Source organism: Natrinema sp. CRL1, assembly GCF_059162405.1.
In genome coordinates this window covers 218,826-276,496 of sequence record NZ_JBLVOY010000002.1, presented here as the reverse complement: position 1 = coordinate 276,496, position 57,671 = coordinate 218,826, and the positions used below count along the sequence as shown (strand labels likewise).

General features: G+C 64.8%; 43 protein-coding genes and 1 pseudogene (1 of these 44 only partly in view). 17 read left to right on the top strand and 27 right to left on the bottom strand.

Annotated elements, in window-relative coordinates:
- Positions 1-211 precede the first annotated feature (211 nt).
- The gene (locus ACJYUO_RS07090; protein ID WP_494344689.1) at positions 212-1,015 is read left to right on the top strand and encodes a hypothetical protein; all 804 of its coding nucleotides are present in this window, start codon (positions 212-214) and stop codon (positions 1,013-1,015) included.
- 94 nt (positions 1,016-1,109) lie between these two features.
- Here the strand turns inward: ACJYUO_RS07090 and ACJYUO_RS07085 are convergent, their stop codons facing one another.
- A complete protein-coding gene (locus ACJYUO_RS07085) occupies positions 1,110-2,045 on the bottom strand; it encodes a phosphatase PAP2 family protein (protein ID WP_494344688.1) in 936 nt (311 codons plus the stop codon).
- Between the two features lie 183 nt (positions 2,046-2,228).
- On the opposite strand from ACJYUO_RS07085, the gene ACJYUO_RS07080 reads away from it, so the two are divergent.
- Both ACJYUO_RS07080 and trpB read left to right on the top strand, forming a co-directional pair.
- Entirely contained in the window at positions 2,229-3,920 is a 1,692-nt protein-coding gene (locus tag ACJYUO_RS07080; RefSeq protein ID WP_494344687.1) for an NADH-quinone oxidoreductase subunit D, read from the top strand.
- A gap of 330 nt (positions 3,921-4,250) precedes the next feature.
- Positions 4,251-5,401, top strand: a pseudogene (gene trpB / locus ACJYUO_RS07075) (tryptophan synthase subunit beta).
- Positions 5,402-5,436: 35 nt separating this feature from the next.
- Here the strand turns inward: trpB and ACJYUO_RS07070 are convergent.
- The 3 genes from ACJYUO_RS07070 to ACJYUO_RS07060 form a co-directional block, all read right to left on the bottom strand.
- Positions 5,437-6,498: a glycosyltransferase family 4 protein gene (locus ACJYUO_RS07070; protein WP_494344686.1), complete on the bottom strand. Its 1,062-nt coding sequence runs from the start codon at positions 6,496-6,498 to the stop codon at positions 5,437-5,439.
- A 113-nt stretch (positions 6,499-6,611) separates the two neighbouring features.
- The gene (locus tag ACJYUO_RS07065) at positions 6,612-7,187 is read right to left on the bottom strand and encodes a hypothetical protein (RefSeq protein WP_494344685.1); all 576 of its coding nucleotides are present in this window, start codon (positions 7,185-7,187) and stop codon (positions 6,612-6,614) included.
- Between the two features lie 492 nt (positions 7,188-7,679).
- Positions 7,680-10,229 (bottom strand): integrin alpha, encoded by a 2,550-nt coding sequence (locus ACJYUO_RS07060; RefSeq protein WP_494344684.1) that lies wholly within the window; start codon positions 10,227-10,229, stop codon positions 7,680-7,682.
- Positions 10,230-10,797: 568 nt separating this feature from the next.
- On the opposite strand from ACJYUO_RS07060, the gene ACJYUO_RS07055 reads away from it, so the two are divergent.
- The 3 genes from ACJYUO_RS07055 to ACJYUO_RS07045 all read left to right on the top strand — a co-directional run bounded on the left by ACJYUO_RS07055 (position 10,798) and on the right by ACJYUO_RS07045 (position 14,525).
- Positions 10,798-12,690, top strand: coding sequence for a S9 family peptidase (locus ACJYUO_RS07055; protein WP_494344683.1), 1,893 nt, complete (start codon positions 10,798-10,800; stop codon positions 12,688-12,690).
- A 72-nt stretch (positions 12,691-12,762) separates the two neighbouring features.
- Positions 12,763-13,707, top strand: a complete 945-nt coding sequence (locus ACJYUO_RS07050; protein ID WP_494344682.1) for an ABC transporter ATP-binding protein — start codon at positions 12,763-12,765, stop codon at positions 13,705-13,707.
- On the top strand, positions 13,704-14,525 hold the full coding sequence (locus ACJYUO_RS07045; protein ID WP_494344681.1) for an ABC transporter permease subunit: 822 nt from the start codon (positions 13,704-13,706) through the stop codon (positions 14,523-14,525). The genes ACJYUO_RS07050 and ACJYUO_RS07045 overlap by 4 nt, the downstream gene beginning before the upstream one ends.
- Positions 14,526-14,636: 111 nt before the next feature.
- On the opposite strand, the gene ACJYUO_RS07040 is transcribed toward ACJYUO_RS07045, so the two are convergent.
- Positions 14,637-15,698, bottom strand: a complete 1,062-nt coding sequence (locus ACJYUO_RS07040; protein WP_494344680.1) for an NAD(P)-dependent glycerol-1-phosphate dehydrogenase — start codon at positions 15,696-15,698, stop codon at positions 14,637-14,639.
- A gap of 150 nt (positions 15,699-15,848) precedes the next feature.
- Here ACJYUO_RS07040 and ACJYUO_RS07035 point away from each other — a divergent pair, with 150 nt between their 5' ends.
- A complete protein-coding gene (locus tag ACJYUO_RS07035) occupies positions 15,849-16,931 on the top strand; it encodes a M48 family metalloprotease (protein ID WP_494344679.1) in 1,083 nt (360 codons plus the stop codon).
- Here the strand turns inward: ACJYUO_RS07035 and ACJYUO_RS07030 are convergent.
- Positions 16,928-17,917, bottom strand: a complete 990-nt coding sequence (locus ACJYUO_RS07030) for an NAD-dependent epimerase/dehydratase family protein (protein ID WP_494344678.1) — start codon at positions 17,915-17,917, stop codon at positions 16,928-16,930. The two genes, ACJYUO_RS07035 and ACJYUO_RS07030, sit on opposite strands and share 4 nt — an antisense overlap.
- Before the next feature lie 172 nt (positions 17,918-18,089).
- Between ACJYUO_RS07030 and ACJYUO_RS07025 the strand changes: the two genes are divergently transcribed.
- Positions 18,090-19,094 carry an RAD55 family ATPase gene (locus ACJYUO_RS07025; RefSeq protein ID WP_494344677.1) on the top strand — a complete coding sequence of 335 codons (1,005 nt, stop codon included), beginning with the start codon at positions 18,090-18,092 and terminating at the stop codon, positions 19,092-19,094.
- 92 nt (positions 19,095-19,186) lie between these two features.
- Here ACJYUO_RS07025 and ACJYUO_RS07020 read toward each other — a convergent pair whose 3' ends face one another.
- Positions 19,187-20,536 (bottom strand): outer membrane protein assembly factor BamB family protein, encoded by a 1,350-nt coding sequence (locus tag ACJYUO_RS07020; RefSeq protein ID WP_494344676.1) that lies wholly within the window; start codon positions 20,534-20,536, stop codon positions 19,187-19,189.
- Between the two features lie 274 nt (positions 20,537-20,810).
- On the opposite strand from ACJYUO_RS07020, the gene ACJYUO_RS07015 reads away from it, so the two are divergent.
- From ACJYUO_RS07015 to ACJYUO_RS07005, 3 genes are all read left to right on the top strand, one after another.
- Positions 20,811-22,106 carry a hypothetical protein gene (locus ACJYUO_RS07015; RefSeq protein WP_494344675.1) on the top strand — a complete coding sequence of 432 codons (1,296 nt, stop codon included), beginning with the start codon at positions 20,811-20,813 and terminating at the stop codon, positions 22,104-22,106.
- 74 nt (positions 22,107-22,180) lie between these two features.
- Entirely contained in the window at positions 22,181-22,591 is a 411-nt protein-coding gene (locus tag ACJYUO_RS07010; RefSeq protein WP_494344674.1) for a GIY-YIG nuclease family protein, read from the top strand.
- Between the two features lie 49 nt (positions 22,592-22,640).
- Positions 22,641-23,255, top strand: coding sequence for a peroxidase-related enzyme (locus ACJYUO_RS07005; protein ID WP_494344673.1), 615 nt, complete (start codon positions 22,641-22,643; stop codon positions 23,253-23,255).
- Positions 23,256-23,291: 36 nt separating this feature from the next.
- Here ACJYUO_RS07005 and gltB read toward each other — a convergent pair whose 3' ends face one another.
- Both gltB and proS read right to left on the bottom strand, forming a co-directional pair.
- Positions 23,292-27,851, bottom strand: coding sequence for a glutamate synthase large subunit (gene gltB, locus ACJYUO_RS07000; protein WP_494344672.1), 4,560 nt, complete (start codon positions 27,849-27,851; stop codon positions 23,292-23,294).
- Positions 27,852-28,264: 413 nt separating this feature from the next.
- Positions 28,265-29,746 (bottom strand): proline--tRNA ligase, encoded by a 1,482-nt coding sequence (gene proS / locus ACJYUO_RS06995; RefSeq protein ID WP_494344671.1) that lies wholly within the window; start codon positions 29,744-29,746, stop codon positions 28,265-28,267.
- 182 nt (positions 29,747-29,928) lie between these two features.
- Between proS and ACJYUO_RS06990 the strand changes: the two genes are divergently transcribed.
- Positions 29,929-30,903, top strand: a complete 975-nt coding sequence (locus ACJYUO_RS06990) for a quinone oxidoreductase family protein (RefSeq protein ID WP_494344670.1) — start codon at positions 29,929-29,931, stop codon at positions 30,901-30,903.
- A 163-nt stretch (positions 30,904-31,066) separates the two neighbouring features.
- On the opposite strand, the gene ACJYUO_RS06985 is transcribed toward ACJYUO_RS06990, so the two are convergent.
- The 13 genes from ACJYUO_RS06985 to ACJYUO_RS06925 form a co-directional block, all read right to left on the bottom strand.
- The gene (locus tag ACJYUO_RS06985) at positions 31,067-31,906 is read right to left on the bottom strand and encodes a hypothetical protein (RefSeq protein WP_494344669.1); all 840 of its coding nucleotides are present in this window, start codon (positions 31,904-31,906) and stop codon (positions 31,067-31,069) included.
- 759 nt (positions 31,907-32,665) lie between these two features.
- Positions 32,666-32,962, bottom strand: coding sequence for a colicin immunity domain-containing protein (locus tag ACJYUO_RS06980; protein ID WP_494344668.1), 297 nt, complete (start codon positions 32,960-32,962; stop codon positions 32,666-32,668).
- A gap of 170 nt (positions 32,963-33,132) precedes the next feature.
- The gene (locus tag ACJYUO_RS06975) at positions 33,133-33,318 is read right to left on the bottom strand and encodes a hypothetical protein (protein ID WP_494344667.1); all 186 of its coding nucleotides are present in this window, start codon (positions 33,316-33,318) and stop codon (positions 33,133-33,135) included.
- A gap of 49 nt (positions 33,319-33,367) precedes the next feature.
- A complete protein-coding gene (locus tag ACJYUO_RS06970; protein WP_494344666.1) occupies positions 33,368-34,594 on the bottom strand; it encodes a hypothetical protein in 1,227 nt (408 codons plus the stop codon).
- A 1-nt stretch (position 34,595) separates the two neighbouring features.
- Positions 34,596-39,155: a vWA domain-containing protein gene (locus tag ACJYUO_RS06965; RefSeq protein WP_494344665.1), complete on the bottom strand. Its 4,560-nt coding sequence runs from the start codon at positions 39,153-39,155 to the stop codon at positions 34,596-34,598.
- On the bottom strand, positions 39,152-39,715 hold the full coding sequence (locus ACJYUO_RS06960; protein ID WP_494344664.1) for a hypothetical protein: 564 nt from the start codon (positions 39,713-39,715) through the stop codon (positions 39,152-39,154). Before ACJYUO_RS06960 ends, ACJYUO_RS06965 begins: the two co-directional genes overlap by 4 nt.
- Positions 39,716-40,159: 444 nt before the next feature.
- On the bottom strand, positions 40,160-40,657 hold the full coding sequence (locus tag ACJYUO_RS06955) for an 8-oxo-dGTP diphosphatase (protein ID WP_494344663.1): 498 nt from the start codon (positions 40,655-40,657) through the stop codon (positions 40,160-40,162).
- A gap of 251 nt (positions 40,658-40,908) precedes the next feature.
- On the bottom strand, positions 40,909-41,757 hold the full coding sequence (speB, locus tag ACJYUO_RS06950) for an agmatinase (RefSeq protein ID WP_494344662.1): 849 nt from the start codon (positions 41,755-41,757) through the stop codon (positions 40,909-40,911).
- Entirely contained in the window at positions 41,757-42,131 is a 375-nt protein-coding gene (locus ACJYUO_RS06945) for a translation initiation factor IF-5A (protein WP_006430558.1), read from the bottom strand. Before ACJYUO_RS06945 ends, speB begins: the two co-directional genes overlap by 1 nt.
- Positions 42,132-42,515: 384 nt before the next feature.
- Positions 42,516-43,589, bottom strand: coding sequence for an enolase-like domain-containing protein (locus tag ACJYUO_RS06940; protein WP_494344661.1), 1,074 nt, complete (start codon positions 43,587-43,589; stop codon positions 42,516-42,518).
- 111 nt (positions 43,590-43,700) lie between these two features.
- A complete protein-coding gene (locus ACJYUO_RS06935) occupies positions 43,701-45,374 on the bottom strand; it encodes an asparagine synthase-related protein (protein WP_494344660.1) in 1,674 nt (557 codons plus the stop codon).
- 107 nt (positions 45,375-45,481) lie between these two features.
- Positions 45,482-47,152, bottom strand: coding sequence for an ABC1 kinase family protein (locus ACJYUO_RS06930; RefSeq protein WP_494344659.1), 1,671 nt, complete (start codon positions 47,150-47,152; stop codon positions 45,482-45,484).
- Between the two features lie 75 nt (positions 47,153-47,227).
- Entirely contained in the window at positions 47,228-47,590 is a 363-nt protein-coding gene (locus tag ACJYUO_RS06925; RefSeq protein WP_494344658.1) for an Hsp20/alpha crystallin family protein, read from the bottom strand.
- Between the two features lie 390 nt (positions 47,591-47,980).
- On the opposite strand from ACJYUO_RS06925, the gene ACJYUO_RS06920 reads away from it, so the two are divergent.
- Positions 47,981-49,300 carry a molybdopterin molybdotransferase MoeA gene (locus tag ACJYUO_RS06920; RefSeq protein ID WP_494344657.1) on the top strand — a complete coding sequence of 440 codons (1,320 nt, stop codon included), beginning with the start codon at positions 47,981-47,983 and terminating at the stop codon, positions 49,298-49,300.
- Between the two features lie 71 nt (positions 49,301-49,371).
- On the opposite strand, the gene ACJYUO_RS06915 is transcribed toward ACJYUO_RS06920, so the two are convergent.
- Together ACJYUO_RS06915 and ACJYUO_RS06910 are read right to left on the bottom strand one after the other, a co-directional pair.
- Positions 49,372-50,010 (bottom strand): DedA family protein, encoded by a 639-nt coding sequence (locus tag ACJYUO_RS06915; RefSeq protein WP_494344656.1) that lies wholly within the window; start codon positions 50,008-50,010, stop codon positions 49,372-49,374.
- A 72-nt stretch (positions 50,011-50,082) separates the two neighbouring features.
- Positions 50,083-51,210 carry a serine hydrolase domain-containing protein gene (locus tag ACJYUO_RS06910; RefSeq protein ID WP_494344655.1) on the bottom strand — a complete coding sequence of 376 codons (1,128 nt, stop codon included), beginning with the start codon at positions 51,208-51,210 and terminating at the stop codon, positions 50,083-50,085.
- Between the two features lie 144 nt (positions 51,211-51,354).
- On the opposite strand from ACJYUO_RS06910, the gene ACJYUO_RS06905 reads away from it, so the two are divergent.
- The 3 genes from ACJYUO_RS06905 (at position 51,355) to ACJYUO_RS06895 (ending at position 55,147) form a co-directional block, all read left to right on the top strand.
- The gene (locus tag ACJYUO_RS06905) at positions 51,355-53,268 is read left to right on the top strand and encodes a molybdopterin biosynthesis protein (protein ID WP_494344654.1); all 1,914 of its coding nucleotides are present in this window, start codon (positions 51,355-51,357) and stop codon (positions 53,266-53,268) included.
- A 458-nt stretch (positions 53,269-53,726) separates the two neighbouring features.
- Entirely contained in the window at positions 53,727-54,716 is a 990-nt protein-coding gene (locus ACJYUO_RS06900) for an ABC transporter substrate-binding protein (RefSeq protein WP_494344653.1), read from the top strand.
- Positions 54,713-55,147 carry a desampylase gene (locus ACJYUO_RS06895; RefSeq protein WP_494344652.1) on the top strand — a complete coding sequence of 145 codons (435 nt, stop codon included), beginning with the start codon at positions 54,713-54,715 and terminating at the stop codon, positions 55,145-55,147. The genes ACJYUO_RS06900 and ACJYUO_RS06895 overlap by 4 nt, the downstream gene beginning before the upstream one ends.
- Before the next feature lie 9 nt (positions 55,148-55,156).
- Here the strand turns inward: ACJYUO_RS06895 and ACJYUO_RS06890 are convergent, their stop codons facing one another.
- Both ACJYUO_RS06890 and ACJYUO_RS06885 read right to left on the bottom strand, forming a co-directional pair.
- Positions 55,157-55,594: a hypothetical protein gene (locus tag ACJYUO_RS06890; RefSeq protein ID WP_494344651.1), complete on the bottom strand. Its 438-nt coding sequence runs from the start codon at positions 55,592-55,594 to the stop codon at positions 55,157-55,159.
- 181 nt (positions 55,595-55,775) lie between these two features.
- Complete coding sequence (locus ACJYUO_RS06885; protein ID WP_494344650.1) at positions 55,776-57,260, bottom strand: sulfatase family protein; 1,485 nt, start codon at positions 57,258-57,260, stop codon at positions 55,776-55,778.
- A 128-nt stretch (positions 57,261-57,388) separates the two neighbouring features.
- Here ACJYUO_RS06885 and ACJYUO_RS06880 point away from each other — a divergent pair, with 128 nt between their 5' ends.
- A complete protein-coding gene (locus ACJYUO_RS06880; RefSeq protein ID WP_494344649.1) occupies positions 57,389-57,607 on the top strand; it encodes a hypothetical protein in 219 nt (72 codons plus the stop codon).
- Between the two features lie 19 nt (positions 57,608-57,626).
- Here the strand turns inward: ACJYUO_RS06880 and ACJYUO_RS06875 are convergent, their stop codons facing one another.
- Positions 57,627-57,671, bottom strand: the final stretch of a protein-coding gene (locus ACJYUO_RS06875) for a DoxX family protein (RefSeq protein ID WP_494344648.1). The gene runs 489 nt beyond the window's last position; the window shows 45 of its 534 coding nt (coding positions 490-534); its start codon lies beyond the right edge, outside the window; its stop codon occupies positions 57,627-57,629.

The following is a 57,671-nucleotide window of genomic DNA, read 5'->3' as shown; positions in this document are numbered from 1 at the left end:
CACGCTCGAGTGCGCTAATATGTGATCTCGGGACCGTGTCGCCGACGGACCAGCGTCGGCGCGGGCCGGGTAGTCATCTGCCGGTCGAATCTTCATCCGACCGGACGGCGTACATCCCGTGAGCGGACCGGTGGCCCGACGGTCGCGAGGACGACGGCGACGACGCCACTCGTCACCGGCCGGCCACCGGCACCGTCGCTCGGAGATTCAGATGACTGACCACCACGATCACGACGCGACGACGGACGGTTCGATGGGTGACTTCGACGAGACCGACGACCTCGAGGAGCTCGATGAACTGGACGCCCCCGCCGAACGAGCCGCCTCGGCGGCGTCCGACGCGCTCTCGAGCGGGACGCTGCCCCTTGTCGGCGGCGGCCTCATGCTGGTCGCCGCGATCCGCTCGATGGCTCGAAACCGGGCGCGGGCGATTCCGCTCGGGATCGCCGGCAGCGGGCTGGTCGGCTTCGGCCTTCAGCAACGCCGCTCGAGGGATGCGGAGTCGTCGGAGGTCCCGGAGGTCGAGAGCGGAACCGAGGGGAAAGAGACCTCGGATCAGGCCAGCGCCGCCGCCGAGCGCGTCGATTCCGGGCGTGAGTCCGAGATCCAGCCCGACGGCGAGATTTCGGACGAACCCGAGATCGACGAGACGGGAGACGCGGACTCACAGATCGCGTTCACCGAAACGCCGGGCGAGGACGACTCTCGCTCGAGGCCGGATCTCGGCGCGGACGAGGAGGAACCCCGGCGCGAGACCGACACCGAGGGCGTGGCCGTTGACATCTCCGATCCGGCGATGGCCGACGAGGTCAGCGAGGCGACGGGGCCGTCGCCCGAACAGGCCCAGCCGACCCAGACCGACGACACCGAACCGGAAGAGAGCCCCGCGGAGGACGCTGCCGACATGAAAGTCGAGCCGTCGGACAGCGACGAAGACGACTCGGAGACGGAGGAAGCGGATACCGCCGACGAGACAGACGAAGACGCCGATTCTGACGACGAGGGCGAGCAGTAGCTGCGCACTCTCGTTTGTGGGCCGTCTCTTTGACTGCGGATGGACCTCTCGACTCGAGCCGTCGAGACGAAACGGTCGACACGCGACGGGGGAGCTACTGCGAACGGGTGGGAGACCGAGTCCAGCGACCCATCCCGCGCTCGGAGCGGTAGAGGACCGGCAGTAGTACCAACACGGCAACGGCCAGTCCGAGCGCGCCGCTGCCGGCGAACAGCGAAACGGGCCAGTAGTAGCCCGTCGTGACGACGAGGGCCGCGATCACGAGCGCCGCGCCGACGGCTCTCGCGGCGAGTCCGTTACTCTCTCGAATCGGCCCGCGGCCCGAATCCAGCGCTCGAGCGAGGACGGCGAGTTGCCAGCCGGCGAACGCGCCGAGGGACGCGCCGAGCAAGAGGACGGCGTCGAGGTCCGCGTCGCTCGCGACGACGGCAAACGTGGCGAGGCCGACGGCGAGCCCGAATCCGAGCGTTCCCCGATGGGTCGGATACCGGTTCAACAGCCCCCACGCGAGGAACAGGAAAACCAGGCCCACCGTGATGCCGGCGACGACGTCGACGAGGTAGTGGACACCGAGGCCGACCCGCGAGAAGCAGACGGCCGTCACGATCCCGGCGGCACCGAGGTATCGCCGCCGTCGCGTGCCGACGGACAGGTGTTCGGCCAGACTCAGGTAGACGATCGTCGTCAGCAGGGCGTGGCCGCTCGGAAAGCCGTAGCCGGTCGCGGTCGCAGTGGCTTCGTACAGCGGGTGGATCGTCTCCGGCAGCGCCCCAACCTCGACGAGGACGCGCTCGGGTCGCGGCAGCGCGAAGACGTGTTTCAGGCCCGTAATGAGCGCAAGCCCCGCCAAGAGCAAGCCGGCGACGGCGGCGATCTCGTCCCGATCGTCGGTCGCTCTCCAGTAGAGGGTACCAACGAGTACGCCGAGAAACCACACGTCGCCGAGCTGGGTGACGAGCCCGAGCACGACGACCGCCCACTCCGGGGCGAGTTCGCGAAACGAGTCGAACCAGCCGAGCCCTCGAGACATACCTCACGTTACGACCGACGGCACATATAAGCCGTTCCGCTCGGCCGGAGCCCCCGCCCGACCGTGGCCGCCGAACTCGTTTCACGGCGACAGAGAGTCACGCTCTCACGGGAAAACCCTCATTTCCGTGTCACCTGTAGCCTCCCGAGACGCGCCACCGGTCGGCGTCTCGAGGGGAGTCCAATGAGCGAGACATCAGACCCAGAACCCGAAGCCGAGCGCATCGACCCGGAGTACGACCACCAGCGGGGAGACGGCGTCGACGAGGCCGCACTCGAAGCCTTGCTCTCCGAGCACGCGATCGGCCGGGACGACCACGAGAACGCGCCGGCGTTCGTAATCCGCCCGGACGACGTACAAGCGGTGCTTCGGCTGTTGCGCGACGAGGCGGGATTCGACCACCTCTCGTGTCTCACGCCCCAGCAGTACGAGGACCGCTACGAGTCGATCATTCACATGACGAAGTACGGTCGGCGGACCCACGAGGTGACGCTGATCGTCCCGCTGCCGACGGGCGCGCCCGTCTGTGAGTCCGCCGAACCGGTGTTCCGAACGGCCGATTGGCACGAGCGCGAGGCCTTCGACCTCGTCGGAATCGAGTACGCGGGCCATCCCAATCTCACGCGAATTCTGCTGCCCGAGTCCTGGCAGGGCCACCCGCTCGCGCTCGAGTACGATCAGGACAAACCGCAGGTCGTCCGGTACGCAGAACACGCGAACCCGCTCGAGCCGGACAACCGGGGCCGCGAGTCCGACACGATGTTCCTGAATATCGGCCCTCACCACCCGGCGACCCACGGCGTGCTCCACCTCGAGACGGTGCTGGACGGCGAGTCCGTCGCGGCGGTCGAACCCGATATCGGCTACCTGCACCGCTGTGAGGAACAAATGTGCCAGCAGGGGACCTACCGCCACCAGATCATTCCCTACTCGAACCGCTGGGACTACACGGCGAACCTGCCAAACGAGTGGGCGGTCGCCCGCGCCATCGAGGACATCGCCGACATCGAGGTCCCCGCGTACGCGCAGGTCCTGCGGACGATGGCGACCGAGTTCGGGCGTATGCTTGGTCACTTCCTCGCGGTCTCGACGTTCGCGCTGGATGTCTACGGCGACTTCACCGCCATCTTCCAATATGGCATGCGCGACCGTGAGGTCGTCCAGGACATCTTGGAGGATCTGACCGGCCAGCGGATGATGTTCTACTACTTCCGGCTGGGCGGCGTCTGCTGGGACCTGCCCGAGCCCCGCGCCGAGTTCGTCGAGAAGTGTCGGGACTTCCTCGACGAACTCCCCGCGAAGGTCGACGAGTACCACAGCCTGCTGACCGGCAACGAGATCTTCCAGCGGCGGACGATGGGGACGGGGGTGCTCGAGCCCGAGGTGGCCAAAGACTACGGCTGTACCGGCCCCGTCGCCCGCGGCTCCGGTATCGACTACGATCTCCGCAGAGACGACCCCTACGGCTACTACGACACCCTCGAGTGGGACGTGGTCACCGAGGACAGTTGTGACAACCACGCGCGCGTCCTCGTCCGACTGCGCGAAGTCGAGGAGTCCGCAAAGATCATCGCGCAGTGTCTCGACTTACTCGCAGACTGGCCCGAGGATGAGCGCACGGTCCAGAGCAACGTCCCGCGAACGCTCAAACCGGACGCCGGAACGGAGACCTACCGCGCCGTCGAGAGCGCGAAGGGCGAACTCGGGATTTACATTCGCGCGGACGGCTCGAACTCGCCGGCCCGGTTCAAGATCCGCAGTCCGTGTTTCCACAACCTCTCCGCGCTCCCTGAGATGGCCGAGGGCGAGTACGTTGCAGACCTGATCGCGTCGCTCGGCAGTCTCGATATCGTGTTAGGAAGCGTCGACCGCTGAACGAAAACTGCCGATCTACTCGCCGCTGCCCGCCTCGAGAGTTGATCGAGTGCCCCGTCGGTGACGACGACGGTAATAGCTTGCTCCCATGACAACACGGAATCGCCACACCCTCCCCAACCGACTCGCTCACTCACTGTCGTTCGTTCGCTCATCCCTCGCGCAGTGTTATCTGCCACCCTCGCAAGGCTCGGGTGGCCGACAGCGCGCGCCACCGCACGTCGAGTGAACCATATACTGTTACCTGTCGACCGACCGCGACGGTCGGGAACGTTCAATGCCGCCAGCGGCACGAATCTATTTGACCATGTGCGCGCAATTCACCGGCGTATGGAAAACGGAGAATTCGAGGGATACGGCGGTCGACACGTCCCGGAGCCGCTCCGGGACCCGCTCGAGCAACTGGCGACGGCCTACGACGACGTCGCCAACACCGACGAATTCCAGTCGGAACTGCGCGGCCTGCTCGAGGAGTTCGCCGGCCGGCCGACCCCGCTGTACTACGCGCGGAACCTGAGCGAGCGCTACGGCGCGGACATCTATCTCAAGCGCGAGGACCTGCTCCACGGCGGCGCACACAAGATCAACAACTGTCTCGGGCAGGCCCTGCTCGCCAAGCGAGCGGGCCGCGACCAGCTGATCGCCGAGACCGGGGCCGGCCAACACGGCACCGCGACCGCGATGGTCGGGGCTCTGCTCGACCTCGAGACGGAGATCTACATGGGCCGGAAAGACGCCGAGCGCCAGGAGATGAACGTCTTCCGGATGCGCCTGATGGGTGCCGAGGTCAACGAGGTCACGCGGGGGACGAGGGCCTCGCCGACGCGGTGGACGCCGCGCTCGAGGACTTCGCTCAGAACGTCGAGAGCACGCACTATCTGGTTGGCAGCGTCGTCGGTCCCGACCCGTTCCCGCGGATGGTCCGGGACTTCCAGAGTGTCATCGGTCGGGAGGCCCGCGAGCAGATCCAGGAGCGCACGGGCGATTTGCCCGACGTCGCGGTCGCCTGCGTCGGCGGCGGCTCGAACGCGATCGGCCTCTTCCACGCCTTCCGCGACGACCCGGTCGAGTTCTACGGCGCCGAAGGCGGCGGGAAGGGATCGGACTCGAGCCAGCACGCCGCCCCGCTCGCACAGGGGACTGACGACGTGATTCACGGGATGAAAACGCGGGTCATCGACGAGGACGTCGACGTCCACTCCGTCTCGGCGGGGCTCGATTACCCCGGTGTCGGCCCCGAACACGCCATGTTCCGGGCCGTCGGCCGCTGTGAGTACACGGGCGTCACCGACGACGAAGCGCTGGCGGCCTTCCGCGAACTGAGCGAGACCGAGGGCATCATCCCGGCCCTCGAGTCCAGCCACGGGATCGCTCGCGCGATCGAACTCGCCGAGGCCGGCGAGCACGATACGATCCTCGTGAACCTCTCGGGTCGCGGTGACAAGGACATGGAGACGGCAGCCGCGAAGTTCGACCTCTAAAATCCGCCCGTTCCGCGGTCTACCGTCTCCGCGCGCTACAACAGCCCCTGCTCGTCCTGGACCGAACGGTACAGCTCGAGATACCGGTCTGCCACTGCCGAGCGATCGTAGTCCGAAAAGGCCTCGTCGTACTCGCGGTGTTCGAGATCGCCCGCCGCGACGATCGCCTCGGCTAACTCGTCCTCGCTGGTGGTCCGGAACCCGCGGTCCCAGCCCTCGACGAGTTCGTGAGCGCTCGAGTCCGCGTGGTACTCCACGATGCCGACACAGCCGGCGGCGATCGCCCACAGCAGCTCCGTCGGGAAGACGCAGTGATCGGCCGTCTGGGCGAAGACGTGGGCTCCGCGGTAGGCCGCGATCCGCTCCTCGAGGGCGAGGTCGCCGAGGAACGTCACCCGATCCTCGATCCGGAGGTCCCGCGTTAGTTGCTCGTAGGCATCCCGTTCGGGCCCGTCACCGACGACGTTCGCGGACCAGTCCCGGCCACGGAGTTCGGCCAGCCCCAATAGCAGGCTCTCGAGATTCGCCCCCTCATCGAGCCGGCGGGCGTAGATCACGTCGACTTCTTCGCCCGGTTCGACGGCCTGAATCAGGTCACAGTCGATGGGGTTCGGCACCGTCTCGACGAGGTCGCCGTCGGCCCCGATCTCTCGGATCCACGTCCCGACGAGTTCCGAGGGCGCGACGATCCGGTTCGGTCGGCCCGTCGCGAACCGCGTCCACCGGGAGTCTGTGACGCCGCCGTCGCCGTACCACTCGAGGACGAGCGGGGCGCGTGCGAGCGTCGCCCCCCACTTGGCTGCGACGACCTGGGTCGGAGGCTGTGCGCTGACGTGAACGATATCCGGACTCGCAGCCGCCAGAACGAAGGGGAGCCGCATGAGGAACGAACTCCGGGCCTCGAGACCGTTCGAGACCGCGTGATAGGTGATTCCGTCCGCGTCGAACGTGGACTCCTCGCCGGCCCAGAACCCGGCACAGTACCAGTGGACATCGTGGCCATGCTCTGCGAGGAGTTCGCAAACGGTCCGCAACCGCTCGTTCGTCTCGGTGTCGCGGTGGTGTGTCGTTTCGAACGAGACGAACGCGATTCGCATCTGCTCGCAGAATGCGAGCGAGAGGTTAAAAACTCCCTGTTTCGCTCAACTCGAGTCCCTTCAGTTGCCGATTCAGCGACCGTTCGGGCTGAAACGAGCGGCGGACTCAGTGGCTAGAAGAACCCATCGTCAGTGTCGTCGGTGTCGTCGTCTCCGTCCGTGGTCCCCCCGTCCGTGTCGCCATCCGTTTCATCGTCCCCGCCATCATCACCGCTCCCGCTATCCGCATCGCTCTCGTCCGTGTCGCCGCCATCGTCGTCACTCTCGCTGTCTGCTGTCCCCTCGTCGCTGTCGTCCTCACCGGTCCCGGATTCCGCGTCGTCACCATCGGTTTCGTTGCCGCCGTCACTCTCGTTACCACCCACGCTCTCGTTGCCGCCGATACTCTCGTTGTCACTGCTTTCATTACCGCCGATATCGATCGGATCGCCGTCGGACTCGTTGTCCTCGCGGTCGCTTCCCTCATCCCCATCTGAACTCTCGTTCCCGGAGCCGTCACCCGCCGTTTCGGCGTCAGCGCCCTGGCTCCCGAGCGACTCGAGTTCGCCGTCGGACTCGGGTACCTCGGCGGACTCGGCCGTGAACAGCTCCGGGCCGACGGCCGCGATGGTCAGCCCGAATGCCGCGAGGATGAGCACGGTCGTTACGAGGACGGTCCCGACCGGCGACTCGTCGACTTCGTCTGCCATTGACTGGGTTCGGCACGCGATACGGCTTTGTTAACCACAGCCATCCCCGACTCGAGTCACGTTCTGTGCCGGTAGCGATCCAGCGCACAGCGCCGGGACAGCCCACGTCTACACGCCGGATAACCAGTCCCTACGGCGTCTCCGCTCGCGGATAGACGGGCAAGCAGACCGTACGCGGACAAAACGTCCGTTCCATGCAAATCCACAGTCACCACTGAATCGATTGCCCCACCGCTCGCAGGCTCTCGCTCGAGTCGATGTGCAGTGCCAGTTATACCAGCCACTGAAAGGATTTACACACTGATCGCGACGCAGTCGTGCGATCAGGTGTGCACTGACTGTCAATGGCTACTAAAGCTCCGACAGCACTGTCGTTCGGCGATCCGCGTTTCGTCGCAAAATAAATCAGCGCGGAACACCGGTTCGCACTCCGTCTCGACGCGAGCACCGGTGTCAGTCACGACGCCTCGTTGGGGATGCCGCGGGGTGGCGTTACCTCCCGTTCGGTCCGCCGCCCGCGTTCCCGCAGGTGTACTGTCCCTGCGAGTTCTGTCGGACGTTGTCGTTTGATACCCCGTTCGCCTCGTAGATCTTCCACCCGCCGTCGACCGAGCCGTACTCGGCCTCGAAATCGCTGGCGGTGACCGCGAAGAACTGGTTCGCCGGCGGTCCTTGGAGGTCACCCTCCGCCACCGTGAACGTCGACTGCTCCTCTCGGCCGTCCTCGGTGATCGCCGTAACGGTGATCGAGTCGCCGACCTCGAGGCCGTAGAGGTTCACTTGACTACAGCCGCGGAACACGGTAACTACCGGCTCTCCGGGTTCTTCTGGCTCTTCAGGCTCCTCCGGTTCTTCAGGTTCCTCGGGTTCTTCTGGCTCTTCAGGCTCCTCCGGTTCTTCAGGTTCCTCGGGTTCTTCTGGCTCTTCAGGCTCCTCCGGTTCTTCAGGTTCCTCGGGTTCTTCTGGCTCTTCAGGTTCCTCGGGTTCTTCTGGCTCTTCAGGCTCCTCCGGTTCTTCCGGCTCTTCAGGCTCCTCCGGTTCTTCCGGCTCTTCGGGTTCTTCAGGTTCCTCGGGTTCTTCTGGCTCTTCAGGCTCCTCCGGTTCCTCCGGTTCTTCAGGTTCCTCTGGCTCTTCCGGCTCTTCAGGTTCTTCCGGTTCCTCTGGCTCTTCCGGCTCTTCAGGCTCTTCCGGTTCCTCCGGTTCTTCCGGCTCTTCCGGTTCCTGCGGCTCCTCCGGTTCTTCAGGTTCTTCTGGTTCCTGCGGCTCTTCCGGTTCTTCAGGCTCTTTTGGTTCCTCCGGCTCCTCCGGTTCTTCTGGCTCTTCCGGAACCTCCGGTTCTTCTCGGTCCGCGTCGATATCCGGTTTCGACTGATCCGCGGACTCGAGCACGTCGCCCGTCGGTTTCGGCTTGTCAGCCTTGCTGGGCTGTGTCGTCCCCGTAGGCTGCTCGAGCGCGTCGGTTTCGGTCTGTTCTCCGAGCGCGGTTGGACTGGCAGCATCGGAGCAGTTGCCCGCGACGACGTACGCCGCGCCGTGTGAGTGCTCGGACCCCGGTGCGCCGACGAGGACATCGTTGGCCCCATCTCCGGTCACGTCACCGGCGTCGTCGACCGAGTAGCCGGCCGTGTCGCCCTTGGTTCCGCCGCGAAGCGTCGCGTGAGCGCTCGAGAGGCTCGACTCGGTGTCTATCCCGTCACCGCCGGCGACAACGTACGCTGCGCCGGCATCCGCACCGTGTCCGTCGTGGTTCGGCGCGCCGACGAGGATGTCAGCGTACTCGTCGCACGTCACGTCGCCCGAACCGGCCGAGGAGACGGCCCAGCCGGCGAGATCACCGGCGGCCGCGCCGCGGCGGATCGCGTGGGCGTCGCCGAGATCGGTCACGTCGGCATGGTCGGTACCGCCGAGCAAGACGTATGCAGCCCCGGCGTCGTCGCCGGCAGCGTCGTTAGTCGGCGCACCGACGAGCAGATCCTCGAGTCCGTCGGCATCGACATCTCCGGCGGTCGCGACGGCCCAACCCGCAGTGTCGCCAGGGGCTTCTCCTCGGAACGTCTGTGCGGCGCTCTCGAGGGGGGTGTCGCCCGCGATCGGGTCGAAAAGGACGTAGGCCGCTCCCGCGTCGTCGGCGTGGGGTGCGCCGACGGCAAGCGCGGTGTCGCCCCGGTCCGTGTAGTTCGGGACGGCGGCTACCGACCAGCCGGCGCGATCGCCGGCGGTCTCGCCGTGGTAGGTCGCCTTGGCGTCGCTCGCAGTCGCGCTCGTCGAGCGGTCAGTGAACACGTGTACGCTGCCGGCCTCGTCGTTCGTTCCGGGCGCACCGACGGCGACCAGCCCGTCAGCGGCCGCGACGGCGTGACCGAAGCGGTCGGTCGCGCCGTCCCCGGTGAGCGTCACGGACGCGTCCTCGAGGCTCAGTTCGGCCGTGTCAGCGTGATCTCCGACTGCGAGATCGCTGCCGGTGAAGATGTAGACTGCACCGGCCCCGTCCGTGCCGGCGGCGCTCCCGGGTGCGCCCACGACGAGATCTCGGTCCCCGTCGCCGGTCACGTCTGCGGACGCGATATCGTAGCCAACCCGGTCGCCCGGTGACTCGCCGGTGATCGTCACGTCGGCATCGGCCGCGCTGCGGTCACCTGCGTCAACGGGGCCGACGAATAGATGGACCGCACCCGTGCAGTCGTTTTCGTTCGGGACGCCGAGTGCGATGTCGTCAGTTCCGTCTCCGGAGAGATCGCCGGTACCGACGACCGTCTCGCCGACCGAATCGTTCGCGCTCTCGCCGCGGACGGTCGTCCGCGCATCGGAGAGACTACCGCCGCTCTCGAGTCCGATGCCTTGTCGGTCAGTCGGTTGATCCGCCGCTGTCACCTCCTCGTCACCCGGGGTATCGCCTGTCGGGTGGACCCCGATCGCCGAAACCGCTGCGACCGACCCGACGGTCATCCCAACGACCGATATCAGGACGGTCATGACGGTGACCCACGTTCTCCGCCGGTCCGGCGGTGCTGTACCCTTCTCCGTCGAATGGCGCGTTTTCATGTAACCACGGGACTATTACCGCCGGATTGGTGTTTTGTTATGTGCGCCACACAGACTGTGTCGGAATCTCGTCACAGGCTGCTAAACTATCGGATTACATTCTGGAACGAATAGCGGAATAAGCGACTAGTATACCACTTGTGACGGCTCTCGTCGATCAACCGAATCGCTTCACCGGCCCCTCGAGAAAAATGGCCGAGGATACAGCGAGTGGGGCGACAGTCCGTTACAGGACAAAACCGGGTGACTGAAATCCGTCACCGAACCTAATATTTTGCAGCCATGGCCATAGATGCGGAATAAATTCGATAGCGCGAGATAACGTTCAGTTTGCTGTCGCTCTCCCGGCAGCGCTGACAGCGCGCCTCGAGTCGCGATAGCGCCATCGCGGGTAGCGGCTGATCGCCGTCGTTGATTCGGTCCAACGGATCGCCGATCGAGGCTCTCTCGAGATGGCGACTCCCTGTCGTCGGAACGGCCGTCCATCGGAGACTCAGCGCCGGTCGTCACCCGGGACAGAACCGCCGGAGGCGAAACGGTTTACGCGTCGGCCCGAGACTCGTGTGGCATGAGCGGCTACGATATCGAGCGCTATCTCAACGTTCGCAGCGCCTACGGTGCCTCGTTCGGCCCCGACGGTGAACGGCTCTCGTTCCTGATGGACACGACCGGGACCTCGCAGGTCTGGACTCTCGAGGAGCCCCGTGGCTGGCCCGAGCAGCGGACGTTCTACGACGAGCGGGTGACCTTCGCTTCGTGGTCGCCCGAGCGTCCGGAGTTGATTTTCGGGATGGACGAGGGCGGCAACGAACGCGCACAACTGTTCCGATTAGACGCTGAAACGGGCGAGATCGAAAACGTCACCGCGATGCCGGAGGCCAAACACCGATGGGGCGGCTGGAGCCACGACGGGGAACGCTTCGCCTTCACCTCGAACCGCCGCGACGAGTCGGTTTTCGACGTCTACGTGCAGGGCCGCGACGAACGGGGAGACGACGCACGGCTGGTCTACGAGGGCGACGGCTGGCTCTCGCTGGCCGGCTGGAGCCCCGACGACTCGCGACTGCTCGTCTCGCAGGCCTACTCCAACTTCGATCAGGACCTGTACGTCCTCGACCTCGAGGCCGACGACCCCGATATCGAGCACCTTACGCCCCACGAGGGCGACGTTCGCTATCAGAGTGCGAGTTGGGCTCCCTCGGAACGTGCCAGTGGGCACGCGGGCGAGGGAATCTATCTGATCACTGACGAGGGCGACACCGACACCCTGTATCTGGCCTATCTCGACCTCGAGACCGGCGATCTCGAGACCGTCGCCGACGGCGACGGCTGGAACGTCGGCGGCATCGCGCTGGACGACGAAACGGGCCGGTTCGTCTACTCGCGGAACGTCGAGGGCTACACCGATCTCACCGTCGGCGAGTTCGATTCCGACGACCCGACCGAGTTCGAGACCTTCGCCGAGCCCGACCTGCCGGGCGGGATCTCCGGCGGCGTGAGCTTCGATCCCGACGCCGAGCGGTTCGCGCTGTCGACGAGCGGCGACACGGTCAACACGAACGTCTTCGTGGTCGACACCGAGACCGGCGAGGCAGAGCAGTGGACGAACGCGCCGACCGCGGGCATCCCTCCAGAAACGTTCATCGGCTCCGAACTCGTCAGCGTTGAAAGTTTCGGCGTTGACGGGCAGCGCCCGTCAGCCAGTGGGACTCCTCCGGAGTCCCACGCTGGGCTCGAGGTGCCCGGCTTCCTGAGCCTCCCCGACGACCGCGAGGACGGCCAAACGCCGGTCATCGTCGACATCCACGGCGGCCCCGAGAGCCAGCGACGGCCCTCCTTCTCGAGTGTCAAGCAGTACTTCCTCGACCGGGGCTACGCCTACTTCGAGCCGAACGTCCGCGGGTCGTCCGGATACGGTGCCGACTACGCCAGTCTCGACGACGTCGAAAAGCGGATGGACTCGGTCGCGGACATCGAGGCCTGCGTCGAGTGGCTGCAGGACCACCCCGCGATCGATCCCGACCGGATCGCCGCTAAGGGCGGCTCCTACGGCGGCTTCATGGTCCTCGCCGCGCTGACCGAGTACCCCGACCTCTGGGCGGCCGGCGTCGACATCGTCGGCATTGCCAACTTCGTGACCTTCCTCGAGAACACGGGCGACTGGCGTCGGGAACTCAGAGAGGCCGAGTACGGGTCGCTCGAGGACGACCGGGAGTTCTTGGAGGAGATTTCGCCGATCAACAACGTCGAACACATCGAGGCACCGCTGTTCGTCCTCCACGGGGAAAACGACCCCCGTGTGCCCGTCGGCGAAGCCGAACAGATCGCCGAGAAGGCGGCCGAGCAGGGCGTTCCCGTCCGAAAGCTGATCTTCGAGGACGAGGGCCACGGCTTCTCGAAACTCGAGAACCGCATCGAAGCCTACTCCGCGATCGCCGACTTCCTCGACGAGCACGTCTGAGCCGCGCCGGGCCGGTCGTTTCTCGGTGTTAGTTGCAAAAAATATACACCAATGGGTAATGAGGCCCCGCATATGGCCGCTATCCAAACGACTGGTCTCACCAAGCGATACGGCGAGTCGGTCCTCGCCGTCGACGACCTCCACCTCACTGTCGAGGACGGCGAAGTGTTCGGCTTTCTGGGCCCGAACGGGGCCGGAAAGTCGACGACGATCAACATGCTCCTCGATTTCGTCCGGCCGACCGAGGGGCACGCGTCGGTCCTCGGCCTCGACGCCCAAGCCAACACCGACGAAATCCGCCGTCGCATTGGCGTCCTCCCCGAAGGGGCGAGCGTCTACGATCGACTCACCGCACGCGAACACCTCCAGTGGGTCATCGACACGAAAGACGCCGCCGACGACCCCGACACCCTCTTAGAGCGGGTCGGCCTCTCCAGCGAGGACGGGGACCGCCCCGCGGGCGACTACTCGAAGGGGATGGCCCAACGGCTGGGCTTTGGCATGGCGCTGGTCGGCGACCCCGACCTCCTGATCCTCGACGAACCCTCCTCCGGGCTGGACCCCGCGGGGATGCAGGAGATGCGCGAGATCATCGCCGAGGAAGCGGACCGCGGGACCTCGGTCTTCTTCTCGAGTCACATCCTCGGCGAGGTCGAGGCCGTCTGCGACCGCATCGGCATCATGAACGAGGGGCGACTGGTCGCGACCGGCACGCTCGACGATCTGCAGGGCGAACTCGACCTCGGCGCGCCGATCACGCTCGAGGTCGCGACCGTCCCCGACGGCCTCGATCTGGACCGTCTCACGGGCGTCCGCTCGGTGACGGTCGAGGGCACGACGATCACGGCGACCTGCGCTGACCCCTCGGTCAAGGTCGATGTCGTCCGCCACGTCGCGTCGGCGACGACCGTCGAAGACATCGTCTCCGAAGACGTCTCGCTCGAGCAGTTGTTCAACACGTACACGAACGGCGATCGAACGGAGGGAACCGCCGACACGCCGGAGGTGTCGGCATGAGTACGCTCGATGTCGCGAAAAAGGACTTCCTCGACGTCCGCCGGGCGAAGATCGTCTGGTTCGTCGGCGCGCTCTACGTCCTGTTTATGCTGCTGCTGATCTACGCCGGTCAGACCGGCAGTCAGGACCCGAACATCCTGTACTCGCTCTGGAACCTGACGGCCGTGGGCGCGATGTTTATCCCGCTGATTGCGCTCGTGACGGCGTACCTCGCCATCGCCGGCGAACGCGAATCCGGCGGCATCAAGTATCTGCTCTCGATTCCGAACGCGCGCCGCGACGTCGTCCTCGGGAAGTTCATCACCCGAACGGGCATCGTCAGCGCGTCGATCGTCCTCGCGTTTCTGGTGAGCGCGGTCCTGACGCTGCTGTGGTATCCCGAGCCACGGCTCGACGTATTGGGTGGGATGATGGCGCTGACGGTCCTCTACGCGCTGACCTACGTCGCCGTCGCGATCGGCATCTCGGCCGCGACGGCCTCCCGGTCGCGCGCAATGGGTGGCTCGATCGCCTTCTTCTTCGTCACCAGCGTGTTGAACGTGTTGGGCCCGCTGCAACTCGTCATCGATTACGTCGCGAACGACCTCGCCGGACTCGAGGTGTCGATGAACCAGATCACGTTCGTCCAGTCGCTGGTCAGCCCGACGGCGGCGTACGCAAATTCCACCGGACTCGTCTTCCCCGACGGGTTCAACACCATTCCCGAAGGGCTGCCGTGGTTCCTGCAAGGCGAGACGATGATCGTCGTCATGCTCGGCTGGCTCGTCGTCCCGCTCGCGCTCGGTATCTGGCGGTTCGAACGCGCAGATCTGGGCTGAAACCGATCGTCGCTTCTCGTTGCCGCTCTCATACGGTTTACTGTACGTCATTTCCGGCGCAACCACGACCCGAGCGGCGGTTGCGCCGGGAAATCGGTACAGCAATCCGTATCAGTCGATGACGCCCGTTTTCGTCGCCACGTCTCGAGCCGCGCGCTCGTTCATCCCGTTGCCCAGAATCGTGTAGCGGTCCCGGATCTCGTGGCAGGTCGTCAGCGATTCGATGATCGTCTCGTCGTCAATGCCCAGTTCGGCGGCGGTCGTCGGCGCGTCGATGCTCGAGAGCGCGTCGCGGATGTCCCGCCAGATCCCGTTTTCGCCCTGATGGAGGTAGGCAGTCATGATCGAGCCGACGCCGACCTGATGGCCGTGCAGGGCCGCCTCGGGTGCCAGCCGGTCGAGCTGGTGAGAAAAGAGGTGTTCGGCTCCGCTGGCCGGCCGGGAAGAGCCCGCGATGCTCATCGCGACGCCCGAGGACATGAGCGCCTTGGTGACGACCCATGCGGATTCCTCTAAGCCCGGGCGGATCAGGTCGGCGTTGTCCACGAGGATTTCGGCGGTCATCTCCGAGAGGGCGGCGGCGTACTCGGAGTACTCAGCACCTTGGAGTCGCTGGGCGAGTCGCCAGTCCATGACGGCGGTGTAGTTCGAAATGATGTCGGCACAGCCGGCCGTGGTCAGTTCCCACGGCGCGTCGGCGAGGATACCGGTGTCGGCGACGACCGCGAGCGGCGGCTCCGCGGCGACGCTGTGCCGGGAATCACCGTCGGGAACCGAGCCGCGATTGCTGACGATCCCGTCGTGGCTGGCCGCCGTCGGCACCGAGAGAAAGCCCATGTTGAGATGGTGACTGGCCAGTTTCGCGATGTCGATCGCCTTCCCGCCGCCGATCCCGACAAGATAGGAGACGTCCTCGGCTTCGGCGGCCTCGATCACCCGCTCGACGGCGTCGAAGGTCGCCTTCTCGATCGTGACGATCGCGGGCTCGATCCCGGCGGCCTCGAAATCGGCCGCGATGGGGTCCGCAGCGACTTCTCGAGGCGTCGGACTCGTGATGAACAGCGGCCGCCCCTGCAAGTGGAGATCATCGACCACGTCGAGGACCTCGTCGCGAACGCCGTGACCGACGACGACGTTTCGCGGGAGGCGAATCCACGTCGACTTCTCGAACATAGTGGCCCTGACACACCCCCGGGACATGTGTTTTTCCTCGTCGGCGCGCTGGCTGGGAGGAAATCGCTGCGCCGGGTTCGTGTCGGTCGGCTCGAGTGCCGTTGTATCGAAAACGATGTCTTATATATTTACTAAGGCGAATTCGAAGATATGATTGGCGTGCTCGCGCGTTGGCTCGGCCTGCTCGTCGTCGGCTATATCGCCGGTCGGCTGTACGGGCGGTTCGCGATTCGACGCAGGGGTACCGACGGTCAGGGATCGCGAGGGACGTATCGGTTTCTCACCGCCGTCGGCCTTGTCACATTTCTTGCCCTCACGTTTTCCGGCCTCATCGATACGACGAAGACGGCCCTCTCGTCTGTCCACCCGCTACTAGGCAGTGGCCTCGCAACGCCGCTCGCGTGGGCCCCGACGGCGGCCGGAACGATCGTCGCAGTCCTCGTCGCGTACCTCGGCGCGTTTCCGTACGCTCGCGAGCGCCGCGGGCTCGAGATCAGCGCATCGACGGCAGCGGCCCGTCTCGGCAAGTATCTCGCAGCGATCGCGATATTCTGTCTGGGTTCGCTCGCCCCCGTCACAGCACTTTTCGGCGCGTCGGATCCGAGCCCGCTGTTGATTCCGGTCGTGTTCGCCGTCCTCGCCATCGGCGTCTACGCCTGGCTGCAGTACAGTATTCGACTCTCGCAGGACATCTCCGAGCCGACGGCCGAACAGCGGCGACGGCTCGAGGCCGCGGCCGACCGGGCCGATTTGACTGCGACCGTCGCCGGGGTGTTCGCCGGCCGGGAAACCGAAACAGCCGGACTCTCCCTCGACGGGCCGTTCTGGAACCGGCAGCTATACGCGACCGATTACGCGTTCGACGTTCTCGACGACGAGGAACTGGCGGCGCTGTGTGCACGCGGACGCGCCGCCGACGAACTCCGACTGCTCGAACGGCGAGCACTCGTCGTGGCGGCGCTCTTCGGGCTGTTTCTCATCCTGACTGTCTGGCTGTCGATGTTCGTCGCACTCGGCGGCCTCGCCGTTACGTGGCCGCTTCTGGTCCGGTATCTCCAGCGCTGTGAGTTCGCCGCCGACCGCCGTGCGGCCCGCGAAGTCGGAGTGGAGCCCCTCACGAGCGCGTACGAAGCGACCCCCAGCGTGACCGATAGTCGCAGTCGACTCCACGAACGACTCGCCTCGACGCCGTCGACGGCGCGACGCCTCGAGCGCCTCCGAAAGTCCGATTAGAGCGTATCCAGAATGCTCAGCACGCGCTCTTCGGCCTCCCGATCCGGCCCGTTGTCGTCCCCGTCGCGGTCGCTCTCGAGGTGGTCCGCCACCGAGCGATCCATGGCCGCCTCGAGCGGCGTCGACTCCCAGCCGAGGGCCGCGAGTTTCGCCGTCGAGAGGACGTGCGGGTAGGTCCGGTAGAGCGGGTAGTCGTCGAGATCGATGTCGCCGGCCGCGAGTTCGCGGGGGCCGGCGTGGACGATATCAATCGTCGTTTCGAGTGACTCGGCGATCAGCTCGACCATCTCCTCGAGCGTGACGAGCCGCCGGTCGCCGACGTTGTAGGCCTCGCCCGCGTCGCCGCGTTCAGCGACGATCCGCAGGGCGCTGGCGACGTCCTCGACGAAGACGCGGTGGCGGAGGTTCGTCCCGTCGCCGGGGACGACGACGCGATCGAACCGGTTTACGCGGTCGACCCACCAGTCCAGTCGCTCGGTGTGGTCGTGGGGGCCGTAGACGATCGGCGGTCTGACCGCCATGGCGCGGACACCGTTGTCCGCCGCCGCGAAGACGGCGCGGTCGCCCTCGGCCTTTCGATTGCCGTAGGTCTCGAAGGCGTCGTCGGTCGCCTGCTCGGCCGAACAGGGCTCGAGGGCGGTCTCGCCTTCCCGCTTTGGGATCTCCTCGGCACCGTAGGCCGCACCGCTCGAGACGTAGACGTAGGCCTCGCAGTCGTCGAAGATTCGGGTCGCGGCGTGGACGTCCTTCGGGTGGTAGGCGACGCAGTCGAAGACGGCGTCGGGGTCGACCGTCATCGCGGCCGACTCGAGTGCCGTGTCGTTCGTCCGATCGCCCTCGACGTGGGCGACCCGGTCGTCGTCTTCGAACGGGTTCTCGCTGGTCCCGCGATTGAAGATCGTCACGTCGTAGTCGTGTGCGAGCAGATCGTCCACGAGGTGGCGTCCGATAAAGCGAGTGCCGCCGATAACGAGTGCGCTGTCCATGTGTAGCCGTCACGACTGTGAGAGAAAACGGTGGCGGACGAGACTCGATTGTCTCGAGTCATCCGTTCGACAAACTCGGTCCGAACGTGTCGTTCGATCTTGGATGGACCGGTAAGCGCGGTGACCCGCAGGGGAGGGTTCTATTGGTCGGGTCGTGGTAGGGCGGTTCGATATGTCAGACCAGTTCCGGACGGACCGTACTCGAGCGTATCCCCTCGAGTGCGATCACTGTCACTATCCGATCCCGGACGACCCCGTCGAGAGCGACGACGGGCGATACTGTTCGACCGCGTGCCGCGAAGCCGCCGGCAGCGACTCGACGATGGCCGAACCGGATGCCTACAAACGGGTCGCGACCGGCGTCGAGCCGCTCGACTCGCTCGTTCCGAACGGGATTCCCGCAGACTCGTTGCTCCTGCTCTCTGGCGACGAGGGGACCCGCCGCGCCGAACTAGGGCTCGAACTCGCGTGGCGCGCCCTCGAGCGCGGCGAGCCCGCCATCGTCTGCTCGATCGCCAACCCGCCGACGGCGACGCTCGAGCGGTTCTACCAGAGCGGCTGGAACGTGCTGCCGGCGCTCGAAAACGACCGGCTGCGGATCATCGATTGTTTCACCTATCGGCTCGACGACCGGGAGAGATTCCTCGACGAGCGCAACGACTGGTCGACGTTCGTAGGCGAGGCCGCCGAAGACGCCATCGTCGACGTGCGCGATCCGAGCGACCGCTGCGAGGTGGCAAACAGGCTCCACAGCGCGCTCGACGACCTCGAGATGACCGAGACCGGGCTGGTCACGATCGACTCCCTGGACGACCTCGAGTCGGTGCTCCACGAACAGTCGATTCGGGAGTTCATCACGGACGTTCGGGCGACCGTCTGCAAGGCCCGGTTCGTGCCGATCGTTGCCGCCGCGACGGCGGCCGAACAGGGCGGCCCGCCGGTGGCGGAACACGTCTTCGACGGGATCGTCGATCTGCGACTGACGGACCAACTCACGCCGGAGGCGCGGCTCAAACAGCTCGCCGTCCGCAAACTGACCGGGGCCCAGTTGCTGCCCCAGTGGGTGACCTACGAACACGAACCCGCACGCGGCCTGTTCGCGTTCGGGCCGAATACGGACGCGCGACAGGTCTACGATCTCGGGAACGGGCCCGCCCAGCCCGACCGTCCCCGGTAGCCGTCCGGAACGGACACGGACGAACGGATCGAACGGTACGAGTGCTAATGGAGAGATTTACCCGAGAGACGACTCTCGTTCGGTCGCCGTCATCACTCCGTCGCCTGATCAGCCAGTGCGTACAGCGTGATCGGTCCTTCGTCCGAACGGTCGTTGCCGATCGCCCATAACGTCTCGTCAGCGACGACCGGCGACGTGACCGTTCCGTGGGGCACGTCGTATTTCCATACCAGTTCGCCGCTCGCTTTGTCGATCGCACGGATTCGCGCCTCGTCGCCCGGCCACGAGCCGGCGACGAGAAGGTTTTCGGTGACGACCGGGAGTGTGTCACTGCTGCCTGCCAGTCTGGGCCCGCCATCGGGTTGAAACGACCACGTCGGGGTCCCGTCCGTCGGCTCGAGCGCGTACAGCCGATTGTCGCCGACGACGTAGACGTACTCGTCATCGACGGTCACGCCCGTTCGCGGCGCGTTCCGCTGTTCGAACCGCCACGCTACAGTTCCGTCAGTCCGTGACAGCGCCGTGATACTGTCCGGGCCGTCCGCAGCCTTCACCGGGAGGTAGACGTGATCGGTATCGACGACGGGAATTCCTTCACCGATCGGGAGCGTCGCATCCCAGCGTCGTTCACGTGATCCCAAATCGAACGCGACGACGTTCGCCACGTCGTCCGGTGCCTCGTCCGTCGTGAGAAACACCGTTCCGTCATCGATCGCCATGTCCTCGGGATACAAATTACCGGCCGCGAGCGGTACGTGCCACTCGACGCGTCGGTTCGCTACGTCGACGACGTACAGGTTCGAAACGCCGTCGTCGGTCCGCGTCGTCGTTCCGACGTACACCCGATCACCGTCGACTTTGAACGCCGTTGCGTGTTCGTCAGCGCTCTCGTCGAGAGGAATCGGGATAGCCCACTGTTTCTGGCCCGTTTCGGGATCGATCCCGATCACTTCCGAGTCGCGCGTCCGCTTGTTTAACACGAGAGTAACGACGACACCGTTAGTACGCGCTATCGAGGCACGATGAGCGGTATACGGGTCCACGGCCGTCTCGGTGAAGCGCCAGCGAACCGAGCCGTCGGTCCGCGAGATCGCCGCGAGAATGTCTCGATGGTTACTGATGAAAAGCGAGTCTTCGGAGAGAAGGGGTCCGCGACCGATCCGGCTGTAGTAGTCGACATCGACAGCCTGTTTCCAGGCCAGAGACGGTTCGCTCGTCGTGACTGTTGTCCCCTGTTGGTACATACTGTTCCGAGCGTCGACGAAAATCTGATCGACGGTATCGTCACCGATCGTCCGGCGTTGCGGGTCGCCGTCCGTAGACGAGGAATTCATCGATTCCGGATCGGATTCCTCGAGACAGCCGGCGACACCGGCGGATGCGACTGATCCGATGACAGCGAGCACCGTTCGCCGTCGATAGAGAGAGCTGCGGGATTCCATCGTCTCGGTGGAGCAACTAGACTGTAATAACGATACTTGCCGTTCGGAGAAAATCACCGAAAGGAGGCGGTCTCGATCCTTGACTGCGGTCGAGCGATCCGAATCCGGCTCGTGAACCCAACTCCGTCCTGCATGCGAGAGCGCGCTCAGCGTTTATCCGCTCGTTGGGTTTAGCACCCATCGCAGCACTACGACCGCCAGCGACCAGCGCGTCGATCGGGGCGAGACGGCATCGACGAGCAATCCACAATCGGCGATCCACACAGTCACACCCATGAACGACCGATACGACAGCGACCGACGAGAGACAGAGAACCGAACTGAGCGCTCGAGCGACGCGGAGAACCGACGCGAGGGACAGGGCCGAGAGACCGGTCGGAGCGGGCAGGGCGGGGACCGCGGCTGGCTCCACGGTATGTTCGGCCGCGGTAGTAGCGACGATGTCGGCGCGCAGGGTCCCGACCGGCGGGAGCGCGAGCGCCGGCAAACGGAAAGCCAGCAGGGTTTGTCCGGCGACAGCGGCCGGGGTCGCGGTTCCGGCACGACCATCGATCGAGACCGCCAGCGCGGCGGGCAGTCCGGCGGAGAACAGGGCGACTATCCGCAGCGCGGCCGGTCCCAACAGCAACGCGAACAGGGGACTCAGCGCGGCCAACGCGGCCAACAATTCGGCCAACAAGGGACACAGCAGCGAGGGCAGCAATCCGGCCGCCAGCGCGGCCAATCCGGACGACAACAGGGCGACCGCCAGCAGCGCAGCGGGTTCGAAACCGACGCGATAGACGAGGCGAACCTCGAGTACGGCGGCGAAGCCCGACACGAGCAACGTCGTGGCGGACAGCAGGGTGGCATGCAGGGACAGCGCGGACAACAGCGTACTACCCAGAACCAGCAGGAACAGTACGGACAGCAGCGTAATACGCAGCCCCAACAGGGCGACACGCGAGGCCGCCGTGAACAGCAGGGACGGCAGGACCGCACGCAGGGCCAACAGCGCAGCGAAAATCAACCAGGCGCACAACAGCGCTGGCACGAGAACCGGGAACCCCAGGCCGGTTCGACGGGTCAGACGCAGGGCCAACGGGACCAACACCACCACCAACAAAGCGATAGCCGGGGCGAGGGTCAGCAAACCCGGTCCCGATGGGGCGGCGAGCAACACGGCAGCCAGTACCAGCAGGGCCAACCGGCATACGGTCGCCACCAGCGCAGCGAAGGCTACGAGTCGGGAACGGGACGCGACCGCGGCGGTGACCAACGCGGCGGGCGCTCACAGCGGGACTACGGTGACTCCCAGCAGTTCGACCGCGGCGGCGAGTACGGCAGCGATGACCGCTCGAGCGGCCGCATGAACCGAGAGCAACAAACCGGCGGCGGTCTCGAGTACCAGCAACAGGGCCGACGATCCGAGCAGGGCGACTGGACGGACTCCCAGGAATCAGAGCGGGGCTCGAGCGGCGACCGAAATCAGCAACGGCAGGACGACGACATGACCAACCGCCGCCACGTCCACGAACGCGATCCCACCGCCGACGAGGAACGGGCCCGTGACGAGGACTGGTCGAGCTAACGCCGCGTGCGAGCGGAGCCGCCGCTGCGAACCGAGAACACGCTCGTTTTTGCGCCGCCGTCCGATCGGCCGATATGAGCGGCACGTACGTCCTCGTGATCGACGTGACTCGAGCGACGACGATCGAAGTCGGCGCGCTGGGCGATCGCGAGTTCCCCGCCGGCGCGTACGCTTACGTCGGCAGCGCGTTCGGCCCCGGCGGCTTCAGTCGCGTCGACCGCCACCGCGAACTCGCCGCGGGCGAGCGCGAGACGCGCCACTGGCATCTCGATTACCTGCTCGGCCATTCTGCGACCCGACTCGAGACCGCGATCACGTTTCCGGACGCCGACAGAGAATGCGAACTAGCGGGGTCGCTGCCCGGCGATCCGGTTCCGGCGTTCGGTGCCTCGGACTGTGATTGCGAGGCACACCTCCTCGCGGCTCCCGACGCGGCGGCGATTCGGGACGCGGCGGTCGACGCGGGCGGTGTTCTCGACGACTAATACTCGAGTTCGCCGCCGCGTTATTACGGCTGCTTGTGAAACGGTATCCATGAGCAATTCAGAATCCGAGGCACCGACCGACACCGATCCCGAACTCAGCGACGATGCCATGGGCCGATTCCCCGTGCCGGCGTTCGACGACCTGCCCGACGACCTGCAGGCCCGAATCGACGAAGAGACCGAGCGCGCTGGCTTTACGCCAAACGTGTTCGCCGCGTTCGCGTACAAGCCGTCGCAGTTCCGGGCCTTCTTCGAGTTCCACGACGCGCTCGTCGAAGACACCGCTCTCGAGCGCGAGGAGATAGAGCTGATCGTCGTCGCCGTCTCCGGCGTCAACCACTGTTACTATTGTAACGTCGCCCACGGCGCGCTCGTCCGGATCTACGCCGACGATCCGACGCTGGCCGATCAGCTGATCGCGAACTACCGGACCGCGGACATCAACGAGGCCCACCGGACGATGCTCGACGTCGCGGTCACACTCACCGAGCGGCCGACCGAGATCGAGCCCGCCGATCTCGAGGCGTTGCGCGAGGCCGGCTTCAGCGAGGAAGCCATCTGGGACATCGGGGCTGTCACGGCCTACTACAACATGAGCAACCGGATGGCGATGTTCGCCGAGATGCGGCCGAACGACGAGTTCCACACGCTCGGTCGCGAGTGACGGCGTCGCAGAAAAACGAACGAACCGAAGCCGCCGTCAGTCGTCGCTCGCCGCGAAGTTGGCCGATTCGGCCTCGGCGGCCGCCTCGGGCGCGCCGGGCAGTTCGTTACGCACGTCGTCGCTACCCTGCTCGGTGATCGCCTCGTGGTAGGCCTCGGGCATGACCTTCACGAACGACTCGAGCGCGCGCTCCCAGTTCTCAAGCAGGAGTTGGCCGCGCTCGGAGCCGGTGTAGGCGACGTGGTTCTCGACGAGTCGACGGAGCATCCGCTCGTCTTTCTCCTCGAGTTGGTCGTGGAGCGAGACCATGCCGGTGTTGGCCTTGGCCGCGAACTCGTCGTCGGGGTCGTAGACGTAGGCGACGCCGCCGGACATGCCGGCCGCAAAGTTCGTGCCCGTCTCGCCGAGTACGGCGACGACGCCGCCGGTCATGTACTCACAGCCGTGATCGCCGACGCCTTCGACGACGGCTTTAGCACCGGAGTTGCGTACCGCAAAGCGCTCGCCGGCGACGCCGTTGACGTACAGTTGGCCGTCGGTCGCGCCGTAGAGTGCGACGTTGCCGATCGAGACGTTCTCGGTCGGGTCGTAGGCCGCGGTTTCGGGCGTTCGGATCGTCAGTTTGCCGCCCGAGAGGCCCTTACCGACGTAGTCGTTGGCGCTGCCGTCTAAGTGCATCGAGACGCCGCTCGCGAGGAACGCGCCGAAGCTCTGGCCGGCGGTCCCGTCCACATCGAGGGCGATCGTGTCCTCGGGCAGTCCGGACTCGCCGTAGCGGCTGGTGATGCGGTTCGAGAGCATCGCGCCGACGGTCCGGTCGACGTTCGTGACCTCGGTCTCGATCGAGACCGGCTCCTGATCCTCGATTGCGTCGGCCGCAGCCTCGATGAGATCCCGGTCGAGTTGGTCCTCGAGTTCGTGGTCCTGCTCGCGGATCTTCCGGCGAACGTCGCTGCCGGGGTCGGCTAGCACCTCCGAGAGGTCGACGTTGCGAGCCTTCGGGTGATCGACGTCGTCGCGTTGCGCTAAGACGTCGACTTGGCCGATCATCTCGTCGACGGTCTCGAATCCGAGTTCGGCCATGATCTCGCGCAGTTCCTGCGCGATGAAGGTCATGTAGTTGATGACGTGTTCTGGCTCGCCGGGGAACCGCTTGCGCAGGTCCTCGCGCTGGGTGGCGACGCCGACCGGGCAGGTGTTCTTGTGACACTGTCGGGCCATGACACAGCCGCCGGTGACCAGCGACGCGGTGCCGAAGATGTACTCCTCGGCACCCAGCAGGGCGGCGACGGCGACGTCGCGGCCGGTCTTCATCCCGCCGTCGGCGGAGACGCGGATGCGGTCCCGGAGGCCAGTCTGACAGAGCATCTGGTTTGCCTCCGCGAGGCCGAGTTCCCACGGAAGGCCGGCGTTCTTAATCGAGGTGCGCGGCGAGGCACCGGTGCCGCCGGAGTGGCCCGAGATGTGGACCACGTCGGCGTTTGCCTTCGCGACGCCGGCGGCGACCGTGCCGATGCCGGCTTCGGAGACGAGTTTGACGTTGATGTCGGCCGCCTCGTTGGCTGCTTTCAGATCGAAGATCAGCTGTTTGAGGTCTTCGATCGAGTAGATGTCGTGCAGCGGCGGCGGCGAGATCAGCCCGACGCCCGGCGTCGACTTGCGGACGTGAGCGATCATCTCGTTGACCTTCGAGCCGGGGAGGTGGCCACCTTCGCCGGGCTTGGAGCCCTGGGCCATCTTGATCTGTAGCTCGTCGGCGTTCGAGAGGTACGTCGAGGTGACGCCGAAGCGGCCCGAAGCCACCTGCTTGACGTTACACTCGCGTTCGGTGTCGAACCGCTCCGGCGGCTCGCCACCCTCCCCCGAATTGCTCTTGCCGCCGAGCCGGTTCATCGCGATCGAGTTGTTCTCGTGAGCCTCCGGCGAGAGCGAGCCGAGACTCATCGCGGCGGTCGAGAACCGCTGGACGATGTCCTTGATCGGCTCGACGTCCTCGACTGGAATCGAGTCGCGATCGGAGTCGAACTCGAGCAGTCCGCGCAGGGTCTGGAGGTTCTGTTGTTGGTCGTTGATCTGTTCGGCGAACTCCCCGTAGCGCTCGTAGTCGTTCGAGCGGACGGCCTGCTGAAGCGCGCCGACGGTGTCGGGGTTCCACTGGTGGTGGATCCCGTTGGAGCGGTGTTCGAACTCGCCGTGGCGGTCGAGGTCTGACTCCTCGCCGTCGGCGTGATCGAAGGCGGCTGCGTGGCGCTCGCGGAGATCTTCCTCGATCTCGGCGAGGCCGATTCCTTCGGTACGGTTCTCGGTGCCGGAGAAGTAGTCCGCTACGAGCCCCGAATCAAGTCCGACGGCCTCGAAGATCTGGGCTCCCTGGTAGCTCTCGACGGTCGAGATGCCCATCTTGGCCATGATCTTCAGCAGGCCGTCCTCGACCGCGCCGACGTAGGCGTCGATGGCGACCTCGGTGTCGGCACCGTCGGGGCCGGCGGTGATGTCCGCGATCGTCTGGTACGCGAGGTAGGGGTTGACCGCGCCGGCACCGTAGCCGACCAGTGTCGCGAAGTGGTGGACGGTGCGCGGATCGGCCGACTCGACGACGAGTCCGACGTGGTTGCGCAGTCCGTTACGGACGAGGTGGTGGTGTACCCCGCCGGTTGCCAGCAGACTCGGGATCGCGACCCGGTCCTCGTCGACGTTTCGATCGGAGAGGATGAGCACGTCGGCCCCGCCCTCGATCGCCGCGACGGCGTCCGCTCGCACCCGCTCGAGTGCGGCCTCGAGGTCTGTTCCGAGGTCGTCGCTCTCGGGCTCGTAGGTGATATCGACCGTCGTCGCCGTGATGCCGTTTGCCGAGCAGTCGCGGATCGAGCCGAGTTCGGCGTCGGTCAGGATCGGCGAGTCGAGGACGAGCTGGCGGGCGTGTTCGGGTGACTCGTCGAGCAGGTTCCGCTGGAAGCCCAGCCGCGACTCCATCGAGGTGACCAGTTCCTCGCGGATGTAGTCGAGCGGCGGGTTGGTGACCTGTGCGAACAGCTGCTTGAAGTAGGAAAACAGCGGCCGGTTGAACTCGGTGAGCACCGATAGCGGCGTGTCGTCGCCCATCGAGCCGACGGGGTCTTTCCCCTTCTGAGTCATCGGCTCGATCAGGTTCTCGAGTTCGTCGTGAGTGTAGCCGAACGAGGCCTGGTAGTCACGGAGGCCGTCGACGGCCTGTTGGGGCGAGCGGTCGTCAGTCGTTTGAATGTCGTCGAGGTGGACCTGCTCCTGGGCAACCCACTCGCCGTAACGGTCGTCGGTGAGGTCCTCGAAGACCTCTTCATCGGGAATGACGCGCCCTTCCTCGGGATCTGCGAGGAACAGCTGGCCGGGCTGGAGGCGGCCGCGCTCTTCGATGTTTTCGGGTTCGGTCTCGAGCGCGCCGGCCTCGCTGGCCATGATGAGTCGGTTGTCGGTCGTCACGTCGTACCGGCAGGGGCGAAGGCCGTTGCGGTCTAAGACCGCACCGATGCGTTCGCCGTCGGTCGCCGCGACGAGCGCGGGTCCGTCCCACGGTTCGACCAGCGAGGCGTGGAAGTCGTACCAGTCTTTCCGATCGGGGTCCATCGCGTCGTCGCCGCGCCACGCCTCGGGGACGAGCATCCGCAGGGCGTGCTCTAAGTCCCGGCCGTCCTGCATCAGCAGTTCGAGGGCGTTGTCAACGCTTGCCGTGTCGGACTGATCGGGGTCGTCGATGATCGGCTTGACCGCCTCGAGATCGGAGAGGACGTCGCTCTCGATGTCGGTCTCGCGGGCCCGCATCCAGTTGATGTTTCCCTGAATGGTGTTGAACTCGCCGTTGTGGATGATGTTCCGGTAGGGATGGGCGAGGTGCCACGCGCCGAGCGTGTTCGTCGAGAACCGCTCGTGGACCATCACGAACGTCGACTCGAGTCGCTCGTCGGTGAGATCGGGGTAGTACGCGGGGACCTGCACGCCTTTCAGCAGGCCCTTGTAGACGACGGTCTTCGAGTCCAGCGAGACGACGTAGAAGCGCTCTTTGTGCTCGATATCGGCGGCTTCGACCGCGTTCTCGAGGGCGCGTCGGGCGACGTAGAGGCGACGGTCGAAGTCGTCCCCGGAAATATCGTCCTCGGGCGTGACGACGACTTGCCAGACATCGGGTTCGGAGTCGACGGCCGTCTGGCCGAGGTCGTCGTTGTCCGTCGGCACGTCCCGCCACTCGAGGACGCCGAGGTCGTAGGTGTCGAACGTCTCCTCGACGAGCGAGACGAGTTCCTCGCGGGCCGCGGTATCCTGCGGCAGAAAGAGCGAGCCGACGGCGTAGGTCTCAGGAAGGGAGGCGTCGAGAACGCTCTCGAAGAACGAATCGGACGTCTGAAGCATGATGCCGGCACCGTCGCCGGTGTTTTTCTCCGCACCGGTCGTTCCGCGATGCTCGAGATTGCGAAGGAGTTCGAGTCCGTCGGCGACGACGTCGTGGCCCCCACCCCCGTCGAGGTCCATGACGACGCCGACCCCGCAGTTCGACCGCGCGTCCGAGGGGTCGGCGAGCCCCCGTGAACGCTCGGTGGATGGCGCTATCTGTGGCTGTGTCATACACACCCTTAGCGAGAACAACTATAAGAGGCTAACCCATTATGGCTAAGTGTATTATTAACACATATATACCGATATAAGGAGTGGTGCAGCCCTTAATTATACAATGCGACGCCTTCGGCTATCGACGGCATGGTATCGGAACCGCGGAGAACAACCGACAGTCACAACCTCGATCAAACCCCCGCCCAGGAAGTCGACCGTCCCGGTAGCGGGGAATGTCAGAGGCACGTAGTGTTCACCCACCAGAGTGAACACCACATGCTTCTAGTCACTCTTCCCGGGTAAGCAAACTCGGGTTAAAGAATTAGGTATGAGTGGAACAGTCACTCACGATCTGGCGACCCACAGCGCTCGAGCCGAGCCGCAAACGGCAGCGAAGACACGCGGTTCGGCGACGAAAGTCGGGCCGCTCAGTAAGATTTCGCGAAGTACGCGATCTCGTCGGCGGGGTCGCCACAGACGCCGCACTCGTCGGCGTCGGGTTCGGGGACCTCACCGGCCGTCGAGCCGCCCTCGTCCTCGAGGGGCTGCATGACGATTTCGGCGGCGATCTTCTCCTTGATGGCCTCCTCGCAGGCCTCGTCGCCACACCACGGCGTCTTCACGTAGCCGCCGTGTTTGCCGATCGTTCCGAGAATGTCCTCCGGACTGTGGGCCTCGCGGACGTTGTCCTCGAGGGTCTCCTCGGCGGCTTCGTAGAGTTTGTCGTAGATGTCCTCGAGGTGCTCGTCGACGGCGTCGACGATCTCGTCGCGGTCCTCGACGGTCTCCTCGTTGTCCGGGCGATGGACAAGCGTGGCCTCCTCGTCCTCGACCTCGTAGGGGCCGATCTCCAACCGGAGGGGGACGCCGTTGAGTTCGTGTTCGTTGAACTTGAAGCCGGGATTGCGCTCGTCGCGGTCGTCGAGTTCGACGCGGAAGCCGGCCTCCTCGAGGTCCTCGGCGATTTCCTCGGAGTACTCGAGGACCTCCTCTTTGGTGTCTTCCTGCCAGATGGGGACGATGACGACCTGCGTGGGCGCGACCGTCGGCGGGAGCACGAGCCCCTGGTCGTCGGAGTGGGTCATGATGAGCGCGCCCAGTGCGCGCCACGAGAGGCCCCACGAGGTGGTGTAGGCCGTCTGTTCGTCCTCGTCTTCGTCGACGAAGGAGATGTCGAAGGCCTCGGCGAAGCTCTGGCCGAGGTTGTGGCTGGTCGCGCCCTGGACGGACTTGCCGTCGGGCATCAGCGCCTCGACGGTCGTCGTGGTGTCCGCGCCGGGGAACTTGTCGTGTTCGGGCTTTTTACCCCGCAGCACGGGAATCGCGAGCACATCCTCGTAGAGGTCTTCGTACTGACCGAGTCGGGTCCAGACCTCGTCCCACGCGCCCTCGTCGCTCGCGTGGGCGGTGTGGCCCTCCTGCCACATGAACTCCTTCGTCCGGAAGAACGGCTTCGTCTCCGTCGCCTCCCACCGAACCACCGAACACCACTGGTTGAGTCGCATCGGCAGGTCGCGGTGGCTGCGCGTCCAGTCGGCCATGAAGGGCGCGATGATCGATTCGCTGGTCGGCCGAACGGCGAGGCGTTCCTCGAGTTCGTCGTGGCCGCCCTGGGTCACCCACGCGACCTCGGGGTCGAAGCCTTCGACGATGTCTTTCTCCCGCTCTAAGAAGCTCTCGGGGATGAACATCGGGAAGTAGACGTTGTCGACGCCGGTCTCCTTGAACCGGCTGTCCAGCGAGTCCTGAATGGCCTCCCAGAGGGCGTAGCCGCGGGGCTTGGTGACGATGAAGCCGCCCATCGGCGCGTAGTCAGCGATGTCGGCTTTCTGGACGACCTCGGCGTACCACTCGCCGGGCTTGTGCGATTTCGACTCGGTGATGCCGAGTTCTTGACTCTCGTCGCTCATTGTGTCGACATGCAGTCAGCGCGGGCTTAAACCATGCGAAGGGCGAACGGTCGCTCGCGAGTCGATCGCAAGGGGCCGCGTTGGCACAGACCGGCGTCATCGCTGGCGAGAAACCATAAACACAACATCTGTTTCCCCCGGTTCTCACACCTTTATGCGAGTCACGCCGGTATAATTCCCCGATGAAAGCGATCGAAGTCGACGCCTACGGCGATAGCGACGAACTCTCGGTGGTCGACGTGCCGACCCCCGAGCCCGGCGCGGGCGAGGTTCGAATCGACATCGAGTCCGCGGGGATCAACTTCGCGGACATCATGCAACGGCGCGGCCACTACCCGGGCGGTCCCGACGCGCCCTACATCCCTGGTATGGAAGCCGCGGGAACGGTCGACGCGGTCGGCGACGGCGTCGAAGACCTCTCGGAAGGCGACCGCGTCGTCGGCATGATAGACACCGGCGGGTACGCCGAGTACGTCACCGCCGCCGCGGACCTGCTCTTTCCGATTCCCGAGGCGATGAGTTTCGACGAGGCGGCCGGGTTTCCCGTCCAGTTTCTGACCGCCCACGCGTGTCTCTTCGAGTGGGGTGGCCTCGAGGAGGGCGACTCCGTCCTCGTGCAGGCCGCAGCCGGCGGGGTCGGCACCGCCGCCGTCCAACTGGCGTCGAACGCCGGCGCTGAGGTCTTCGGCACCGCGAGCACGCAGGAGAAACTCGACCTCGCGGCCGAGATGGGCTGCGATCATCCGATCAACTACACCGAGACGGACTTCCGCGAGGTCGTCGAGGAAGAAACCGACGGCGAGGGCGTCGATCTCGTCTTAGAGAGCGTTGGCGACGACGTCTTCGAGCGCAGCCTCGACGCGATGGCCCACTTCGGCCGGATGGTCACGTTCGGCGTCGCAAGCGGCGTTCCCGCAGAGGTCAGCAACCAGCGCCTGCTCTTCGAGAACAAGACGGTCAAGGGGTTCCACCTCGGGCAGGCCTCGATGCACGATCCGTCGCGAGTCATGCAGGCCGTTCCCGAATTGACCGAAGGGTTCGCAGGCGGCGACCTCGAGGTCATTCTGGGCGAGTCGTTCGCGCTCGAGGACGCGGCCGAGGCTCACCAGTACATCGAGGATCGGAGGAGTTCCGGGAAAGTCGTACTGAAACCCTAAAAACGGCTTTCGTGGGAGATCACGGCCCCAGGCGTCGGGTCTCAAAGACGGAGCCGATTTTGGATTCCCGTGATCTCAGTCGGCGATGAAGCGTACCCGAGACTGGGCGACGACCGACCGAACTGCAAGTGGGACGGACCACGCAAGCAGCCGCGATGCAGTCTCAGCCCAGCCACTCTTCGAGCGTCCGCTCGATACCGTCGACATCCTCGAGGCCGTCAAGATTGTCGAGGAACGCGTCGATTTCCCGGAGCGTCTCGTCGGTACCACCGTCCTGTGCGACGCGGCCGAGACTGATGAGGAGGTCCACCTTGGGACTGTCGACGTCAAGACCCGCAGCCCTCGAGACGATGGTTTCGTCGGCCGGATCCTCGAGATGGACGAAGGCCGGTGGGATCGCGTCTTTGAGCAGTGCCGAGACCATCAGATCGTCGACAGTAGCGCCGGCTGGAATCTCCTCGAGCATCGCCTGCATGAACGCGGCGGGATCACCGGGATCGTCGTCGACGACGTTACGGACGAACGATCCGCCGTCGAGCCGTCGGAGGTTGCGCTGCTCGTCGACCCGAACCCGCACCAGTTCGAGGTCCTCGTTGCGGAACTCGGGACCAATTTTTTCCCGAGGCACGCAGAGGTCGGTCCCGATCGTGCCCGTCTCGAGAGCGGCGAACGGGTCCGCGAAGTCGTGGGCAGCGTACTCACCGGAATCGGGGAACGTGGCCGTTTCGAGGAACGCCGCGTCCGTCGGCGGTGACCAGTCGCGCTTGTTCCACGGAAAGTCTTCCTGGATAACAACGGTGTGACCGCTCGGAAGCTCTGCGACGTACCACGGCGATCGATCAAACATGGCTTCGAGGCCCCCGAGATCCTCGAGTGCCGACTGGGAGTAAATCCCGAAGATTGGGAGTTCCTCGATGTGATCGGTAATCGGGTAGTCCGTGGGCCAGCACTGAATCGGATCCACGAAGCCCAGCATCGGCGCGTACTCGACATCGGTCGCCATCGCGAGCCGACAGATGAACTCGAAGATGATATCGACGCGCCGCTGATACTCGTCCTGGCTGATGCCGTTTTCCCAGGGGTCAGAGAACCAGCGGGTATCTGAGATAGTACATCTCGACAGTGGTACTTCCGAGTCTTTCGCTCTGGGAGCGTCTGGGTCGGTACGATCGTCGTCGGATCGTACATCGAATGTAGTACTGAAGTTCCACTCATTGTACGAGACGATACATTCTGATGCATGTGAATTAGCACTAACCGCTTCCGGGGAGATTCGTTCAATCTCGAGACCGACAGCTGCACAGGCCTCTCTGATCGCCTCGTCGATGTCTTCGATTTCGGTCGATGTATAGTATGGAAGACTGAGCATATTATGATCCAATCTCTTCGTAATCTTCAGTAGGTTTCCCCGTCAGGAGACGTATATCGCCTGCCGGCATTGATCCGGTTTCTAGCCAGCCAGCAGTCGATGACGGCGAAGGGAGATCAAGGTGGATATCCGGATTACTGTTATCTCCACCGTCACTCACCCGGTTGATCCAACCAACGTCATTCTCACTAATGTATGCCCAGGCATCTTCTCCGCCTTTTGGAAACGCGGTCCGAACGTTCCCCTACCCTGCTTGCTTACTGCTGGCTAAGGCGTCATCAACGATGCCCCCTCAGTATTCGAGACGTGTAGAACGCCATGACTTCGGTTCCTTCGGCCATTTAAATCTTCATTCGATTTGGGGTCCGAGCTACAGCGGTTGGTCCCTCAGTACTATTCGATTTCTTCTAACCGACGATCTAGCTTGTTTGACGCGTTAATAGCTGCTTCCCTCAACTCTGCTTCCCCGATCCCATCGCTGGTTTTCTCGCGCAGTTCAGGATCTTCACAGTATGCGTCGGCTTTCCGAAACAAATTCTGCAATATCTCATACGTATTGTCGGACATCGTCAATGTTTCACCCTTGAATTCCCGCAAGTAGTTAAGAGAGAACTCGGAAGCTGATATCTCTCCCTCGGTGTATCCTCGTATCATCTCCCGGTATTTCGATATGACTGGTTGCTCAGTCATCGTCTCACTCTTATAGATCTCCCGTCTCCTCGAGGTGCTGCCTCTGCTTCTTACTTAATTTCTAGTCAGAGACGAACTCTTCATCGGGTTTGGCACGGCGTTACCCCTGGTCTCGAGGTACAATAACTCCACGGCCACATAGTTCCCTGTCTCGGTATCGCGTGTAAGGTTCACTCCTCTATCAGTGGTCGAAACCAAGCTTTAGTCTCGTCGATATTGTCAAGCGCGAGCAGGTCAAGGGCAACTGTCTGTGCCCGACTGGGCCGGGTGACGACAGCATCATCCATACCGTCTTTCCCGTCGAGTAACTGCGCGCGCTCGTCTGTGACAAGCGTCCGAACGTCTTTGCTGGTCACGGTCTAACCCTGAAGAATATCGTCATCGATACATAGCTGCTGGTTCGGTTCAGACCAACCAGTCCTCGAGCGTCTTCTCGATCCCGTCGACATTCTCGAGATCGGCAATTTTATCGAGCGCGTTGCACATCTTCTCAAGATCCTCGTTTTCGTCGAACTCCTCGAGCTGGGCGACGCGACCGAGCGAGACGAGCAAGTCGTGTTTGTTCGTCTCGACGTCGAGGTTCATCACCTTCGTGGCGACGTTCTGGCCCTCCGGTTCAACGAGGCGGATGAACGCCGGCGGGATGGACTCGTGGAGCAACGCCGAGACCATCTGCTGGTCGCGCGTCGCGTCTGCCGGGATATCGTCGAGCATTCTGCCGATCACGTCGGCTTTTCCGCCCGAGTCGTCCTCGACGACGTTCCGGACGAAGGTGCCGTCATCGATCCGGCGGAGATCGCCCTGGTCGTCGATGCGCACAGGGACGAGATGGAGATCCTCGTTGCGGAACTCTTCGCGAATGTCGTCGCGATAGACACAGACGTCGGTCCCGATCTCACCGTTGTCCAGCGCGGCGAACGGATCGGACAGCCCGGTGGATCCGTCGTCGGTCGCTTCTCGTTCGACGCCGTTCTCTCTCAAGAGATGATCGTCGGCCGGGAGTTTGTTGTGATACCCCTTCCATGGCGTTCGGGTTGTGATGATGAGAATGCTGCCGTTCTCGAGTTCCTCGACTTTCCACGCCGGCGTCTCGATGACGTGTTCTCTGCCGCCGAGTTGCTCGATCACCGGCTCGGAGTAGACGCCCAACCACGGGATCCGCTCGAGGTCGATCGGGACGTCGAACGCGAGTACCGTCTCCGGTGAGGGGATGCCTGGCGCGAAGTGTGTATTGAACGTCGCGACGTAGAATGGATCCAGTTCGAGAGTGAGTCTGCGAATCAGTTCCACGAGGATGCGCGCGAAGCCAGTGTATTCGTCTTCGGAATCCGCGTTCGCGGAGATCATCCCGTTAGCATCCGCTGAGATGGTGAGCGCCGAATCTATCGGCTCCTCATCCGGCCCTTCGGGATTGAAATTGAGCGACACTTTCCGGTTGTCCAGGTATACTGACGTCCCGCTTCCCTCAGTGAGCGTAACCTCGTCGGGATCCACTGGTGTCGTCGATTTCCCGGCAAGTCCCAGTTCTGCGCAGATCGTGAGCGTTGGCTCGACTAACTCCTCGTACTCAAGACGTTCGGTGCTGTAGAACAACACCTTGACGACGCCCTCTATTTTCAGTCGGTCGGTCATTTTACGCCCCTACTTCCTCGTAGCTTTTGAACTCCACTGTAACACCATCGAAGTTGTCTTCGACTACACCGGCGAGCTGAGTCGGATTATCGAGTTCTTTCACCGAATCGTCGACTTCTGGCCGGAAATCATCTCTGATTTCGTCACTGTATTCGGCACTTAGCTGATCCTTTCGCATGACGATGATGATTTCATCTTCGCCGCTCGCTGCAAGTGTATTCAATTTCTCTCTTAGACTCTCGAGGTTGTCGCCGACAGACTCGTGCGCACTTTCGCCTGAATAGAGCGGCTCAAAGTCCCGCGTGTTCTTCGATTCGTAGGCAGGGCCGTTCTTATCGTTGACGTCGATGTCAGTGGGTCCCTGCTTCAGGTCATCAGCTCGAGTGAGGCCGTTCGGGATATCGTCGTCTTCGATATCGTTGGGGTCGACCTTCTTTCGTAATTCGACATCAGCATCGGCGTCATTTTCGATTACTTTCCTTGCAGTTCGGGTTTCTCCCGCGAGACCAGTGTATCCAGCCCTATCACCAGATATTTTCCCCATCACACCATTCAAATCTTCTATACTTTCGCTATCGAGGAATTCGAGATCCTGATATACAGCCTCAGGGTCTTCACCGGGAACGTCGTCCGGAACGTCGTCGGAATCCTCGAATGCGTCGACGAGTTTGTCCTTTTCTCTGCTAGTTAGTCCTCGTTTGTCGCCGAAGTCATCGACAGATTTCAACAGGCTATCACATGGGCTATTACAGACGCCGATTTCCAGCAGCCTGACGCCGTCGTCCCCGGACCGGGCAATCGACCGCTGTGCGAGTGCTTTTTCGTCCGGGTCTAGGTCGTCGTAGCGTTTGACGACTGTCGACAACTCGGCCGAATCGAGACCGCCGTTTTGATGGGCTCTCACGAGGCGACGCTGGACGTCGGGGGTATCGATCTCGAGCAGGGCGTCTGCAGCTTCACCGTCGGCGGCGGCGAGGTCATCGTAGATCTGCTGTCCGTCTCCACCAGTCTGGGACAGGAACCGTCCGAGCTGTTGCTGTCTGGTTTCCGGCAGGGCATCCACATCGGCGTCCACTCCGCGCTGCAGCCGCCATAGTCGATAGACCTGTCCGGCGGTTTCACCCTGACTCAGAAGCGGTTCCGCAGCGTCGTCGGTCGCCAGCAGCAGGCGTGCGGTCACTCGCGCTTTGGCGGCGTCGGTCGCGCCATCGATCCGAGAGAGCGCCCGAAGGGCGCGGCTATCCGAGAGCCGGTCCGCGATATCGCTGACACGGTCGGTCTCCTTGATCGCGTTTTTCGCTCCGGTAGAGCCTCCACTGACGGCGTGTTTCGAGAGGAAGCCGAGCGCGTAGCCCTGGTACCAGTTCGCCTCGAAGAGCTCGTACTTCGTCGTGCCCCCCTCGTACGGATTGTTCTGCTCCTGTTTCTGTTCGAACTGCTGGATGTAGCCGTCGATCAGCGTGTCGATCACCGTGGGATCAGCTTCGTCGACGAGCTCGAGCATAGCCCGCATGCCCTCGATGAACGCACCGGGATCGTGCAGGAGCTGTTCGGCATCCCGGAAGGCGACGCCGACGCTCGCGGAGAACCCGGAGACTGTACCGAGTTTTCGTGCGACCTCCCTGTCTGCGAGGTCCCAACCGGTCGGGAGTTCACCGGCCATGTACCCGTAGAAGTTCGCTCGCTGCACGGCGACGGCCTGCTGACGATTGCCGGTCGCGTCCGTCGCGCGCAGGGACACGCTTGTTCCGAGGGTCGTGTCAGCGATGGCTCCCGCGAGATCACCACTAAGGTCGATCGCGCTTCCAGTACCCGAGATGACTGTCGACTTGATGTTACTAGTATCGACGTTCCCGCCGGAGATCTTATCTGTGTACTCGAACCGACGTGTCAGCTCGTCATCGGAGGTATCGAACCGTTTTTCGACGGAGCCCTCCTTGACGAACGCGACCTCCTCGATGCCTGCCTCATCTTCGATCGATGCGCGCGCCCAGTAGGTGGCGTCGAGACTCGTCTCCGGGACACGCCAGCCGCTCGTGTAAACATCTATTTTCGGTGGATGAACGTCGTACAGCGTCGGATCGTTCCGGCCACTCGTCTCGTCACCGTCCCTGATACCGTCGTCGTCTGTATCACCGTCGTTTGGATTCGTCGCGAGGTTGCGCTCGCGACCGTCGTCGAGATCATCGTAATCCGTGTCACTATTCCACGGATCAGATGTCGCCTGACCGGTGTCGTAGGCCTCTTCGAAAGTCTCTTCGGTCAGCTCACCAGTCTCGAGGGCCGATTTCGTCGCCTCGCGACTCGTCGTTCGGGCGTAGGTCACTGGCTCCCGACGCTCCGTGTAGTCGTCAACGCCGTCGCCGTCGGTGTGAACGCGGGTTGGGTCGCTCACCGGGTCGATGTAGATCGATCCGGAGAGTTCACTGGTATTGTATCCGGCTCTGGAGACCGTTCCAACGATCGCCTGATACTTCGGGTCCGGACCCGGGGGACCAGACCCGTCGGTGTTTCGGTCTCGTAGTTCCTCTGCAGTAATCGCCTCTCCGAGTTCGGTTCCGTCCTCGAGTCCGTCACCGTCCGTATCGGCGCTGTACGGATCGGTCTCGAGTAGGCCGGCGTTCGGGGTGACCACGCCGCGTCGTTCGGCGGCGTCGGAAATACCGTCGCCGTCAGTGTCCTGTGCGCCGATATCGTCGGCGACCCGCGAGAACACGTTCGGCAGATCAGCCGGATCGTCAACGTGCGTGTAGTTGCCGCCGGTGATTTGAGCGATGTCCTGGAGCTTATCTCCATCCGCACCGCCAAATCCGATCGTGTAAATCGTCGTATTCCGCCGGGCTGCCGTGCGCGCCTCTGCGCGGCCTCCGTCGCCCTGACCGTCAGTGAGGAGGATCCCAACCTGTGCGCGGGAATTGTTGCTCGTCTCAGCGAAGTGCTGATTTGCTTTTTCGACACCGTCGCCGATATCGGTTCCGCCGTTGGCGTCGAGACTGTCGATCGTGAGGTTGACTGACCCGAAGTCGGTCGTCAACTCTTGAGCCACGTGAGCATTCCCGTCGAAGTCAACGACGCCTGCTCGATCTTCCTCGACTAATGCGCCGACGAACTCTTTGGCGGCCTGCTTACGGAACTCTTGGGGATCATTCGAACTCATCGAGCCCGACGAATCGATGATCATCGTCACGTCGACGGGCTGGACTTCCGACTCGTCAGTCTCGTTTTCGGGGCGTTCCGCGACGAAGTTCGACGCCCAGTTACGCACGTCGAAGACGACGAACCGCGAGAAGTGTTCGGTTTCTCCAGTGACTGTGTTCGACTCCTGATCGACCGTCGTATTCAGGGGTTCGAATACCCTCAGCGACTCGTTGTACCGGAAGACGACCAGATCCGATTCGTTCGTTTCTCCGAGCTGTGAGTCATCGTAGGAGAACGTGACGTTCGCCGACTCGAACGACTCCTCGGACTCGAGGTCGACGAACGACGTGACCTGGGCCGACTCGATCGAACCGCTCTCGAATCGTTCTTGTGAACCGTTCTCGATCGTGACGCCGCTGGCGATGTCACCGCTACCCGCCAGCGAAACGTTGACGCCGAGCGACTCGTTGCTCGTCGCCGTCGTGTACGTGGCGTTGCCATCCAGCGTTCCGTCGCCGTCAGAGTCCGCGACAAGTGGATCTGTTCCAAGGGCAATCTCCTCGCCGTCAAGCAGTCCGTCGTCGTCCGTATCGGGATCACTCGAATTCGTGCCGATCTCGAGTTCGCGGTCATCATCGAGGTCGTCACGATCCTCGTCGGCTTGCGTCGGCGTCGTGCCGGCCTCGTACTCCTCGAGCGTGGTCAGACTATCGTTGTCAATGTCCCACTCGTCATCGGTGACGCCATCGTCGTTCGTGTCGGCCTTCGTCTGGTCGAGTTTCGAATACCGAATCTCGTAGCGGTCGGGAAGCCGATCACCATCGGTGTCCCCGCTGAACGGGTCGGTCCCGAACAGCCCCTCGTGGTAGGTCGTGACCCCGTCGTCGTCGAAGTCTTCAAGGCCGTCGATCGTCCCATTATCGCTCTCGTCGACGGCTGTCTTCGAGGAATCGCTGTCGGGATCCAGTGGGTCGGTCCCGGCCGTCTCGAGTTCGTATGTATCCGGGAGCGCGTCACCGTCCAGTAGCAGTTCGTCGGTGGTTGGCGACGAGTCCGAGGACGACGACCGCCCGTTCGCGTGTTTTGGCGGCCCACGGTGGTGCTTTCGGTTCGTGCTCTCTTCGAGTGTCGCCCGAATGCGCTGTTCTCGATCCTCGAAGCTGACGTTCGCGACAAACGTGACGTTTGACGCCGGCACGGTACTGGTACCCGGCTCGACTTCGACAGTAGAACCATCCTCGACCGTCACCGTCACATTCCCGAGTTCGTTCGGCCGGACCGTCTCGATCGCACCGCCGATGGTCCGATTCGTGGCTTCCGAGCCGTTTCGAACGGGGTCGTTCCGGGTCGTGATCCGTACCCGCGGCGTCGTCTGGCGCTCGAGTTTGTCCAGTGCCTGCTGGCTCTGGCGCCAGGCAGTCATGGTCGGATAGCTCGTGCACGCTTCCGCGCTGTTCGTTCGACGTTGCTGCCCCCGTCGTCCTCGAGAAGCTTTCCACCGCGGTCGTACGCACGTTCGGCGTTTCGAAGGTGGCTCTCGATCGCGTTTTTGTGACCGGGATTATCGATATCGTCTTCGAATCGCTCGAGGGCGCGCCGCGTGTCCGTGACGGAGACGTTGGCCGTCCGCGCGTTCGCCTTCGTGAGCAACCACGTCGACTGGTTGACCTGCGCTGGATCAGCGTCTGCGAGTGGTGCTAAGCGGGAGACGGCCGCGGCATCGCCTTCGAACACCTTATGGCTCTCAACGCGGTCTTTGTCGAGATAGAAATCAAGCGTCTCGTTGATTCGCTTCCCAACCTGCTTTTTCCGTCGTTCGTCGCGTTGATCAGCAGGTTGAATCACTGCGAACTCGGTGACGGCAGCGTACTTCAACTCGAGCGCGGTCGAATCCTGTTCACCCGAAGTGAGAAGTTGAGACAGCCCATTCAGGCTATCATCGTTGACGGCTGCCCCCGCCGTATTCATTCCCGGAGCGGCCATAGCTGGCCCGATCGCTCCGGTTATTAATAAAATAGAGAACGTTATCTCCAGTATCTTTTACATCTGCTGATTCATACAACCGGTCTATAGTTATACTACAATAATTTATTGGAATGTCTGATGGGAAAACATCGGTTAGTGCAAGCCCAGTTCTATCGAAAGCTCCAAAGCCGTATACTGAAGCAGTGATCGGCTGGTGAGATGGTTCAGTCGAGCGATTCGTTGCCATTATTGATCTTTCTGCAATGAATGTTCTGGATTTAATACATTAGACGTAAGCGATAATATTGATGTCGCCGCCGACTGACATCTTCCGGGATCGATGTCTGTGTCATCAGCCTTAGAATAGGCCTCGAGCAACTGTTTAGCGCAGGAATTCGTCAGTTCGTCACCTCCGTCTCTTCCCGCGAACTGCTACCTCGTCCACGGACAACCGATGCTCCGTTATTCGCGACCCTCGAGCGACACACCCCACTCGAGGTCGTGATCGACGAACGCGGCCTCGTCTAACGGTTCGCCGCCTTCGAATCGGAACTCGCCAGAGACGGTTTTCCCCTCGAGCACACCCGGTAGCCACAGTCGGTCGTCCTCCCACATCCGATCGTAGGGCACGGTATCGACGGGAACCCACTCCGGATAGGCCTCCTCGGAGACGCTCGGCTCGCCCTCGAACGAGCGCGTACGGTAGACGTGACAGAAGGTGTGGCCTTCCCCGTCGAGCAGGAATCGGAGTTCGCCCGCCTTCTCGAGGTCGCGGACCTCGAGGCCGACCTCTTCTTCCGTTTCGCGGATCGCGCACTCTTGGGGGGTCTCGCCGGGTTCGCACTTCCCGCCGGGGCCGTTGTACCAGCCTTCGCCGAGCCCGCGGCGTTTCTCGATCAGCAATACGTCGTCGGTGTCACCGCCATCCCGGAGCGGGAAACAGAGCGTCGCCTCGATCATGGTTGGGGGTTCGCTCGGAGGGTGAAAAGGGTGTACGCTCGCCTCGAAGGAACCTCGCGTCGGTGGTAAAAACGGAGCGGGCCGAACGGTCGTTCTGCTATCGTGCCAGCACGGAGATGCCTCGACCTCCCCACCCGATTCGTTCGGACTCACGTCCTCACTCATCCCTCGCGTGCGTTCGAGCCGCGGTTCGCCGTCCGCTCACCGCGGCTCAGCACGCGCCACCGCAGCGTACGGACGAGAAATGCCGATTACCCGTCAGCATTCGAGAAGACGAACTCTCGGACCAGTTTCGCGGCCAGTGCGGCCGTCTGGCCGTCGTCGCGGTCGTTGACCTCGACCACGTCGAACCCGTCGGCCTGCGGTGCCACTTCGTGCACCACGTCGCGGAGTTCGCGGGGCTCGAGGCCGAACGGTTCCATCGTCCCGGTTCCCGGCGCGTAGCCGGGGTCGGCAGCGTCGATGTCCACACTCAGGTAGACCTCGCGGTCTGCGAGTCGGTCGCCGGGTGACCACTCGCCTACCTCCTCGGGCGGAACGACGGTCACGTCGTCTGCGGCGGCGCGTTCCCACTCGGTTTCGCTGCCGGTGCGAGCCCCGAGGAGAACGACCTCCTCGACGGCGTCGACGTCCTCGAGGATACGCCGGGTGACGGCGGCGTGGGAGAGCGGATTGCCGTCGTAGGCGTCGTGCAGGTCCAGGTGAGCGTCACAACAGACGAACACCTCGGGTTCGACCGCGCGTGCCCCCGCGAGGGAGACGGTGTGTTCGCCGCCCAACAGTAGCGGAACGGCGTCGTTCCAGACGACTTCCCGCAGGGTGCTCGTCAGGTACTCGAGGTAGTCGGAAACGTCGTTCCACGCACGAACGTCGCCGCGGTCGGCGACGCCGAGGGTCGAAAAGCGCCGGTCCGTCCGGCGGTCGTAATCGTCGAACGGCTCGGCAAAAGAACGGATTCGCCGGGGCCCAAAGCGGGTCCCCGGCTGAAAGGTCGTCGTTGCGTCCAGGGGCGCACCGACGACCACGAAGTTCGCGCCGTCACGGGTGGATCGATCCGCCGTGTCGGTCGCCTCGCGCTCGTCAGTCGCCCCGGGGAACATTAGACGATCTTTCGCTGGTCTTCCATCTCGAGGTACTCGATGTTCTCGTCGGGGGAGACATCGATATCGTCGGGGATGCGCATCGTGATCGTCTCGTAGGTCTCGAGGTCCATGACCTGCATGTCAGAGCCGTCGACGGAGACGACCTGACCGTTTTTGCGCTCGATGATCGGGACCCAGATCTTCGCGTCGACGGGCTGGGAGAGCGATCGCTTCTTCCCGTCGAAGACGCCTTCGGCCTCGACGCGAGCCTTGGCGCTGCCGTGTTTGCCCGGCTTCGCCGTCGAGTAGGCGTTGATCTTACACGGCGTGTCGTCGATCATGACGTAGCTTCCTTCCTGGAGTTCGCGAACTTCGGTCTGCTGTTTCGCCATGTCCCGGCGTAATCAATCGACGTGCATAAACCGTTTGGAATGGCCGCTGGCGTGCGTTCGATGTGCTAACAGGGCCGGTTCGGGCGAGGTTCAGTTCGGCTCAGTGTCGCGACTCATCGATTGACGAAACCCCCATCCTTTTCATGTGGAGGCTGCAACCGGACGAATGTCCGGGTAAAAAACTCACATCCAGGCTGGACCGCAGACCTCACATCCATCCAGTCCACCCCGGACTTCTTCGAAGCAGCCCGAAACCTGAAAGTCTACTGGCCAATTGCGAAGGTGTCGATACCGGTGGTGGCGACGAATCGCTCGAGTCGCCGTTCCAAGACCCCGATACACCGTAGTAAACCGGACGCCGGTAGCGACCCGTACCGACCGCTCTCAGCGAAATCCAACGGACTCCGTCGACAGCTCCAGCGGACTGCGCGGTAGTCCGTCCCCGACGTCGGGATCGTTGTACGCCCGCGGCGCGACGTCGTTCGGCCCGTTGGGGTAGCAAAGCGACGCCAGCCGCTGGATCTGGTCGCGGCCGACCCCGAGTTCGAACTGGCCGCCGCCGTACAGCCGAACGCCCCGCTCGTCGCAGTAGGAAATCGTCTCGCACAGCGACTCGAGCGAGCCAAATCGCGATGGCTTGATGTTCAGCCAGTCGGGTTCCCACGGCAGCGCTTCGATATCCGTGATCCCGTGAATCGGGGCGTCCCACGAGACCCGGGAGCGTACAGTGGAATCCTCGAAGAGGGAGCGCGTCTCGTCGGTCAGCGCCGGATCCTCGACGACGGCCTCGGGGAACGCCTCGAGGACGCGTTCGTACAGCGCCGGATCGGCCGGCACGTCCACCTCGGTTCCCTCGTACTGGCCCTTCAGATCGAGGATTTGGACTGCCTCGGTCCCGACGGTCTCGCCGATAGCCGCCACCAGCTCCGCGTCCCACGCCGGGATGGGATCGAGCTTGAACTCGAGGTCGGGCACCCGCTCGCGCAGCGACTCGAGCCGGTCGGTCGTCGGCGGCTCGCCGAGGCGGGTGCTGGCGACGAACCGGACGGGATCGGCCGTGCGGCCCAGTTCGCTCCCGAGGTCGGTCTCGGCCTGCCGGAGGGCGAGATCCAGCGCGGCGCTCTCTACCCCCCATCGCCGGTAGTTCCGAAAGACTTCTCGATCGGGCACGCCGCCCGGGAAGAGATCGAGATCGGCGAGCCGCGCGGAAAACGAGTCGATCGTCCACTCGCCGGTCAGGTCGGGCAGTCCCGTCTCCGCCAGTCGGTCGTGGTCTTCGGTCTCGTAGGTAACGTCCTCGCCGCGGCCGGTGGTTGTTCCGTCGCCGTCCGGTGCCGGCCCGATAAGCGAAACCTCCGTCGTGACGTGGGTGAACTCGCTCGAGGTCTCGCGCTCGAGGCGGCTGGTCGACGCCTCCTCGATCGTCAGCGGCAGGTCGGCAATTGCCTCGTACTCCATACCGGCCGTTCGGTCCCGGAGTGGAAAGAAGCTCGGGGCCGCCGCGGTCGGTGCGAAACGGGTCCTTCGGCCCACTCTCGAGACGCGCGTGAAGCGCCGAATCTCGGCAGGCTAGACCGTCTCGCCCGGGGACCGGCGCGTACTCGAGGGCACCGACACGGTCCGGGTATGAGACACTGGCTCGAGGTCGTCCGCTCGGAGAACGCGGTCGCGCCAGACGGCGTAGCCAGCCAGATTCCACGCGAGGCCGGGGGAGTGGTCGACGATCGCGCCCGAGACGTCCGGGGCGAACTCGGGGACCGCGTAGCGGTCGAAGACGGACGCGAGCGGCCCCGTCGAGAGGAACCGGTCGGCCGGGAAGTTGCCGTTTCCTTTCGGCTTGCTCCGGTCGTACTCGGGGTACCACTCGCCGAGCAGTCGCTTCGGGACGTGTTTTGGCTCGCCGTCGCGGACGTAGCGCTCGGGCGAGGAGAGTCCGAGCGCGAGTTCGGCGACCGCCTTGCCCGCAAAGGGCGTGTACATCTCACAACCCCGCGCGAGGCCGGCCTGTCGCCAGACGGTGACGGCGTCTTCACAGAAGAAGTCGATCCACTGCCCGACGTGGACGTGCCGCGCGTATCTGCCCCCGTCGGCGTCGGGGACCCGATCCATCGCGTACTCGTAGCGCTCGCGCTGTCGTCGTTCGTACCGTCGGCGACCGATGGTCTCGACGACCGAGGGCACGTCGGTGTAGACCGCAAACTGGAGCCCCTGTCCGTCGGGATCCGATGGATGCCGCCGGAGTCGCTCGAGCACGTCTCGGTGTTGCTTTAGTTTCGCCACGACCGGCGGGACGTACGCGAGATGGCGCGTCATCCAGACCTTGCGAGCGACCTCGAGCGAGCCGCCGAGGCCGAAGACGGCGTCCGCGACCTGGCCGCTGACGAGCGTATCGGTGCCGTCGAACTCGCGGTAGATGCCGTCGAACGTCGGCGTCTGGAGCTGGTGGGGCGGCATCCCCACCGCGTCGACGGCCGTCTCGAGGCGCTCGAGGTACGACGATTCGGACATGTCGACGACCTCGCGGTCGGTCTCGACGAGGTCGTTCGCCCGATCGGCGTACTCCCGCTCGAACTCGAGTTCGGGCGTGTCGAAGGCACCGGTCACGCTCTCGGTCGGGTTCGTCAGGTAGGGCTCGAGAACGGTCGAGTCGACGCCGCCCGAGAGCATGAGCGAGGCGTCGTCCGCGATCGGGGCACAGACCGCCGACAGCACCTCGTCAAGCCGATCGTGAGCGCTCGCAGGCGAGAGATCGGGCTCTGGCTCGAGCGTCTCCGTCAGTTCGGTTCGGGGTGTGGTCTCCCCGGGCGTCCACGTGAGCGTCTCGCCGTGACCGAGGCGGTGGATCCGCTCGACGTAGGAGTCGATCGGCGTCGTTCGATAGAGCAGGTGGTCGGCTTTCGCTCGGTCCGGTACCGTCCGATCGGCCGGCTCGAGCCGGGCGAGGGCGTTCCGGAACAGGTCAGTGAGCACCGGCTCACCGCTCGAGTCGAGGCAGTAGAACACCTCGTAGGCCGACGTGATGCCGCGGTGGGCGCGTATCGTCGACTCGTCCGCACGCGCAGAGAGGGCGATGATCGTTCCCTCACCGGGCAGCGAATCGTGGAGGGTTTTGACCGCCTCGAAACCCGCTCCGCCGTCGATCTCCGCGCGGAGTTCGTGTGCGTGCGTTCCACAGAGGACCCACTGGCGCTCGTCCCGACTGACGACTTCGGCGTTGGGATTCGCGAGCAGTACTGTCGGCATTGCTCGTCCGAACCAGCGCGTTGGACATTGTAATGGAATGAATACTCCGCTCGCAGCGATATTCAGTCACCGATGAACAGTCGATGCAGTCGATGAACAGTATCTCGTTACTCGTCGCGGCGCTGGCGCAGGTTCTGTCGAGTAAACTGTGGTCGCGCCCCGATCGAGCTCGGCGAGCGGAACGAACGGTAAAGTTGGATCATCACGAGCACCGAGAACATCGCCGCAACGACCGACCCTCTGGGGGCCTCGAGCGCGTAGAGGACGCCCATCGAGAACAGTGACATCGTGAGTAACATGCCGTAGACCAGCCGCTTGGCGAGGTCCTCGAAGACGTCCTCCGAGTCTTCGACGCCGATACGAACGTAGAGGTCGTCGCGGTCGAGTCGGTTGAGCGCTCGTTCGGCCTTGGGTGCGATCCGGGTCAGCGACTCGCCGGTCCGGCGGAGCTGGTTTCCCGTTTCGTCGAGATACTGCCGGATCGACTCCTCGCGATACCCCTCCTCGGTCAGGTAGTCGGTCGCGACCGAGATGAAGTCGAAGTCCTCGTCTAACGTGACACAGACGCCTTCGACGACGGTCGCGACCCGCAACACGAGCGCGAGGTTCTTCGGCAGCCGGAGCGGGAACTCGTAGATCGAGTCCTCGATCTGACCGACGATCTGGTTGACGCGGTACTGCTCGACGTCCTCGCCGCGGGCGTCCTGGATGGCGATCTCCATTACCTCGGCCATCACGCCGCGGTCGGCGTCCGGTGACAGCGTCCCGATCTCGACCAGTGCGTCGAGGATGCCGTCGATATCCTGGTTGGCGACGGCGATGTAGAAGTCGACGATCTTCTCCTGGACGAAGGGATCGACCCGCCCGGACATCCCAAAGTCGTAGAAGACGATCGCCCCCTCGTCGGTCACCGCGAGGTTGCCCGGGTGGGGGTCGGCGTGGAAGACCCCGTCGTCCATGATCATCTGCAGGTACGACCGCTCCAAGTTCTCCGCGATCTTCGTCCGATCGATCCCCTTGCGCTCGAGTGCCTCGAGATCGTTAATTTTCGTCCCCTCGATGTACTCCATCGTGAGCACGCGCGGCCCGGAGTGACTCTCGACGGCGTCGGGGATCAGAAACCGGTCGTCGTCCGCGAAGTTGCCCCTGATTTCGGCGAGCATCTCGGCCTCGCGCTCGTAGTCCATCTCCTCGCGGATGGTTTTCGAGAACTCCTCGGCCAGATTCTCGAGCGAGAACGACCGGGCGTCGTCGACGAAGTACAACAGGAGCGGCAGCGACCACTTGATGACGCGCAGATCGGCCCGGACGAGGGATTCGATTTCGGGCCGGCGGACCTTCACCGCGACCTCGCGGCCCCCCTCGCCGTCGGCGCGGGCCGCCGCCGTCTCACCGTCGCCGCTTCGATCCGTCCCGACGGCATCGGGATCGAGGCGCGCTCGATAGACCTGTCCCAGACTCGCGCCGCTGATCGGGTCGGTGTCGAACGCCGCGAAGTGCTCGTCGACGGGGCCGAGTTCGTCCTCGAGCACCCGCTTCGCGTCGGGCCACGGTGCCGGCGGCACGTCGTCTTGCAGCGACGCGAGCACGTCGATATACGCCGGCGGGAGCACGTCCGGCCGGGTCGACAGCAACTGCCCGAGTTTGATGAACGTCGGCCCCAGCGTCAGCAGCGACTCGAGTAATACCTCGGCTCGGTGGCGGTGGGTCTCGGGGTCGATCTGTCGGGGCCGACCGAACAGCAGGAAGCGCCGCCGATCGCGGGCGTAGGCGAGCAACAGCGGGAGGAACTGCCACGCGACGACGACGAACCGCTTATAGGCGCGGAGGGAGGCCAGCCTCTGTCACCCCGTTTAGGCGTCCTCGTCGACGATATCGATTGTCGTCTCCTCGCCCGCGCCGCGTTTCGGGAGCGTCAGCTCGAGGACGCCGCGGTTGACCGTCGCCTCGGCCCCGGCGTCGGAGGCGTCGTCGGGCAGCGGAAGCTCGGCCTCGAGAAAGAGCGAGCGGTTCTCCTCGAGGTAGCGGTAGTCGCCGGTTGGCTCTTTATCGCGGTGGGCGTCGATGGAAATTACTCCGTCTTCGATCGCGAGGTCGAGCGACTCGGCGGCGACGCCGGGCACGTCGAGTACGAGCAGATAGGCGTCCTCGCTCTCGAGCAGATCGAAGAAGACGTCCTCGGAGAGGTCCCGCAACGCGTCGCGGAGCGCTGGCATAGCTACAGGTTCGAACGCCGATACGAAAAAGGCCGCGGTCGCGGCGAGTCATCGGGCGCATACACGAGTTCGTATCGGATGCGGAACAGCAGCGTCCTGCTATCGTGGCAACACTGAGAGCCACACCCTCCCCAACCGATTCGTTCACTCCTTTCAGTCGCTCACTCATCCCTCGCACAGCATCGGTAGCCGCCCTCACTCTCGTTCGGACGGCTAACAGTGCGCGCCACTGCAGACCGGCTGACGCACGGAGTGAGGGTCGAGGTGCCCCCGCTCGAGCCATCGTCCGAACGAGAGACCTACTCGTTGCGACCCGAATCCACCCGCGAAGCGACCGCGTCGTAGACGGTTCCCCCTACGCTTTTGGCCTCCGGCGACCCGATTCAGGGTATGGAAGGTGCCGACCGCGAGCGTACGGAGGCCGGGTTCAAGGTTCGGACGCCGGTCGACGAGGCGCGCCGAATCCTGCGGGACGCAGTCGAGGAGAGTGGGGACGCCGACGCGGACATCCCCTGTGGGACCGAGACCGTCGACGTCGACCGCGCGGACGGTCGCGTCCTCGCGGCCCCCGTCACGTCCGCTCGAGACGTGCCCCACTACGAGCGGGCGGCGATGGACGGCTACGCCGTCCGGGCCGCGGACACGTTCGGAGCCAGCGACCGGTCGCCCGAAGTGTTGCGGATCGCCGGGCCGGGCGACTTCGGCGGCGAGCACGCCACGGCCGACCACATCGACCCCGGGACGGCCGCGCGGGTCCACACCGGCAGCGCGCTCCCCGAGGGTGCCGACGGCGTCGTCATGATCGAGCGGGTCACGGAACTCGAGTCGGCGGGCGAACTCGAGGTCGCGGACGCGATCGCGGAGGGTGAAAACGTCGCGCCCGTGGGGGAGGACATCGAGGAGGACCAGCACCTCTACGACGCGGGCCACCGGCTCCGGCCGTCGGATCTGGGACTGCTGCGGTCGGCGGGCTACGGCCGCGTCGCGGTCGCCCAGCAGCCGACGGTGGGCGTGGTTCCGACCGGCGAGGAACTCGTCGCGGGCGATCCCGGCCCCGGCGAGGTAGTCGAGACCAACGGACTCACCGTCTCGCGGCTGGCCCAGCGTTGGGGCGCAAAGGCGACCTATCGCGACGTCGTCACCGACGATCCCGAGTCGTTGCGCGTGGCGATCCAGCGGGACCTGACGAAGGACGTGGTCGTCACGACCGGCGGCTCGAGCGTCGGCGAACGCGATCTGCTCCCGGAGGTGATCGACGACCTCGGAGAGGTGCTCGTCCACGGCGTTGGGCTCAAACCCGGCCATCCCGTCTGTCTGGGACTCGTCGAGGACACCCCGGTGCTCGCGCTTCCCGGCTACCCCGTCGCTTGTATCGTCAACGCCGTCCAGTTCCTCCGGCCGGTGCTTCGCTGGCTCAAGGGAACAACCCCCGATCCCCACCCGATCACGCGGGCCCGCCTCGAGCGCAAGATCCCGAGCGAGCCCGGCACGCGGACGTTCGCGCGGGTGCAACTCGAGGAGCGCGATGGCGACGTGGACGACCTCGGCCCCGACGAGCCCCGATACGAGGCGATTCCGACGCGAGCGAGCGGGTCGGGCGTGCTCTCGAGCGTCGCGCTGGCCGACGGCTGGGTGGTCGTCGACGACGACCGCGAGGGGATTCCGGCCGGCGAAACCGTCGCCGTCGAAGACTGGGAACCGAACGCCTGAGCTATAGTAGCCACTGAAATTCAGTGCACACCTGACCGCATGACTACGTCGAGGTCAGTGTGTAAATCGTTTCAGTGGCTACTATAGCACCCGCGTACTCTTCGCCGGTGTCGCGCGACGAGCAGGAGTCCCACTACGAGGGCCACGGCTGCGATCGCCGTAGCGAGGACTGGCCGCTCGGCGGCGACGGAACCAGCGGCGGCGAAGAGCGACCGCTGTCGTCCGTAGTAGACGACCGCGCCGACGGCCGCGGAGAACAAGCCGATGCCGGCCGCCGTGTAGCCGCCGAACCGGGCCGGCGACATGCCGGCGAGGGCCGCCGGAATGGAGACGACGGACCGCAGCCCCGGCAGGAGCCGGCCCCAGAAAACCGACGACTTGCCCCAGCGGCGGAACCACTGCCGGCCGCGTTCGGTCGCGTCCTCGGAGACGTTGATCCGCTCCCGGAGGCGGCCGAGTCCGCGCGAGCCGGGGCCGCGAAACGCGTAGAACGGGACGAAGGCCCCGACGGTCCCGCCGACGGTCGCCGCCGCGACGAAGCCGAGAAACGAGAGCGGATCGACGATCAACATCGCGGCCGCGGCCGGAACGACGACCTCGCTCGGGAAGAACGGGAACAGCATCGACGTCTCGAGGAACGAAAAAAGCAACAGCGCGAGCGGGCCGTACAGTTGGATGAAGCGCAGTGCGGCCGTCCCGAAGTCCGCCATGGATCGGGTAAGATCGGGCGACGTATCACCGTTTGGTCGGCGCACTCGAGGGGACGGGAGACGGCGTTCGGATCACCGGAGCGCCTGCCGAACCGCATCGGCCAGCGCGTTCACGCGGGCGACGTGTTCGTAGGAGCCGTCGCGGACCCCGTTGGTCACGTAGGCAAAACCGATGTTTGCCGCGGGGTCGGCCCAGCCGACGCTGCTCCCGAGTCCGGCGTGGCCGAACGCGCGCTCGGGGGAGAGCGAGCCGTACGGCGCGACCGTCGTCCCGCCCTTCCAGAAGCCGAGCGCGAACCGAGCCTCCCGGCCGATCGTGCCGTCGGACTCCGTCTCGGCTTGCACCGTCGTCATCTCCTCGACGGTCTCGGGCTCGAGGATTCGGGTACCCTCGAGTTCACCGCCGTTTGCGAGACAGGCGTAGAAGCGGGCCATATCACCCGCCGTGCCGATGCCGTTGGCCGCGGGGATCACGGCGCGGTGGATCTCCTCGGAGTTGAACGGCGCGGCGACCTCGGCGTTGTCCCCGAGGCCCTCGCCGGGGTCCCGACAGCGGTCGAACGGGTCGAAGCCGACCAGCGTCGCGACGTCGTCGTCTTCATCCTCTCGGAGGCCAATCCCGGTGTCGTCCAGCCCGAGCGGATCGAAGACCCGCTCTCGAGCGGCCGTCTCGATCGGCGTTCCCGACACGCGCCGGACGAGTTCGCCGACCAGCCAGCCAAAGGTCAGCGCGTGGTAGGCCGGCGTCTCGCCGGGCATGAAATTGGGCTCCATTTCCTCGAGGTGCTCGACGACGGCGTCCCAATCGCCCCAGAGATCCGGCCGGTCGTCGATCTCGCCACGATTGAGTCCCGACGTGTGACTGAGCACCTGTCGTACCGTTATCTCGGCTTTCTCGGTTCCCTCGTCGGCGAACTCGGGCCAGTGGTCGACCACGCGGTCGTCGTACGCGAGGTCGCCCTCCTCGACGAGGGAGTGCAAGGTGACCCCAGCGTAGGGTTTCGTACTCGAGAAGAGGACGTGTCGCGTCTCGCGGGTCTCCGCAGGGCCGTCGGGCGCTGCGACCCCGCCCGCGAGGTCGATCACGGACTCGCCGTCGACGTAGACGGCCAACTGTGCACCGTGGTGGAGGCCGACCTCGAGGTGGCGATCGAAGAGCGCGGCGATGCGCTCGCGGTCGGTCTCGGACAGCCGTGACATGGCTCGCACCTCTTCGGGTGGACGCTTAATTATTGTTGTATGGGAACACGACACAGGAGAACGGAGGGGAACGCGGACCGCGGTGGCGACGGACAGCGGCCCGAATCGACCGACGTTTTTAGCCGCGGCGGCCGAAGGGCCGGTATGAACCGCAAGGAGTTCCGCGATCTCGCGACCCCCGACGAGGCCCGCGCGGCGATCGATTCGCTGGCCCTCGAAGGCGGTATCGAGCGCGTCCCGCTCGAGGACGCGCGCGGCCGGGTGCTCGTGGCGCGACTCGACGCCGAGCTCGACGTGCCCGGTTTCGACCGGGCGAGTCTGGACGGCTACGCGCTCCGGGCGCGGGACACGTTCGGTGCGGACGAGGCCGATCCCGCTCGCCTCGAGATCGTCGGCGAGGTCCACGCCGGCGAAGCACCGGACGTGGCACTCGAGGCGGGACAGGCTGCCGAGATCTCGACGGGCGCGGTGATGCCCGACGGCGCGGACGCGATGGTGCCGGTCGAGCGAACCGATACGGACGGGGACGGCGACGAGGTCCTCGTCCGTACCTCGGTCGTGCCCGGTGACAACGTCATGTTCGCCGGCGCAGACGTGGCTGCTGGCGAGCGGGCGCTCGGACCCGGAACGACGATCACGCCCCGGGACATCGGGTTGCTGTCCGCACTCGGAATCGACGAGGTGCCGGTCCGGGCGAAACCGCGCGTCGGCATCGTCTCGACCGGCGACGAACTCGTGCGGCCAGGTGACCCCCTCGAGAGCGAGCGCGGCGAGATCTACGACGTCAACAGCTACACCATCGCCGCGGGAGTCGAAGACGCGGGCGGGGAGGCCGTCCTCTACCCCCACGCTGGCGACGAGCAAGAGGAGATGGAGCGGATCCTCCGGACCGCGGCCGAAGAGTGCGACCTCGTGCTCTCCTCGGGGTCGACCAGCGCGAGCGCGGTCGACGTCATCTATCGGGTCATCGAGGAACAGGGCGAGTTGCTGCTCCACGGCGTGAGCGTCAAGCCCGGAAAGCCGATGCTGATCGGTCGGCTGGACGTCTCCGAGCCACGCTCGGACGGCTCGGAAGACGAACACCGTTCGTCTTCCGGCGACTCCGCCTACGTCGGGCTGCCGGGCTACCCCGTCTCCGCGATGATGGTCTTCCGAACCTTCGTCGCGCCGGCGATCCGCGAGGCCGCTGGGCGTCCCGAACCCGCGGCAGCCACCGTCTCCGGCCGGCTCGCACGGCAAGAGCGATACGAGGAGGGTCGCCACCGGCTCATGCCGGTCGGGATAGTCGGGGACGGCGACGGCGAGACGCTCGTCTACCCGGTCGACAAGGGCAGCGGCGCGACGACCAGCCTCGCCGACGCCGACGGCGTCGTGGAGGTCGGCCCCGAGACCGACTACCTCGAGGCGGGCGAACGCCTCACGGTCACGCTGTTTTCGCCGGACGTTCGGCCGCCGACGCTGTTCGGCGTCGGCGAGGACGACCCGACCGTTTCCCGGCTGCTCGACGGCCTCGAGAACCCGCGATACCTCTCGGTCGGCAGCCGACCCGGCCTGCGGCGGCTCCGCGACGGCGTTCCCGACGTGGCCGTCGTCGCGGGCCCCGTCGAACCGGAGTTCGAAGCGGACGAACTCGGCCGGTGGACCCGCGAGTGGGGGCTGGTCGTCCCCGCGGGCAACCCCGACGAGATCGAGGGACTCGCGGACCTGGTCGACCGCGACCTGCGCTTTATCAATCGGACGAGCGACTCCGGGCTGCGCTCGAGTCTCGACGCTGTGGTGGCCGACCTCGCGGAGGAACGCGAGTCGGACCGCCACGAGATCGCCGAGGCGATCGACGGCTTCGATCTGGGCCTGCGCGCTCACGAGAGTCCCGCTCGAAAGGTCATCGACGGCGACGCCGACGCCGGCCTCGGCCTGCGCGAAACGGCCGAACGGCTCGATCTCGGCTTCGTTCCGCTCGGCGAGCAGCCAATTCGGGTTCTTGCCAATCCGGATCGAACCAAAAAGGAGGGCGTTCGGGAACTCGAGCGAGCGCTGTCGGATATTTCGGCGGAGTAGCGGTACCGGTCCAGCACACGTCACAGGAATACAGACGGGGGAGTTGTTGCAGCGGTCTGTCTCATACGGTTTACTGTACGTCATTTCCGGCGCAACCGCGATCCGGGCGGCGGTTGCGCCGGGACATCGGTATAGCAATCCGTATCAAAGTAGTCGCGGCAGTCCGATTGCAACGAGTCCGATTCCGAGTAATCGATAGAGCCAGACTTCCGTTTTCGATATCGGAGGGTCGTTGCTGCGTCCGTAGCGCAGACTATAGGGATGCATTTTGCGCGGGACAACGATGTAGGCCACTCCGAGGAGTACCGTTCCGAGGGCAGCAAGTTGAATTAAAACGCTCATATGCTGTGCTGTTTTTGTGAGATGATTAAAACTACGGATGGATACTTGTCTGAACGACCGTCGATGTCCCGGTACCGAGCCCGCCGTTTTTGCCCGTTCGCTCCCTACGGACGACCATGCGAATCGTCACAACGCTCCCCTCGGCCACCGAGTCGGTCGCCGCGCTCGGGCTCGAACCGGTCGGCGTCTCCCACGAGTGCGACTACCCGCCGAGTGCCGCGTCCGCACCCGCCGTCACCAGTTCGCGGATCGATGCCTCGGGATCGAGCGGCGAGATCGACCAGCAGGTGCTCGAGACCGCCGATACCGAGGGCGGTGTCTACGAGGTCGACACCGAGATACTCGAGGACCTCGAGCCGGACGTGATCGTCACGCAGGGAATGTGCGACGTCTGTGCGGTCGACGTGGCCGTCATCGAGGACGCCGCCGCGAAGATCGACGCCGATCCCGAAATCGTGCCGACAGATCCCCACAGTGTCGCGGACGTACTGGACGACCTCGAGCGAATCGGCCGCGCCGTCGGGTGCGAGGACCGGACTCGAGCAGTTCGACAGGAGCTCGAGGCTCGAATCGAAACGGTCCGAGAGAAAACTGCCGACCCCGCCGCCGAGGATCGCCCGCGCGTGGCGATCTTCGACTGGACCGATCCGGTGATGATCGCGGGCCACTGGACCGCCGAACTGGTCGACTGGGCCGGCGGCGAGTACGGGCTGGCCGCCGTCGGCGAGGCCTCGAGCCCCCGCGAGTGGGACGACATCCGCGCGTACGACCCGGAAATCGTGATCGTCGCGCCCTGTGGCTTCGACCTCGAGCAGACCGCGGCGAATCGGGCCGACCTGACCGACCGCGACGGCTGGGAGGAACTGACGGCGGTCCGCGAGGGCCGCGTCTGGGCGATGGACGGCGACCACTACCTCAACCGGCCCGGTCCGCGGCTGGTGGACACGCTCGAGGCGCTGGCACCGATCGTGTCGCCCGACCGTTTCGACGGGCCGGCTCCGGATATCGCAGTTCCGTTCGGAAAACTCGAGGCCCTCGGTACGCTCGAAACGGAGCGCGAACCCGCCGACGCAGACGCTCGAGCCGAGGTCGACCCGAACCCGTGATCGTCCTCCCGACCGCGATCCGCGAGACGATCCTCGAGCGCGCTCGCGAGGGCCGACCCGAAGAGATCTGTGGCGTCCTCGGCGGCGAGTACGAGCCCGAAGGGCGGAGCCGCGTGCGGTCGCAGTACCCGGCCGAAAACGTCGCCGAGACGCCGCGAACGCGGTACGAGATCGATCCCGAGGAGGGGTTGGCGATTTTCGATCGACTCGAGGACCGGGGCGAGGAAATCGTCGGCTTCTATCACTCCCATCCCCGCGGCCCGCCGCGGCCGAGCGCGACCGACGCGGCACAGGCGACGTGGCCCGAGCGCTCGTATCTGATCGTCTCGCTCGAGCCCCTCGGGATCGGCTCGTGGCGCTGGTGGACCGGGAACGAGGAGGCTACCGACGCCGACGATCGGTTCGAGCGCGAGCAAGTCGTCGTCGAGTGACGACGGCGATCAGTCGGCCGATTCGTCCTCGAGGTCGTCGGCCCGTTCCCGCGCCTCGGTCGCCCGTTCGCGGAACTCCTCGATCCGTCGGCTCAGTTTCTTGCCGACGACGTAGGTGAAGTCGTCCGGCATCATGCCGTAATCGATGTCGACTGTAACCATCGTATCACAGCCCTCGACGATCTCCGGTGCCCAACTGCCCTGTGCCAGTTTCGATTCGTCGGTGACGATCGCCTCGCCGTCTTCGACGTCGATAAACGCCGTAACGGTGTTCCAGATATTCGGATTGCTCGAGCTCGCCTCGTCGAACAGCCCCTCGAGTCGCGCGTCTTTGATTTCTTCCTCGCGCAGTTCCGCGAGGAGGTCCTCGAGGGCGTCGGCGATCTCGTCGGCCCTGTCTGCCTCTTCGCGGAGGGAAGCAGGCGACTGGTCGTCGTCTCTCGTCATCGGTCTCCCTCCGTCGCGTCGGTGGCGGCGATCATGGGCGGACGTATCGGCTTCGACACCGTAAACGTACGCTTCCGGGTTCCGTTCCGTGACCGCGTGTGCGGTGGTGTGTTCGACGGCGGTTCGCCGTCGGCGAACCCACCACAGCGCGCGCCACCGCAGACCGGACGAGTGGCTCGATCTACGACGCGTTCTCGAGCACGCCGGCTACCCACATGCGGTTCGGATCTTCGGTCCCGTTCATCCAGTCGATCAACCGGGCTCGCATATCCCGTCGCACCCCCTCGTAGTCGGGATGATCGACGAGATTTTGCAGTTCGGCCGGGTCGGCCGCGAGGTCGTACAGTTCGTCGATATCGGGGCCGTTGTAGACGTACTTGTAGTCTTCCGTGCGGACCATCCGCTGGCTGTAGAGACCGAACTCGTCGCCGTGATACTGGGCGAACGTCGATTCCCGCCAGTCGAGGTCCGCGGGCGGGTCGCCGCCGTTCTCGAGCAGGGGAACCAGGCTCCGGGAATCGAAGCTCTCGGGGACCGGAACGTCGGCCATCTCGAGGAAGGTCGCCGCCAGATCGTGCAGGTGGACCGGAGTCTCGCTGCGCGCTCCGGCGTCGGCCACGCCCGGCCAGCGCACCTGCAGGGGGATCCGGTAGGTGTCGTCGTACATCAGCGGTCCCTTGTTGAACTGGCGGTGGCTCCCGGCGAAGTCGCCGTGATCGGATGCGTGGATCACGGCCGTCTCGTCGGCCAGTCCGTGTTCCGCGAGGGCCTCGAGGATCCGCTCGAGTTGGTGGTCGATCAGCGTGACAAAGCCCCAGTACTTCGCGAGCGCGTCGGCCCAGAGCTCCCAGTCGAAGTCGGCGACGCCGCGATAGGCGAGGTAGTTCTCGTGAACCCGGGGTTTGCCGTCGTACGTCTCGGCGTAGCTCGCGGGCGGTTCGATTTCGTCGGGATCGTACATCGAGGCGTACGGCTCCGGAACGACGTAAGGGTGGTGGGGGCCGTAGAAGTCCGCTCGGTGGAAGAAGGGGACGTCCCGGTCGCCCTCGGCGTGGGCTTCGATCGCATCGACCGTCCGCTCGGCGAGGAAATAAGCGCGCGTATCCTCGACGTCGACCGGCGTTTTCGCGGCGACGAAGGTTCCCTCGGTTCCATCTCGCGGATCATCGCCGGTGTAGATTTCTTCCTCGAGGTCGGCGTCGCCGACGGGAGTCCCTCGCTCCTCGCGGTACTCGCGGAACGCCTCGTCGATGTCGTCGTGGTGTGTGTCGCTCCCGCCGAGATACGAGAAGCCGAAATCGGTGGGCGTTTGATCCCGGCCGGCGTGCCACTTGCCCGTGTAGGTGAGGTCGTAGCCCGCGGCGACGAGTTCTTCGGAGAACGTCGGCATGTCCGCGGGCAGGTTCGCCCGGATCGCGTCCGGTTCGTGGCAGTTGTTCAGCATCCCGTGGCCGTGGGGAAACTGCCCGGTCAGCAACGAGGCTCGAGCGCTCGAGCAGATACTGATCGGGGTACACGCCCGCTCGAAGCGAACGCCCTCGCTCGAGAGCCGATCGATCGCCGGCGTCTCGACCGGCGGTCCCTCGGGTGCGCTGCAGTCGTATCGCTCCTGGTCGGTGAGCACGAAGAGGACGTTCGGTCGGGTGTCGGCGTCAGCGTCGGCCATCGACCGTGGTACACCGCCGCCGTAGTTAAGGGTGGGACCTGCACGCGGACCCGGCAGGCGGGGTGGCTACATAAGGCATCGCGGTGTGAACCCCACCGTTCATTAGACCGCCGTTCGACGGTCTACGCGTGCCGAGGGCGTACTGTGGCGAGTGTGAGTGGCGGTACCGAGTCGACGGGGCCGACGCGAGCGAACTCAGCCGAGCGATGATCGACCACTTCGTCGAGACCGGTCACTCGCCGGTCGAACGACGTGACGCGGACGACCGGTTCCCGGCCGACGAGCGGGGCAATTCCTCGAGCGATACAACGAAACAGCGCGGCCCGTCGAAAAAGCGAGAGCGGTAACGGGCCGTCCGCCGGGCGGTCAGCCGAGGAGATATCGCAGCCGCGGCCGTTGGCGGACAAAATC

Coding starts and splice junctions, on each gene's coding strand:
- ACJYUO_RS07090 (WP_494344689.1), top strand. CDS start 212: ATGACTGACCACCACGATCACGACGCGACGACGGACGGTTCGATGGGT.
- ACJYUO_RS07085 (WP_494344688.1), bottom strand. CDS start 2,045: ATGTCTCGAGGGCTCGGCTGGTTCGACTCGTTTCGCGAACTCGCCCCG.
- ACJYUO_RS07080 (WP_494344687.1), top strand. CDS start 2,229: ATGAGCGAGACATCAGACCCAGAACCCGAAGCCGAGCGCATCGACCCG.
- ACJYUO_RS07070 (WP_494344686.1), bottom strand. CDS start 6,498: ATGCGAATCGCGTTCGTCTCGTTCGAAACGACACACCACCGCGACACC.
- ACJYUO_RS07065 (WP_494344685.1), bottom strand. CDS start 7,187: ATGGCAGACGAAGTCGACGAGTCGCCGGTCGGGACCGTCCTCGTAACG.
- ACJYUO_RS07060 (WP_494344684.1), bottom strand. CDS start 10,229: ATGAAAACGCGCCATTCGACGGAGAAGGGTACAGCACCGCCGGACCGG.
- ACJYUO_RS07055 (WP_494344683.1), top strand. CDS start 10,798: ATGAGCGGCTACGATATCGAGCGCTATCTCAACGTTCGCAGCGCCTAC.
- ACJYUO_RS07050 (WP_494344682.1), top strand. CDS start 12,763: ATGGCCGCTATCCAAACGACTGGTCTCACCAAGCGATACGGCGAGTCG.
- ACJYUO_RS07045 (WP_494344681.1), top strand. CDS start 13,704: ATGAGTACGCTCGATGTCGCGAAAAAGGACTTCCTCGACGTCCGCCGG.
- ACJYUO_RS07040 (WP_494344680.1), bottom strand. CDS start 15,698: ATGTTCGAGAAGTCGACGTGGATTCGCCTCCCGCGAAACGTCGTCGTC.
- ACJYUO_RS07035 (WP_494344679.1), top strand. CDS start 15,849: ATGATTGGCGTGCTCGCGCGTTGGCTCGGCCTGCTCGTCGTCGGCTAT.
- ACJYUO_RS07030 (WP_494344678.1), bottom strand. CDS start 17,917: ATGGACAGCGCACTCGTTATCGGCGGCACTCGCTTTATCGGACGCCAC.
- ACJYUO_RS07025 (WP_494344677.1), top strand. CDS start 18,090: ATGTCAGACCAGTTCCGGACGGACCGTACTCGAGCGTATCCCCTCGAG.
- ACJYUO_RS07020 (WP_494344676.1), bottom strand. CDS start 20,536: ATGGAATCCCGCAGCTCTCTCTATCGACGGCGAACGGTGCTCGCTGTC.
- ACJYUO_RS07015 (WP_494344675.1), top strand. CDS start 20,811: ATGAACGACCGATACGACAGCGACCGACGAGAGACAGAGAACCGAACT.
- ACJYUO_RS07010 (WP_494344674.1), top strand. CDS start 22,181: ATGAGCGGCACGTACGTCCTCGTGATCGACGTGACTCGAGCGACGACG.
- ACJYUO_RS07005 (WP_494344673.1), top strand. CDS start 22,641: ATGAGCAATTCAGAATCCGAGGCACCGACCGACACCGATCCCGAACTC.
- gltB (WP_494344672.1), bottom strand. CDS start 27,851: ATGACACAGCCACAGATAGCGCCATCCACCGAGCGTTCACGGGGGCTC.
- proS (WP_494344671.1), bottom strand. CDS start 29,746: ATGAGCGACGAGAGTCAAGAACTCGGCATCACCGAGTCGAAATCGCAC.
- ACJYUO_RS06990 (WP_494344670.1), top strand. CDS start 29,929: ATGAAAGCGATCGAAGTCGACGCCTACGGCGATAGCGACGAACTCTCG.
- ACJYUO_RS06985 (WP_494344669.1), bottom strand. CDS start 31,906: ATGGCGACCGATGTCGAGTACGCGCCGATGCTGGGCTTCGTGGATCCG.
- ACJYUO_RS06980 (WP_494344668.1), bottom strand. CDS start 32,962: ATGACTGAGCAACCAGTCATATCGAAATACCGGGAGATGATACGAGGA.
- ACJYUO_RS06970 (WP_494344666.1), bottom strand. CDS start 34,594: ATGACCGACCGACTGAAAATAGAGGGCGTCGTCAAGGTGTTGTTCTAC.
- ACJYUO_RS06965 (WP_494344665.1), bottom strand. CDS start 39,155: ATGACTGCCTGGCGCCAGAGCCAGCAGGCACTGGACAAACTCGAGCGC.
- ACJYUO_RS06960 (WP_494344664.1), bottom strand. CDS start 39,715: ATGGCCGCTCCGGGAATGAATACGGCGGGGGCAGCCGTCAACGATGAT.
- ACJYUO_RS06955 (WP_494344663.1), bottom strand. CDS start 40,657: ATGATCGAGGCGACGCTCTGTTTCCCGCTCCGGGATGGCGGTGACACC.
- speB (WP_494344662.1), bottom strand. CDS start 41,757: ATGTTCCCCGGGGCGACTGACGAGCGCGAGGCGACCGACACGGCGGAT.
- ACJYUO_RS06945 (WP_006430558.1), bottom strand. CDS start 42,131: ATGGCGAAACAGCAGACCGAAGTTCGCGAACTCCAGGAAGGAAGCTAC.
- ACJYUO_RS06940 (WP_494344661.1), bottom strand. CDS start 43,589: ATGGAGTACGAGGCAATTGCCGACCTGCCGCTGACGATCGAGGAGGCG.
- ACJYUO_RS06935 (WP_494344660.1), bottom strand. CDS start 45,374: ATGCCGACAGTACTGCTCGCGAATCCCAACGCCGAAGTCGTCAGTCGG.
- ACJYUO_RS06925 (WP_494344658.1), bottom strand. CDS start 47,590: ATGCCAGCGCTCCGCGACGCGTTGCGGGACCTCTCCGAGGACGTCTTC.
- ACJYUO_RS06920 (WP_494344657.1), top strand. CDS start 47,981: ATGGAAGGTGCCGACCGCGAGCGTACGGAGGCCGGGTTCAAGGTTCGG.
- ACJYUO_RS06915 (WP_494344656.1), bottom strand. CDS start 50,010: ATGGCGGACTTCGGGACGGCCGCACTGCGCTTCATCCAACTGTACGGC.
- ACJYUO_RS06910 (WP_494344655.1), bottom strand. CDS start 51,210: ATGTCACGGCTGTCCGAGACCGACCGCGAGCGCATCGCCGCGCTCTTC.
- ACJYUO_RS06905 (WP_494344654.1), top strand. CDS start 51,355: ATGAACCGCAAGGAGTTCCGCGATCTCGCGACCCCCGACGAGGCCCGC.
- ACJYUO_RS06900 (WP_494344653.1), top strand. CDS start 53,727: ATGCGAATCGTCACAACGCTCCCCTCGGCCACCGAGTCGGTCGCCGCG.
- ACJYUO_RS06890 (WP_494344651.1), bottom strand. CDS start 55,594: ATGACGAGAGACGACGACCAGTCGCCTGCTTCCCTCCGCGAAGAGGCA.
- ACJYUO_RS06885 (WP_494344650.1), bottom strand. CDS start 57,260: ATGGCCGACGCTGACGCCGACACCCGACCGAACGTCCTCTTCGTGCTC.